48 protein-coding genes and 2 pseudogenes (2 of these 50 only partly in view) are annotated in these 57671 nt (G+C 69.0%); 27 read left to right on the top strand and 23 right to left on the bottom strand.

The features are described 5' to 3' along the window. The 7 genes in view from DY157_RS01985 to DY157_RS01955 are tightly spaced (each overlapping or abutting the next) and all read left to right on the top strand, a layout consistent with a single transcriptional unit that may run on beyond the window. Positions 1 to 1676, top strand: the 3' portion of a protein-coding gene (locus tag DY157_RS01985) for a CDP-glycerol glycerophosphotransferase family protein (RefSeq protein ID WP_115726991.1). 37 nt of this gene lie to the left of the window's left edge; the window shows 1676 of its 1713 coding nt (coding positions 38–1713); the start codon falls outside the window, past its left edge; its stop codon occupies positions 1674 to 1676. Beyond that, the gene (locus tag DY157_RS01980) at positions 1673 to 2404 is read left to right on the top strand and encodes an IspD/TarI family cytidylyltransferase (RefSeq protein WP_115726990.1); all 732 of its coding nucleotides are present in this window, start codon (positions 1673 to 1675) and stop codon (positions 2402 to 2404) included. Before DY157_RS01985 ends, DY157_RS01980 begins: the two co-directional genes overlap by 4 nt. Next, positions 2401 to 3444 (top strand): NAD-dependent epimerase/dehydratase family protein, encoded by a 1044-nt coding sequence (locus tag DY157_RS01975; protein WP_115726989.1) that lies wholly within the window; start codon positions 2401 to 2403, stop codon positions 3442 to 3444. The genes DY157_RS01980 and DY157_RS01975 overlap by 4 nt, the downstream gene beginning before the upstream one ends. Further along, positions 3441 to 5150: a glycosyltransferase gene (locus tag DY157_RS01970; RefSeq protein ID WP_115726988.1), complete on the top strand. Its 1710-nt coding sequence runs from the start codon at positions 3441 to 3443 to the stop codon at positions 5148 to 5150. The genes DY157_RS01975 and DY157_RS01970 overlap by 4 nt, the downstream gene beginning before the upstream one ends. Further along, positions 5147 to 5980, top strand: coding sequence for an ABC transporter permease (locus tag DY157_RS01965; RefSeq protein ID WP_115726987.1), 834 nt, complete (start codon positions 5147 to 5149; stop codon positions 5978 to 5980). The genes DY157_RS01970 and DY157_RS01965 overlap by 4 nt, the downstream gene beginning before the upstream one ends. Beyond that, positions 5981 to 6721, top strand: a complete 741-nt coding sequence (locus DY157_RS01960) for an ABC transporter ATP-binding protein (RefSeq protein WP_115726986.1) — start codon at positions 5981 to 5983, stop codon at positions 6719 to 6721. Continuing rightward, positions 6718 to 7776, top strand: a complete 1059-nt coding sequence (locus tag DY157_RS01955; protein WP_160159404.1) for an acyltransferase family protein — start codon at positions 6718 to 6720, stop codon at positions 7774 to 7776. The genes DY157_RS01960 and DY157_RS01955 overlap by 4 nt, the downstream gene beginning before the upstream one ends. Here DY157_RS01955 and DY157_RS01950 read toward each other — a convergent pair. Beyond that, positions 7745 to 8476: a glutamine amidotransferase-related protein gene (locus DY157_RS01950; protein ID WP_115726984.1), complete on the bottom strand. Its 732-nt coding sequence runs from the start codon at positions 8474 to 8476 to the stop codon at positions 7745 to 7747. The two genes, DY157_RS01955 and DY157_RS01950, sit on opposite strands and share 32 nt — an antisense overlap. Before the next feature lie 79 nt (positions 8477 to 8555). Between DY157_RS01950 and hisN the strand changes: the two genes are divergently transcribed. The 3 genes from hisN (at position 8556) to DY157_RS01935 (ending at position 13753) form a co-directional block, all read left to right on the top strand. Continuing rightward, positions 8556 to 9362, top strand: coding sequence for a histidinol-phosphatase (gene hisN, locus DY157_RS01945; protein WP_115726983.1), 807 nt, complete (start codon positions 8556 to 8558; stop codon positions 9360 to 9362). 84 nt (positions 9363 to 9446) lie between these two features. Next, positions 9447 to 10655 (top strand): exonuclease SbcCD subunit D, encoded by a 1209-nt coding sequence (locus DY157_RS01940; protein WP_115727878.1) that lies wholly within the window; start codon positions 9447 to 9449, stop codon positions 10653 to 10655. Continuing rightward, on the top strand, positions 10652 to 13753 hold the full coding sequence (locus DY157_RS01935; RefSeq protein ID WP_160159403.1) for an AAA family ATPase: 3102 nt from the start codon (positions 10652 to 10654) through the stop codon (positions 13751 to 13753). The genes DY157_RS01940 and DY157_RS01935 overlap by 4 nt, the downstream gene beginning before the upstream one ends. Positions 13754 to 13801: 48 nt before the next feature. On the opposite strand, the gene DY157_RS01930 is transcribed toward DY157_RS01935, so the two are convergent. Genes DY157_RS01930 through DY157_RS11280 form a run of 3 tightly spaced genes read right to left on the bottom strand, consistent with a single transcriptional unit; the run spans position 13802 to position 16228 of the window. Further along, complete coding sequence (locus DY157_RS01930; RefSeq protein WP_115726981.1) at positions 13802 to 14260, bottom strand: DUF6912 family protein; 459 nt, start codon at positions 14258 to 14260, stop codon at positions 13802 to 13804. Positions 14261 to 14264: 4 nt separating this feature from the next. Further along, complete coding sequence (locus DY157_RS01925) at positions 14265 to 15602, bottom strand: AAA family ATPase (protein WP_160159402.1); 1338 nt, start codon at positions 15600 to 15602, stop codon at positions 14265 to 14267. Continuing rightward, on the bottom strand, positions 15599 to 16228 hold the full coding sequence (locus DY157_RS11280; protein WP_160159401.1) for a hypothetical protein: 630 nt from the start codon (positions 16226 to 16228) through the stop codon (positions 15599 to 15601). The genes DY157_RS01925 and DY157_RS11280 overlap by 4 nt, the downstream gene beginning before the upstream one ends. A 151-nt stretch (positions 16229 to 16379) precedes the next feature. On the opposite strand from DY157_RS11280, the gene DY157_RS01920 reads away from it, so the two are divergent. Next, complete coding sequence (locus tag DY157_RS01920; RefSeq protein ID WP_115726979.1) at positions 16380 to 16592, top strand: helix-turn-helix domain-containing protein; 213 nt, start codon at positions 16380 to 16382, stop codon at positions 16590 to 16592. Positions 16593 to 16628: 36 nt separating this feature from the next. Here DY157_RS01920 and DY157_RS01915 read toward each other — a convergent pair whose 3' ends face one another. Next, the gene (locus DY157_RS01915; protein ID WP_115726978.1) at positions 16629 to 17189 is read right to left on the bottom strand and encodes a hypothetical protein; all 561 of its coding nucleotides are present in this window, start codon (positions 17187 to 17189) and stop codon (positions 16629 to 16631) included. 114 nt (positions 17190 to 17303) lie between these two features. On the opposite strand from DY157_RS01915, the gene DY157_RS01910 reads away from it, so the two are divergent. Together DY157_RS01910 and DY157_RS01905 are read left to right on the top strand one after the other, a co-directional pair. Beyond that, the gene (locus DY157_RS01910) at positions 17304 to 18323 is read left to right on the top strand and encodes a LysM peptidoglycan-binding domain-containing protein (protein ID WP_160159400.1); all 1020 of its coding nucleotides are present in this window, start codon (positions 17304 to 17306) and stop codon (positions 18321 to 18323) included. Further along, positions 18320 to 18796 (top strand): Rv3235 family protein, encoded by a 477-nt coding sequence (locus tag DY157_RS01905; protein ID WP_115726976.1) that lies wholly within the window; start codon positions 18320 to 18322, stop codon positions 18794 to 18796. Before DY157_RS01910 ends, DY157_RS01905 begins: the two co-directional genes overlap by 4 nt. Positions 18797 to 18819: 23 nt before the next feature. Here DY157_RS01905 and secA read toward each other — a convergent pair whose 3' ends face one another. The 6 genes from secA to mtrA form a co-directional block, all read right to left on the bottom strand. Further along, positions 18820 to 21681: a preprotein translocase subunit SecA gene (gene secA, locus DY157_RS01900; protein WP_115726975.1), complete on the bottom strand. Its 2862-nt coding sequence runs from the start codon at positions 21679 to 21681 to the stop codon at positions 18820 to 18822. A gap of 277 nt (positions 21682 to 21958) precedes the next feature. Beyond that, positions 21959 to 22606, bottom strand: coding sequence for a ribosome hibernation-promoting factor, HPF/YfiA family (gene hpf, locus DY157_RS01895; protein WP_115726974.1), 648 nt, complete (start codon positions 22604 to 22606; stop codon positions 21959 to 21961). A gap of 180 nt (positions 22607 to 22786) precedes the next feature. Beyond that, positions 22787 to 23497: a ComF family protein gene (locus DY157_RS01890; protein WP_115726973.1), complete on the bottom strand. Its 711-nt coding sequence runs from the start codon at positions 23495 to 23497 to the stop codon at positions 22787 to 22789. Positions 23498 to 23895: 398 nt separating this feature from the next. Continuing rightward, on the bottom strand, positions 23896 to 25557 hold the full coding sequence (locus tag DY157_RS01885; protein ID WP_115726972.1) for an LpqB family beta-propeller domain-containing protein: 1662 nt from the start codon (positions 25555 to 25557) through the stop codon (positions 23896 to 23898). Then, positions 25554 to 27317, bottom strand: coding sequence for an MtrAB system histidine kinase MtrB (mtrB, locus tag DY157_RS01880; RefSeq protein ID WP_456236499.1), 1764 nt, complete (start codon positions 27315 to 27317; stop codon positions 25554 to 25556). The genes DY157_RS01885 and mtrB overlap by 4 nt, the downstream gene beginning before the upstream one ends. Continuing rightward, on the bottom strand, positions 27298 to 27978 hold the full coding sequence (gene mtrA / locus DY157_RS01875) for an MtrAB system response regulator MtrA (protein WP_115726971.1): 681 nt from the start codon (positions 27976 to 27978) through the stop codon (positions 27298 to 27300). Before mtrA ends, mtrB begins: the two co-directional genes overlap by 20 nt. 142 nt (positions 27979 to 28120) lie before the next feature. On the opposite strand from mtrA, the gene DY157_RS01870 reads away from it, so the two are divergent. Further along, positions 28121 to 29212, top strand: coding sequence for a hypothetical protein (locus DY157_RS01870; RefSeq protein WP_115726970.1), 1092 nt, complete (start codon positions 28121 to 28123; stop codon positions 29210 to 29212). A 98-nt stretch (positions 29213 to 29310) separates the two neighbouring features. On the opposite strand, the gene DY157_RS01865 is transcribed toward DY157_RS01870, so the two are convergent. Further along, on the bottom strand, positions 29311 to 29766 hold the full coding sequence (locus DY157_RS01865; protein ID WP_115726969.1) for a DUF3499 domain-containing protein: 456 nt from the start codon (positions 29764 to 29766) through the stop codon (positions 29311 to 29313). A gap of 142 nt (positions 29767 to 29908) precedes the next feature. Continuing rightward, positions 29909 to 31159 carry an MFS transporter gene (locus DY157_RS01860; protein ID WP_115726968.1) on the bottom strand — a complete coding sequence of 417 codons (1251 nt, stop codon included), beginning with the start codon at positions 31157 to 31159 and terminating at the stop codon, positions 29909 to 29911. A gap of 296 nt (positions 31160 to 31455) precedes the next feature. Between DY157_RS01860 and DY157_RS01855 the strand changes: the two genes are divergently transcribed. Further along, positions 31456 to 31875 (top strand): metallopeptidase family protein, encoded by a 420-nt coding sequence (locus DY157_RS01855; protein ID WP_115726967.1) that lies wholly within the window; start codon positions 31456 to 31458, stop codon positions 31873 to 31875. 34 nt (positions 31876 to 31909) lie between these two features. Here DY157_RS01855 and DY157_RS01850 read toward each other — a convergent pair whose 3' ends face one another. The 3 genes from DY157_RS01850 to DY157_RS01840 are packed head-to-tail and all read right to left on the bottom strand — an operon-like array spanning position 31910 to position 36878. Then, positions 31910 to 33313: a DUF5719 family protein gene (locus DY157_RS01850; RefSeq protein ID WP_115726966.1), complete on the bottom strand. Its 1404-nt coding sequence runs from the start codon at positions 33311 to 33313 to the stop codon at positions 31910 to 31912. Further along, positions 33310 to 36600, bottom strand: a complete 3291-nt coding sequence (locus tag DY157_RS11525) for a glycosyltransferase (RefSeq protein WP_177580256.1) — start codon at positions 36598 to 36600, stop codon at positions 33310 to 33312. The genes DY157_RS01850 and DY157_RS11525 overlap by 4 nt, the downstream gene beginning before the upstream one ends. A gap of 8 nt (positions 36601 to 36608) precedes the next feature. Then, the gene (locus DY157_RS01840) at positions 36609 to 36878 is read right to left on the bottom strand and encodes a WhiB family transcriptional regulator (RefSeq protein ID WP_407923459.1); all 270 of its coding nucleotides are present in this window, start codon (positions 36876 to 36878) and stop codon (positions 36609 to 36611) included. Between the two features lie 214 nt (positions 36879 to 37092). On the opposite strand from DY157_RS01840, the gene DY157_RS01835 reads away from it, so the two are divergent. Beyond that, complete coding sequence (locus DY157_RS01835) at positions 37093 to 37914, top strand: hypothetical protein (RefSeq protein WP_115726964.1); 822 nt, start codon at positions 37093 to 37095, stop codon at positions 37912 to 37914. Positions 37915 to 37931: 17 nt separating this feature from the next. Here the strand turns inward: DY157_RS01835 and DY157_RS01830 are convergent, their stop codons facing one another. The 4 genes and pseudogenes from DY157_RS01830 to DY157_RS11950 all read right to left on the bottom strand — a co-directional run. Then, on the bottom strand, positions 37932 to 38876 hold the full coding sequence (locus tag DY157_RS01830; RefSeq protein WP_235827037.1) for a glycosyltransferase: 945 nt from the start codon (positions 38874 to 38876) through the stop codon (positions 37932 to 37934). A gap of 5 nt (positions 38877 to 38881) precedes the next feature. After that, entirely contained in the window at positions 38882 to 39889 is a 1008-nt protein-coding gene (gene rfbB, locus DY157_RS01825; protein WP_115726963.1) for a dTDP-glucose 4,6-dehydratase, read from the bottom strand. Between the two features lie 99 nt (positions 39890 to 39988). Beyond that, a complete protein-coding gene (locus DY157_RS01820) occupies positions 39989 to 40957 on the bottom strand; it encodes a glycosyltransferase family 2 protein (RefSeq protein ID WP_115726962.1) in 969 nt (322 codons plus the stop codon). A gap of 5 nt (positions 40958 to 40962) precedes the next feature. Next, positions 40963 to 41070 (bottom strand): annotated as a pseudogene (locus DY157_RS11950) (dTDP-glucose 4,6-dehydratase); the annotation flags it as partial. Between DY157_RS11950 and DY157_RS01815 the strand changes: the two are divergent. The 3 genes and pseudogenes from DY157_RS01815 to DY157_RS01805 form a co-directional block, all read left to right on the top strand. Continuing rightward, positions 41062 to 41250, top strand: a pseudogene (locus DY157_RS01815) (integrase core domain-containing protein); the annotation flags it as partial. The pseudogenes DY157_RS11950 and DY157_RS01815 sit on opposite strands and share 9 nt — an antisense overlap. 87 nt (positions 41251 to 41337) lie before the next feature. Next, positions 41338 to 42177 carry an NAD-dependent epimerase/dehydratase family protein gene (locus tag DY157_RS01810; protein WP_115727875.1) on the top strand — a complete coding sequence of 280 codons (840 nt, stop codon included), beginning with the start codon at positions 41338 to 41340 and terminating at the stop codon, positions 42175 to 42177. 107 nt (positions 42178 to 42284) lie between these two features. Then, on the top strand, positions 42285 to 45179 hold the full coding sequence (locus DY157_RS01805; RefSeq protein ID WP_115726961.1) for a glycoside hydrolase family 3 N-terminal domain-containing protein: 2895 nt from the start codon (positions 42285 to 42287) through the stop codon (positions 45177 to 45179). Between the two features lie 101 nt (positions 45180 to 45280). On the opposite strand, the gene rfbA is transcribed toward DY157_RS01805, so the two are convergent. Then, positions 45281 to 46147: a glucose-1-phosphate thymidylyltransferase RfbA gene (gene rfbA, locus DY157_RS01800; protein WP_115726960.1), complete on the bottom strand. Its 867-nt coding sequence runs from the start codon at positions 46145 to 46147 to the stop codon at positions 45281 to 45283. Positions 46148 to 46383: 236 nt separating this feature from the next. On the opposite strand from rfbA, the gene DY157_RS01795 reads away from it, so the two are divergent. From DY157_RS01795 to DY157_RS01775, 5 genes are read left to right on the top strand one after another with little or no spacing between them, the layout of a single operon-like run. After that, the gene (locus tag DY157_RS01795; protein ID WP_115726959.1) at positions 46384 to 47826 is read left to right on the top strand and encodes a sugar nucleotide-binding protein; all 1443 of its coding nucleotides are present in this window, start codon (positions 46384 to 46386) and stop codon (positions 47824 to 47826) included. A 20-nt stretch (positions 47827 to 47846) separates the two neighbouring features. After that, positions 47847 to 48884 (top strand): glycosyltransferase, encoded by a 1038-nt coding sequence (locus DY157_RS01790; RefSeq protein ID WP_115726958.1) that lies wholly within the window; start codon positions 47847 to 47849, stop codon positions 48882 to 48884. Between the two features lie 3 nt (positions 48885 to 48887). Continuing rightward, on the top strand, positions 48888 to 49853 hold the full coding sequence (locus tag DY157_RS01785; protein ID WP_115726957.1) for an NAD-dependent epimerase/dehydratase family protein: 966 nt from the start codon (positions 48888 to 48890) through the stop codon (positions 49851 to 49853). 21 nt (positions 49854 to 49874) lie between these two features. Then, positions 49875 to 51356 (top strand): hypothetical protein, encoded by a 1482-nt coding sequence (locus tag DY157_RS01780; RefSeq protein ID WP_160159398.1) that lies wholly within the window; start codon positions 49875 to 49877, stop codon positions 51354 to 51356. After that, positions 51353 to 51775 carry a GtrA family protein gene (locus DY157_RS01775; protein WP_160159397.1) on the top strand — a complete coding sequence of 141 codons (423 nt, stop codon included), beginning with the start codon at positions 51353 to 51355 and terminating at the stop codon, positions 51773 to 51775. The genes DY157_RS01780 and DY157_RS01775 overlap by 4 nt, the downstream gene beginning before the upstream one ends. A 164-nt stretch (positions 51776 to 51939) precedes the next feature. Here the strand turns inward: DY157_RS01775 and DY157_RS11275 are convergent, their stop codons facing one another. After that, positions 51940 to 52143, bottom strand: a complete 204-nt coding sequence (locus DY157_RS11275) for a hypothetical protein (RefSeq protein WP_160159396.1) — start codon at positions 52141 to 52143, stop codon at positions 51940 to 51942. A 264-nt stretch (positions 52144 to 52407) separates the two neighbouring features. Then, on the bottom strand, positions 52408 to 54150 hold the full coding sequence (locus DY157_RS01770) for a glycoside hydrolase family 25 protein (protein ID WP_115726954.1): 1743 nt from the start codon (positions 54148 to 54150) through the stop codon (positions 52408 to 52410). A 219-nt stretch (positions 54151 to 54369) separates the two neighbouring features. On the opposite strand from DY157_RS01770, the gene DY157_RS01765 reads away from it, so the two are divergent. From DY157_RS01765 to DY157_RS01755, 3 genes are all read left to right on the top strand, one after another. Then, positions 54370 to 56250 carry a rhamnan synthesis F family protein gene (locus DY157_RS01765; RefSeq protein ID WP_115726953.1) on the top strand — a complete coding sequence of 627 codons (1881 nt, stop codon included), beginning with the start codon at positions 54370 to 54372 and terminating at the stop codon, positions 56248 to 56250. Beyond that, positions 56247 to 57350, top strand: coding sequence for an acyltransferase family protein (locus DY157_RS01760; protein WP_115726952.1), 1104 nt, complete (start codon positions 56247 to 56249; stop codon positions 57348 to 57350). The genes DY157_RS01765 and DY157_RS01760 overlap by 4 nt, the downstream gene beginning before the upstream one ends. A gap of 121 nt (positions 57351 to 57471) precedes the next feature. Beyond that, positions 57472 to 57671 carry the start of an ABC transporter permease gene (locus DY157_RS01755; RefSeq protein WP_115726951.1) on the top strand. It continues 670 nt past the right edge of the window, so only the first 200 of its 870 coding nucleotides appear in the window; the start codon lies at positions 57472 to 57474; its stop codon lies beyond the right edge, outside the window.

The following is a 57671-nucleotide window of genomic DNA, read 5'->3' as shown; positions in this document are numbered from 1 at the left end:
GCTTCGAAGTCGTCGGCGTCTCCTGGGAGCGCGTGCTCCTCCGCCTCGAGATCGTTCGGCGCCCCGGCTCCGCCCTCGTGCCCGTGTCTCCCGACGACGCCGAGCTGCTCCTGCCCGACGACGCGAATGACGCCCCCTCCCCCTTCGTCCTTCGCCGCGGCGACGTCGTCGCGTCCCCCCTCACATCGACGAGGACGGGCGAGGACCGGTGGATCGTCACGCTCAACGTGACGAACTTCGAGGACCGGGCCGCGATCCCCGACGGGACGTGGACGGTCGTCGGCAGGGACGCCGACGGGTGGCACAGAGTCGGCTGCGACCTCGCCCTCGTCGACCTCCTCGACGAGCGCTCCCGCGCGTTCCTCCACTCGGGGAACCGGCGCGTGTACGTCGTCGAGTTCTCCCTCCAGCCCTTCACCCCCGAATTCGTCCTCCGCACCTACTTCTTCGAGCGGACGACTCCGCCGACGAGCCCCCTCGACGCCGTGAAGCGCGGCGCGCGGACCGCGTGGCGGGGCGCCAAGCGCTCGAGCCTCATCGCCGCCTACCGGGCGTCGCTCGCCGCCCACCCGAACCGCGAGTGGACGATCCTCTTCGCCTCCGAGGCCCGGCCCGAGATCCAGGGGAACCTCAGAACGATCCGCGACCGCATGATCGAGCGCGGCCTCGACAAGCGTTTCGACCTCCTCTACTCCTTCCGCACCGAGGCGATGTCGGACCGCAAGACCGCCCTCGAACTCGCCTGGAGGATGGGGTCGGCCGGAACGATCATCATCGACGACTACTTCCCGCTCCTCGATTCCTTCCCCGTCGATGGGAATCACACGATCATCCAGGCGTGGCACGCCGGGTCCGGATTCAAGGACGTCGGCTACTCGCGCTTCGGCAAGTGGGGCTCGCCGAACCTTCAGAACGTCCACCGCCACTACACCTACGCGATCTGCGGGTCCGAGGCGCTGCGCGACGTCTACTCCGAGGTCTTCGGCATCGAGCGCGAGGCCGTGATCCCGACCGGCCTTCCGCGCATCGACGACTTCCTCGACCCCGACCGGATCGCCGCGGCGAAGACCCTCTTCGAGGAGACCTACCCGACCGCCGTCGGCAAGCGAGTCCTCCTCCTCGCCCCCACCTTCCGCGGGAAGGGCATGGCCGACGGGTACTACGACTGGGACCGGATCGACTTCCCGGCCCTCTACGCGGCTCTCGGCGAGGACTCCGTCCTCCTCGTCCGTCAGCATCATTTCGTCGTCGACCCCGCGCCGATCCCCGAGTCGATGCGCGATCGGATCATCGACGCGTCAGGCTTCCCGGACACGAACGACCTCCTCCACTTCGCGGACGTCCTCATCACCGACTACTCGTCGATCATGTACGAGTATTGCCTGCTCGAGCGCCCGATGATCTTCTTCGCCTACGACCTCGACATGTACGCGGCGACCCGCGGCATGCACCGCGACTACCGGGCGACCGCGCCCGGGCCGGTCGCGACGACCTTCGACGAGCTCCTCGCCCTCATCGAGGCGCCCTCCCTCGACCTCGAGAAGGCGCGCGCGTTCCGCGAGGAGAACTTCGACCACCCGGGTGCCGGGAACGCCGATCGCTTCATCGACTGGCTCCTCCTGCACCGCATGCCCGAACGGTTCCGATCCGCCCGACGCACCTGGAGGCGCGCGTGAACGTCGCATTGATCTTCGCCGGAGGCAAGGGGGTCCGCATGCACGCGGGCTCCGTGCCCAAGCAGTTCCTCGAGATCTACGGGCGGCCCGTCATCGTCCATACGCTCGAGCGCTTCCAGGAGCACCCGGACGTCGACGCGATCCTCGTCGTCATCCTCGACGAGTTCCGCGACGAGCTCCTGCGACTCATCGAGCGGTACGAGCTCGACAAGGTGAAGTGGATCGTCCCCGGCGGGGCGACCGGCCAGGAGTCGCGCCACAACGGTCTCAAGGCGCTCGCGAAGGCGTGCGGCCCCGACTCGATCGTCCTCATCCACGACGGCGTGCGCCCCCTCGTCGACGAGGAGCTCATCACCGCGAACATCGAGTCGGCGAAGGAGTTCGGCACGGGCGTCACCTGCACGAAGACGAACGAGACGGTCGTGAGGGTCGAGGGCCCCGACATCGCCGACGTCATCCCGCGCGCGCCCCTGTGGACCGCGCAGGCGCCCCAGACCTTCCGCCTCGACGAGGCCCTCGAGGTCTACGACCGCGCCGTCGCCGAGGGCGAGCACGATTCGATCGACACCTGCTCCCTGTTCCGACGCTACGGCAAGCCGGTCCGCATGGTCCCCGGTCCGCACACGAACATCAAGATCACGACGAGCTCCGACTACTACGTCGCGCGGACCTTCTTCACCCTCCTCGAGGACGAGAAGGCGTTCGGGGCGAAGGCGAACGCCGAATGATCCCCGTCGCCGACACCACCCGCTTCGCCGCCGACTGCGCCGAGATCGTCGACGCCGACCTCCCGTGGAAGGAGCTCGCCGGGAACCGGATCCTCGTCACCGGCGCCTCGGGCATGATCCCCCTCCACGTCGTCGGCGCCCTCCTCGAGGCCGACCGCCGCTTCGACCTGGGCCTCGACCTCGTTCTCCTCGTCCACGACGCCGACCGCGCGCGGGCGAAGCTCGGGCGGCTCGCCGATGCGCCCAATGCGACCCTCCTCGCGGGCGACGTCGCGACGATCCGCCTCGACGGACCGTTCGACCGCGTCTATCACGGCGCCTCCCCCGCGCGTCCCTCGCTCCACGCGACGAATCCGGCCGGCACCCTCAAGGCGAACGCGCTCGGAACGCTCAACGTCCTCGACCAGGTGAGCGACCACCCGTGCTCCTTCGTCCTCATGTCGTCCTCGGAGGTCTACGGCGCGCAGCCGGGCGACGCCCTCATCGGCGAGGACTCCTACGGGCCCCTCGATCCCTACAACGTCCGCGGCTGCTACTACGAGGGCAAGCGCCTCGCCGAGACCGCAGTCGCCGTCTACTCCCACCAGTACGGGATCCGCGGACGCGTCGTCCGCTTCGGCCACATCTACGGGCCCGGCATGGCCCTCGACGACGGTCGCGTCCAGGCCGACTTCGCCGCCGACGTCCACGCCGGGCGCGACATCGTCCTCACCGGCGACGGGACCGCCGTGCGGACCTACACCTACGTCGGGGACGCCGTCGCCGGCCTGTTCACCGCCGAACTCCTCGGCGACGACGCGGTCTACAACGTCGCCGATCCCGCCGGCGCAGTCTCGATCCGCGAGCTCGCCGACGCCTTCGTCGCCTCCCGCCCCGATCTCGGTCTAGCGGTCCGCTTCGCCAACGGCGAGCCCCCCAGGGGCGTGAGCGCCCAGAAGCGCCTCGGTCTCGACTCCTCGCGCCTCCTCGCCCTCGGCTGGACCCCGCGCGTCGGCCTCGGCGACGGCGTCGCGCGCATGGTCGGAGCCCTCGCCGAATGAGCGGGCGCACCCTCCTTCAGTCGTGGGCCGCGGGCGCGGACGCCGGCGTCGGCCTCCACTGGGGTGCCCTCCTCCCGGCGGCCCGCTGGCGCCCCGTCGTCCCCTCCCCGCTCCTTCTCGAGGTCGAGGCCGCGGGACCCGTCTCCGTGATGGGGAGGTCCTTCGGACGCACCGCGTGCGTCGCCGCCCTCCCCGGGACCGGGCGCGTCGGGATCGGCCTCGACGAGGACTGGCTGTGGATCGAGTCGGACGCCGAGGTCGCCTCCGTCCGCTGGTCGATCGAGGGCGAGATCGAGGCCCCTCGGATCCTCGCGATCGTCCCGACGATCGGGCGGGTCGCCGAGACCCGCGCGCAGATCGCCAACTTCCTCGCCTCGGACCTCGTCGACCTCGTCCTCGTCGTCGACCAGCGCGGCGGCATCGCCGGCGACCCCGGGATCGCCGAGCTCGCCGCGAGCGCGCCCGGCCGCGTGCGCACCGTCGAGCAGGGGAACTTCGGGGGCTCGGGCGGATACGCGCGCGGCATGCTCGAGGCGCTCGCGACGCCCGACCGCGCCGTCCTCCTCTCGGACGACGACGCCTACCTCCCGCCCGAATCGCTCCGTCGGATGGCCCTCCACCAGGAGCTCGCGCGCCGGGCCGGCGTCGCGGAGATCGTCGGCGCCCCCGTCCTCGACGCCGAGGACCCGAAGAGCCTCCAGATCTGCGCCGAGTACGTCCGCGACTCCGACTTCTTCTGGACGAAGGCGGACTCGCTCTACGCGCCGATGCGCACCGACGAGGATCCCGACGCGCTCGCCGACGCGCTCGACCGCCACCACGCGCCGAACTACGCGGGCTGGTGGGGGTGCCTCCTGCCGCCCGGCGCCCTCGAACGCCTCGGCGGTCCGCTCCCCCTCTTCCTCAAGTGGGACGACGCCGAGTACGGGCTGCGCGCCGTCGACGCCGGGTACGCGATCGAGGTTCTCCCCGGGACGGGCGTCCAGCACCCCCGGTGGGACACGACCTCGACCCTGTGGTCGTGGTCCGGGCCGCTCGCCCAGCGCAACCGCCTCGCCGTCGCCGCCTCCCGGGGGGCCTCGCGCGGCGTCCTCGCGTCCTCCCTCGCCCACCAGTTCAAGCACGTCCTCTCCCTCCAGTACGACGTCGCCGAATCGTGGAACGCCGCCGGATGCGCCGCCGGCGACCCCGCATGGTTCGGCGCGGACCTCCTCTCGGCCCGCGACTGGGCGACGAGGACGTGGCGGCGCGCCCACGAGGAGACGGAGAGGACCGCCGCGTCCGCCTCGACCGACGGACCCGCGAAGGCCGTGCGCGACTGGAGGGCGGCCCGCAACTCCTCTGCCCTGCGGGCACTCGGCGTGCTCCTCGCGCCCCGGCGCCTCGCCCGCGAGGTCCGGGAGGTGCCCGCGCGCGCCTACGCGTGGTGGGACTCGCTCGGCGCCGACGTCGTCCGCCTCGACGAGTACACCGGCCCCGCCCTCGTCGCCGATCCTGCGCGGGCCCGGCGCCTCGTCGCGGAGTCGATCGCGACACATGCGCGCCTCGCGCTCTCCTGGCGGCGACTGCGAGCGGAGTACGCTTCGAGGGCGGAGGCGGTGGCCCGATTCGACTCCTGGTCGGCGGTCCTCTCCGTCCCGATCCCCGAGGGGGATCGCGAGAATCGTGCGGGGGGCGCATCCCGGCACGGGAAGGCTCACTCATGAACAGCGGTCACTCGAGCGGCGGGCGCGTCTCGCTCTCCGCCCGTCTGACGTCCATCTGGAACGATCGGCGCGTCCTCTGGCTCCTCGTGAAGCGCGACCTCAAGGTCCGTTACGCGGACTCCGTCCTCGGCTACGTGTGGTCCGTCCTCGACCCGCTCGTCATGGGCCTCATCTACTGGTTCGTCTTCACCGTGATCTTCAAGCGGAGCGTCGGCGAGGATCCCTACATCATCTTCCTCCTCTCGGCCCTCCTCCCCTGGCTGTGGTTCCAGATCGGCCTCACCGAGGGGACGAAGGCGATCACCTCGCAGGAGAAGCTCGTCCGATCGACGGCGGTGCCCCGCGAGATCTGGGTGCTGCGCTCCGTGTTCGCCCGCGGCATCGAGTTCCTCCTCTCCCTGCCCGTCCTCCTCCTCTTCCTCCTCATCTACCGGCCGCCGCTCAACCACAACATCTGGCTCTTCCCGGTCGCGATCCTTCTCCAGCTCATGCTGCTCGCGGGCCTCTCCTTCTTCTTCGCGCCGCTCATGGTGATGCTCAAGGACATGGATCCGCTCGTCCGCCTCGGACTCCGCTTCCTCTTCTACGCCTCGCCGACGATCTACGGCCTCGGCGACATTTACGGGAATCCGCGGATGCCGGCGATCATCCAGGACCTCTACCTCCTCAACCCGCTCGGCGGGATCCTCTCGGCCTACCGGGCGGGAATCTTCGCCAAGGAGCTCTACTGGACGCCCGTCATCGCCGCCGCCGTCATGTGCACGGCGATCCTCATCGGCGGCTACGCGTTCTTCGCCCGCACCGAGCGCGCCTTCCTCAAGGAGATCTGAATGGAGCCGATCATCTCCGTCGCGGGCGTCGGCCTGCGCTTCAACAAGGGACGCCGCTCCCAGTCCCTGCGCGAGAAGATCCTCTGGCGCCCCTCCTCGGTCCCCGAGGCGAAGAGCTTCTGGGCGCTGCGCAACGTCTCCTTCGACGTCATGCCCGGAGAGGCGATCGGCGTCGTCGGGCGCAACGGCTCGGGCAAGTCGACCCTCCTCAAGCTCGTCGCCGGCGTCATGCTCCCCGACGAGGGACGGATCGACGTCCGGCAGGCGACCGCCCCCCTCATCGAGCTCACCGGCGGATTCGTCCCCGAGCTCACGGGCCGGGAGAACATCACCCTGTCGGCGGGCCTCCACGGGATGAGCAAGCGGATGATCGACGAGAAGTTCGACGAGATCGTCGGCTTCTCCGGCGTCGGCGAGTTCCTCGACACGCCCTTCCGCCACTACTCCTCCGGCATGAAGGTCCGCCTCGCGTTCTCCGTCATCTCGGTCCTCGAGGCGCCGATCCTCATGGTCGACGAGGTCCTCGCCGTCGGCGACCAGGCCTTCAAGGACAAGTGCTACGCGCGCATCCAGGAGCGCCTCGATGAGGGGCGCACCCTCTTCCTCGTCTCCCACTCGGCGAAGGACCTCACGCGCTTCTGCACGCGCGGCCTCTACCTCAAGGGCGGCGCCCTCGTCCACGACGGGCCCATCGGGGAGGTCATGGAGCACTACGAGGGCGACACCCTGAAGAAGAAGTGACCTCTCCTCGCGCGCGCGACCCGCGCGTCGACGCCCTGCGGGGGATCCTCATCGTCGGCGTCGTCGTCGGCCACGTCCTCCTCCGCTTCGTCACTCGCCACCAGAGCCTCGAACTCGCCTACTGGTGGGTCTACCTCGTCCACATGCCCGGATTCGCGGTCCTCTCCGGCATCGTCGTCCGCGACTCGGCGCGATCGGCGCGCACGGCGGTCCGCTCGCTCCTCCCCGTCTACCTCGGGTTCTCGCTCCTCCACATCGGAATGCGGGCGATCGAGGCGACCGGCGGACGGATCATCCTCGAACCCCTGTGGTCGCCGGGCCTCCACTGGTACCTCCTCGCGCTCATGGTGTGGCGCCTCGTCCTTCCCGTCTTCGACCGGATTCCCCGCTCCCTCGGCCTCGTCCTCGCGATCGCCGCCTCGCTCGCGGTCGGCTTCCTCGAGTCCTTCGGCCCCCTCCTCTCGGCCTCGCGGATCGTCGTCTACCTCCCGTTCTTCCTCGCCGGCCGGATGCTCGGCCTCGACGGGTTCGCGCGGCTCGCCGAGCGCACGGGCCGCCTTGTCGGCGCCGCCGCCCTCGCGGGCTGGCTCGCGATCGGCGCCGCGCTCGCCCTCTCGCCGGGCTTCCGAATCTCCGAGCTCACCGGAAAGCTCCCCTACTCGGCGACCGGGGACCACTGGTGGCTCGGGTTCGTCGTGCGCATCGCCGCCCTCGTCTGCACGGGCCTCGTCGTCGTCGCGGGGGCGGCGCTGCTCCCACGACGAGCAGGAGCGATGTCGCGGATCGGCGCGGACTCGATGCCCGTCTACCTCCTCCACCTCTACCTCGTCTATCCGCTCGATCACGTCGCCGACCGAATCGCCTCGCTCCCCCTCATGTGGGGGATCGTCCTCGTCCTCCCCGTCCTCGCGGTCGCGCTCTGCCGCACCCGGCCGGCGAGTCGTTTCGTCGCCGCCTACTCGCGCCTCCTCATCGGCGCCTACGACGCCCTCGTCGGGGCCGCGCGCGGCGGGGGGGCGCGCCTCAGCGGCGGTGGAGCGCGACGAAGTTCCTGAGGACGAGGTGCGCGGGCGACACGTCGACCCCGCGGACCTGCCGACGGATCTCCTCCGCCTTCTCGACCGGGTAGTACCGGCCACCGTACTCGTCGATCCGCCCCTCGACGCCGGCGAGGTCGAGCTCGGGGTGGAACTGCGTCGCCCACGCCGCCTCCCCGATCCTCACCATCTGGACGGGCGCCGCCTCGCCCTCGACGAGGAGCGTCATCCCGGGCGCCGGGGCGGAGACGGCCTCGTGGTGGCCGACGTAGGCGGAGAAGGTCTCGGGCACGCCCTCGAGGAGAGGGTCGCCGGCGGAGGCGGCCGTTCGACGCAGCGCGATCCCGCTGATCTCCTCCCCGTGCGCGGTGTCGACCGTCCCGCCGAGGTGGAGCGCGAGGGTCCCGAGGCCGTAGCAGATGCCGAGAAGGGGGAAGGACTCGTCGAGTGCGCGGTCGTAGAGGGCGCGCAGCCACGCCTCCGCGCGCGTCTGCGCCTCCGTCTTGCCCGCCGGATCGCCCGAGGCGTCGAAGGGGGAGCCGCAGACGATCGCGCCCGACCACTCGCCGAGGTCGAGGGCGGGCAGCTCTCCGGCCTCCATCCGCACCCGCCGCCACTCGCCCTCGTGAAGGCCCGCGATGCGGGGGAGGTCGGCGGTCTCGGAGGCGAGCACCGCGCCGTCCTCGCGGGAGGTCAGCATGAGGAAGGGCCTGGGCATGGCGCCATCGTATCGGGGAGGCCGGGGCGCGCCCGGACCGTCCGCACTGCCAGACGATGCGACGCGATACCGTGGGGGCATGACCGCTGCCGCGCGCTACAACGACGACCTCCGCCTCGCCCACGTCCTCGCCGATCAGGCGGACAACATCACGCTCGCGCGATTCGGCGCGCAGGACCTCGTCGTCGAGTCGAAGCCCGACCTCACGCCCGTCACCGACGCCGACCGGGCGGTCGAGGACGCGATCCGCACGCAGCTCTCCCATGCGCGCTCGCGCGACTCGGTCCTCGGCGAGGAGCGCGGCACGACCGGACGGGCGAACCGGCAGTGGATCATCGACCCCATCGACGGGACGAAGAACTTCGTGCGAGGCGTGCCCGTGTGGGCGACGCTCATCGGGCTCGTCGAGGACGACGAGGTCGTCATGGGCGTCGTTTCGGCGCCGTCCCTCAAGCGCCGCTGGTGGGCCGCGAAGGACCAGGGCGCGTGGACGGGCACCTCCCTCTTCACCGGGCGCCGGCTCGCGGTCTCGCAGGTTGACGAGGTCGAGAACGCCTCCCTCTCCTACTCGTCGCTCGACGGGTGGCTCCACGCCGACCGGGGCGCGCAGTTCCTCCGGATGCAGTCCTCCTTCTGGCGCACGCGCGCCTACGGCGACTTCTGGAGCTACATGCTCGTCGCCGAGGGCGCCGTCGACGCCGCGTGCGAGCCCGAGCTCGAGCTCTACGACATGGCAGCCCTCGTCCCGATCGTCACCGAGGCGGGCGGGCGCTTCACGTCGCTGCGCGGGCAGGACGGCCCCTGGGGCGGCAACGCGCTCGCGACGAACGGGCTGCTCCACGACGAGCTCCTCGCGGCCCTCGACTGGCCGGCCGAGGACGAGTAGGACCTCCCCCGTCCGAACCGCCTCGGCGTCGTCGGCGCCGATCGCGCGGACGCAGATGCGGGCGGGATGCGCGACACTGTCCCCATGCGGATCCTCCACACCTCCGATTGGCACGTCGGCCGGACGCTTCACGGCGCCGACCTCGCCGACGCGGTCGATGCCTTCTTCGCCTGGCTCCTCGACGTCGTCGAGGAGCGCGGCGTCGATCTCGTCCTCGTGAGCGGCGATCTCTTCGACCGCGCCGTCCCGCCGATCGAGGCCCTCGGGCGGACCTCGCGCGTCCTCGAGGATCTCACCTCCCGCGCGCGCGTCATCACGACCTCGGGCAACCACGACGGCCCCGCGCGCCTCGGCCTCTTCGCGCCGATGCTCGATCAGCGCCTCGTCGTCGCGACCGATCCGCTGCTCATCGGTCGGGCCGTCGAATGCGGGGACGCGGAGGACGGGTGCCTCGTCTACCCGCTCCCCTACCTCGAGCCCGACCTCGTCAAGCAGGATCTCTCGGACCTGCCGGAGGAGGACGGCGCTCGCCCGCCCCTTCCCCGCTCCCATGAGGCGGTGATCGCCGCGGCGCTTCGGCGAGTGCGCGCCGACCTCGAGGAGCGCCGCTCGGGCGGGGACCTCCGGCCGGCGATCGTCATGGTCCACGCCTTCCTCGCCGGGGGCGCGCCCTCCGACTCGGAGCGCGACCTCGAGATCGGCGGCGTCGCCTCCGCTCCCGTCTCTCTCTTCGACACCCTCGGCGGTGCCGATGCCGCGGATCTCGGCCTCGTCTACGTGGCCGCCGGGCACCTCCACCGCCCGCAGGCGGTGTCGGGCGCGAAGGTCCCGATCCGTTACTCGGGCTCCCCGATCGCCTACTCCTTCTCCGAGGCGGGCGCCGACAAGTCGGTCGTCCTCCTCGACGTCGACTCCGACGGCGCGCGAATCGAGGTCCTCCCGATCCCGCCCTTCCGCCGCGTGGCCGTTCTCCGCGGGACGATCGCCGAGCTCCTCGACGCCCCCGATCCCGCGCTCGCCGACGCCTACTGCCAGGTGACGGTGACCGACGACGCGCGCCCGGAGCGCATGGTCGCCCGCATCCGCGCCGTCTATCCGCGCGCCCTCGTCATCCAGCACGATTCGGCGGCCCGAGCCGCGATCCCCGCGGGCGCGTCCTCGCCCTCCGCGCGCGAGCCGCGCGAAGTCGCCCGCGACTTCTTCGAGACGGTCGGAGCGCGCCCGCTCGACGATGCCGAGGCGGCAGTCGTCGACGGCGTGTGGGCGGACATTCGGAAGGAGGCGGCGAAGTGAGGCTCCATCGGCTCGCCTTCACCGCGATCGGCCCCTTCGCGGGGACCGAGATCATCGATTTCACGGCCTTCGACGATTCGGGCCTCTTCCTCCTCGAGGGACCGACGGGCGCGGGCAAGTCGACGATCATCGACGCCGTCGTCTTCGCCCTCTACGGGGACGTCGCGCGTCAGAAGGACGCGTCGAAGGACCGACTCCGCTCCGACCTCGCGGCGCCGAAGGTCCATTCGGAGGTCGACCTCGTCTTCGAGACGGGCGCCGGTCTTCATCGCGTCCACCGCTCCCCCGCGTACACCCCCAAGGGCCGCAAGAGCCCGCGCAACGATCCGGCGACGCTCGTCCGCGTCGTCGAGGATCCCTCCGCCGAGGACGGCTATCGGACCGTCGGGACCGTCGAGCGCGGCGCCCGGCAGGTCGACCCGGAGATCCGTCGACTCGTCGGCCTGTCGAAGGAGCAGTTCCTCCAGACGGTCGTCCTCCCCCAGGGGAAGTTCGCCGAGTTTCTCACGGCGACGTCGCAAGAGCGCGAGGGGGTGCTGCGCGACATCTTCGACACCCGGATCTTCCAGGATTTCCAGGCGCGCCTCGTCGCCGCCGGCTCGCGCACCCGCGCGCTCGTCGACGAGACCGAGCGCGAGTGCGCCCGAGCCTTCGCCACCGTCCTCGCGCTCGCGCCCGATGCCATCGACGAGGCCGGGGCCGAGGACTCGCTCACCGGAGGCGATTCGGCGACCGAGGAGTCCGCTCCTCCGGATCCACTCGCGGAGGACTCGGCGCCGGCGCGCGCCGCGGCCGACGCCGTCCTCGCGTCGGCGGAGGACCGTCTCAGGGCCGCGAGAGGACGCCTCGCAGGGCTGCGAACCGCCGCCGACGCCGCCTCCGCCGCCCTGGCGGAGGGCAGGCGGCTCGCCGAGCGTCTCGAGGAGAGAGCCGAGCGCCTCGCCGAGCGGGAGAGCCTCGATGCGCGCCGAGAGGCGGTCGACATCGACCGCGAACTCCTCGCGGCCGCCCGCACGGCGGCGCTCGTCGTCCCCGCGCTCGATGCCGCTCTGGCCGCCGATGACCGGCTCGCCCGAGCGGTCGAGAACCTGCGCGCCGCGCGGGCCGATGCGGATGAGGCGCTCGACGGGGCCGAGCCGGTTCCCGCGCTCGGCCCCGATGAGGAGTGGGGCGCCCGCATCCAGCGCCTCGCCCGATCCCGCACGGAGACGATCGCCGAGCATCGCGCGCGGATCCGCGACCTCGTCGACCTCGAGCGGGGCCTCGAGGAGCGCCGCGCCGATCTCGCCGCGCGCGAGGCGCGTATCGGTCGACTCGAGCAGGAGCTCGACGAGGTCGCCGAGCGCGTCGCCGCGTACCCGCCGGCGCTCGAGGCGGCCGAAGCCTCCCGGTCCGCGATGGCCCGCGACCTCGCCGAACTCGAGGGAGCCGCCACCCGGGTCGAGTCGCTCGAGAAGCGCGCTGCGGCCGCAGCCGAGGCACGCGACCTCATCGAGGAGTTGAAGGCGCGCGCCGATGCCGTCTCGACGGCCGCGAGAGCGGCGCGCGACGCGCGCGATGCCGCGATCGTCGGGCACGAGGCCTGGCTCGCGAGCACCGGCGCGGCCCTGGCGGCCGAGCTCGAGGACGGCGTCCCCTGCCCGGTCTGCGGCTCGCCCGACCACCCGGATCCGGCGATCGATCCCGACGCCCCGGCCCCCGGCCGAGACGAGGTCGCCGCGCTCGATGAGGCGAAGCGCGTGGCGGACGACGCGCTGGCGACCGCGCAGCACGAGCACGCGCGCACGACCGAGGCCCTCAAGGGCGCGAATGCGCGCGCCGACGGGGACGTCGCCTCCATCGCCCTCCTCCTCGACGCGGCGCGCGCCGACGCGACGCGGGCGCGAGAGCTCACCTCCTCCCTTGCCCGCCTCGACGCGGATCTCGCGGGAGCGAGGAAGGAGCTCGAGGACGCGCGCGCCCGCGAGTCCTCACTCGGTCAGGTCCTCGCGGAGGGGCGCGCGAGCGCCCGCGCCCTCCGCGAGGGGATCGAGGCCGACGCCGCCGCATGCGCCGCCGCGGCCCCCGCGGGCGGGTCGCTCGCCGCCCTCGACGACTCCTGCACCGACTCCCTCGCCGCGCTCGATATGCTCTCTCAGGCGCTCTCGTCCTGGGAGCGCGCCTCCGCCGCCGCCCGTACCGCCGGTGGGGCGGCGGCGACGGCGCTCGCCGACGCCGGATTCGCCGACGGCGAGGAGGGAGCGGCGGCCGCTCGCGCCCGTCTTCTTCCCGACGCTCGGGTCGCCGAGCTCGCCGACGGGATTCGTCGATTCGACGCCCGTTCCGCCGCCGTCGACGACCTCCTCGCGTCCGAGCGCCTCTCGGGACTCGACGGTGTCGCGGTGCCCGACCTCGATGGGCTTGCCGCCGCCGCGGCGGCCGCACGAGCCGCCGACGACGCCGCCCAGGTCCGCCTCGGCGAACTCGCGCGGGCCGCCGAGCAGACCTCGGGAGCCCACACCGACTTCCTCGAATCGCGGCGCCTCCTCGACGCGGCCAGACGAGACGCGGGGCCCGTGCGCCGACTCGCGGGGATCGCGGACGCGACCTCGAAGGAGAACCTCGTCGCCACGCCCCTGTCGGCGTGGGTGCTCGTCTCCCGCCTCGACGACGTCCTCGCGGCCGCGAATCCGCGGCTCCTCGCGATCTCCTCCGGCCGCTACGAGCTCGTCTCGGCGCCCGACGACGGAACGAGCTCGCGCAAGTCCGGTCTCGGCCTGCGCGTCGTCGACCACGACGCTGAGGAGACGCGCTCGCCGCGCACCCTTTCGGGCGGCGAGACCTTCTACGCGTCGCTCGCCCTCGCCCTCGGCCTCGCCGACGTCGTCGCCTCGGAGGCCGGCGGGGTCGAGCTGCGGACGATGTTCATCGACGAGGGATTCGGCTCGCTCGACGCCGCGACGCTCGACCTCGTCATGGCGGAGCTCCACGCGCTAAGGGATTCCGGACGAACCGTCGGCGTCATCAGCCACGTCGACGAGATGGCGCGACAGATCCCCGATCAGATCCGCGTCCGCCCGAACGGGAGGGAGGGCTCGACGCTCTCGCTGCGCGTCTGAGCCGCGGGCTCGGGCGCGGGCGCGGAGGTTGTCGCGGCGGGACGAGTCTCAGTCCCGCAGTCCGAGGTCCTCGGCGAGGGCGAGGCGCTCGGAGACGTCGAACCACTCGAGGGCGCGCTCCCACAGCCGGGCGACTGCCTCGTCGGCCTCGTCCTGCTCGTCCGCGTCGAGGACCGCTCGCACGTCGTCCGCCGCCTCCGGCGAGTCCGCGAGGATCGCGGCGACGTCCGCCCACGTGGCGTCGATCGGCCCGGTCTCGACGACGCCCGCGCCCGTGAGGGGACGATCGGGCGCGTCGACGGCGAGGACGAGTCGGATCGGCGCCTCTCCGCTCGCCTCGCGCAGGTCGACGAGGGAGACGAGCGCCGCCTCGGTCTGCGCGTCGTCCTCGAGGACCTCGATGCCCTCCCGGTCGGTGCCGGCCGGGGCGACGACCGCGAATCCGGGGCGCTCGGCGATGTCGTCGGCGAGGAGGTGGGAGGAGAGGGCCGGCAGGTAGACGCGCATGGTCCTAGTGTTCCACACCGCGCCCCCGGCGCCGACGCCCCGGTGCGGGAGCCGTGATCCCCGTGAACGTCTCGGCGAGCGCCGCGATCGCCCGCGATGCGGGCGCACTCGATGATGCGGCCAGGACGCTCCTCCCCTTGAGCAGGGCTTTCGCCACGGCCTCGTCCTCTGGGACGAGGTGGACGCGCGAACCGGGGATGATCGCCGAAAGGGCGGCGTCGAGGGCGTTGCGCGGCCGCGGCCCGGTCGACGCGGAGTCGACGCGATTGACGACGACGCGGGGCGCCGTGCCGGTGCCGTTCGCCTCCCACCACTCGAGCGCATGAGCGAGCCGGTTGATCCCGAGGACGTCGGCGCGCGCGACGCAGAGGATGTCATCGGCGATGCGCAGCGCCGCGGCCGTCGTGTCGTCGCGACCGCCCTGCTGACGGATGTCGTCGGCGACGGCGTCGAGGCTCACCGCGGCGACGTCGACGACGATCCACGTGCAGCGCTCCCGCGCCCGGTCGAGGATGGAGGCGAGCGCCGCGGGGCCGATCTCGCGCCATCGGTGCGGGCTGGTGAGACCCGTGAGGAGGCGCAGTTCCGGGGAGTAGTCGAAGGCCGCCGCTGCGACGGCGTCGGCGTCGAGAGCGCCGCGAACGCAGCGCCTGGCGAGGGCCGAGAGTCCGGAGGCGTCGACGGGGATCCCGGCCATGTGCGCGATCGAGGGGTCGCGCACGTCGGCGTCGACGAGGAGGGTCGGCGCGCACTGCGCGAGCGCGTGGGCGAGGCCGAGGGCGATCGTCGACCGGCCGGGGGCGCCCGATGTCCCCCAGACGGCGATGATCCGGCCGCGTCCGCCTCCCGCGTCGAGGGCGGGGATGTCGGCGTCCCCGCCGACGGCATCGCTCGGGGGATCTCGGCGCGGGTCCTGCTCCGCGGGGTTCTCGCGACGCGCACTGGAGTGCGGACCGGGGGGCGCCTCGACCGTTTCGAGGGGCGTCGCCCGCGGACCGTTGACGAGGGCGAGAAGGCATTCGACGACCTGGTCGGGGGCACCGCGGGCCGCGAGGGCGTCCGCCCCGAGGCCGCGCGCCTCGGAGGAGCCGAGTGCGTCGACGAGGAGGACGACGCCGGCGCCGCATCTGCGGATCTCCTCGACGACGAGGGCGTCGAGGTCGGGTTCGGAGGAGTCGAGGACGACGAGATCGCCGACGCGCGCCCGGGCCGCCGCCCGAACCTCGGCGAGATCGGCGCAGCGGCGGACGACCCGCAGTTCCTCGGCGCGGGCGTCGATCGCGCGGACGAGGTCGCCCTCGTCCTCCGGGGCGAGGACGAGGACGCCGCGGCGGGCGCTCACGCGGCCCCGATCGGGACGGCCGCGAGGGCGTCGCCGCCGCTCATCGCGTCGAGGACCTGTGAGAGCGCGGAGGCGTCGATGAGGATCTCGATGCGGGAGCCGGAGCGCGAGAGGGAGCTCTCCTCGTCGAGGATCCGCACGAGGACGACGTCGCCGGCGACGAGGCGCGACTCCCCGGCGGCCTGCGTCCCCCGGGCCGGCCGCGGGAGCGCCCAGAGTTCGAGGAGATCCCCGGGCTCGGCCGAGGCGGGCAGCCCGTCGGCGACGGAGACGACGAGCCGGCGGGTCGCCCCGTCGGCCTCCGTCGTCACCGCCCCCTGCGCGACGAGCTCCCCGGCCCCCATCGAACGGGCGGCGAGTCCGCCCTGCGGCATCGCGCCTTCGAGGACGTAGGACTCGGCGGGGATGCGCGCGTCGACGAGCGTCGTATTCGACGCGTCGAGGGGCTCGCCGACGGCGACGGCGCGGGTCGTCCGGTAGACGGAGACCCCGGCGCGGGCGTCGGCGACGAGCCATGTGCAGGCGAGGATGGAGATCGCGATCAGGGCCAGTCCGCCGAGGAAGCGCGGGTCGCGCCACAGCGGCCGCGGACCGGAGACCCGGAGCGTGCGTCGTCGTGTGCTCACCCCCGTATCCTCTCCGATCCGGGGCTCTCAGGAGAGCTTTCCACAGTAACCGTTCTTCCGACGACGCGAGAAGGATCCGACTCTTGGGGCGCGATCCACAGCGGAGCGCATCGATGCGCGCCGAAGCGACACGGAATGCGATAATGGCGCCATGAGTCCCCGATTCCTCACACTCGCCGATGTCGCCGAGACCCTCAACCTCACGATGTCCGCGGCGCGCTCCCTCGTCGCCTCGGGCGAGCTGCCGGCCATCCAGGTCGGCGGGAAGAAGGCCTGGCGGATCGAGGAGTCGGTCCTCGAGCAGTACATCGCCGACCAGTACGCGGCGACGCGCGAACGGATCACCGAGCACACCGCCCTCTGACCGACCCGTTTCAGACTCCGGCGCCCTCGAGGCGCCTCAGTGGCGTTCGCTCAGGGCACCGCGGATCCTCCGGACCCCCGCCGTGACGAGGGAGAGGACCGCGCGCGGAGCGGCGTCGCGCGAGTCGACCGCCTCCTCGGCGGAGTTCGATTCGAAGTCGAAATGATCGCCGAAGACCGCGAGGACGCGGCCCCGGCATCGTCCCGCGTCGTGGTCGACGACGACGGGGATCCGCTCCTCCGCGAGGGAGCGCAGAACGCTCGAGATCCCCAGCCCGGCTCCCGCCCTCGCGTGGTCGTCGACGCCGACGCCGAGTCCTCGCACGGCGACGATCGCCGACGTCGGAACGAGGCCCCTCCCGGTGTCCTCCGCGATGAGGATCCAGTTCGTCCGCGCCTCGACGACGACCCCTTCGACAGTGGGACCGCCGCGCAGGGTCGCGCCGATGCGCCGCCCCCGAGCGGAGGCGAGGCGGTGCGCGAGCCGCACGGACACCCGTTCCGCGTCCGCGAGTTCGGCGACGAGGGCGTCCGCCTCCTCGCGCCGATGCGCGTCGAATTCCGATTCGAGCGAACGGAGGAAGAGTTCGAAGTCCATGACCCCAGCGTGCCATGCGGCGGTTCGCAGCGGACCCCACTTGACAGCCGAGGGCGAGAGGTTCGACACTGAATCGCACGAACCGATATGAACTGAACCTGAACGGAGGGAATGATGTCGAACCGATCGAAGGACGGCGAGCGCGATATCGCGCTCGCCCTCGGCGCGGTCGTCCTCGGAGGACCCGCCGCCCTCGTCCTCGGGCGCGGAGCCTGGGCGCTGCTCCCCCACTTCTCGTTCGCGCGCCCCGAGATCGCGATCGCCGTCCTCATCGCGGGTCTCGCCGCCCTCCTCCTCGCGGTCAACGCGCTCGCCTCCGCGGCAGCGCTCCTCTCCCTCGCCCACGCGCTTCCCGCTGGGCTCCGCCGTCGGTTCGCCGCGCTCGCCGTCACCGCGGGCACGGGCGCCGCGAAGCGCATCGCCCTGCGGGGCGCCGCTTCGGCGACCCTCGGACTCGCATCCTTCGGAATCGTCCTGCCCGGCGCAGTCGCCGCTCCGGTCCCCGCGGATCCCGTCACCGATCCCGTCGGCGTCTCCTGGTTGTGGTCGCCGACCGGAGGCGCGACGGACTCCGCGGCCTCAGGTTCCACGCGTCCCGCGCCGACCGACGAGGAGGCGACCAGCGTCGAGGGGACGGCGCGCGACGGGGGCTTCCCCGACGACTCGGCCACGCCGTCGGCTCCCGCCTCGCCCCGCGCCGAGTCCCGGAGCACATCGCCTCACGAGTCGACGGCACCGTCGACCGAGTCCTCCGCGAGCGCCGACGCCGTCGCCCCGGCGATTCCCGCCGAGTCCCCCGCCCCGCGCAGCGCGGAGAGCGGGGCTCCCGCCCCCGCGCCGCCGAACTCGCCCGGGGAGTCGGTCCCGAAGCGGACCTCGACTCCCGGCGCCTCGGCCTCCGCCTCGTCGCCTTCGTCCTCACCGGCGACGCAGGAGTCGGCGCGATCGATCGAGGTCCGACCGGACGACTCCCTCTGGTCGATCGCCGCGGCCCTCCTCGAGACCGGCGCCTCCGACGCCGAGATCACCGAGACCTGGCGCGCCATCTACGCGCTCAACGCCGACGTGATCGGCGACGATCCCTCCCTCATCCACCCCGGCGACGTCCTCGTCCTCCCCCAGGAGCGCTCATGAGCACCACCGTCCTCCACTCGAGCACCCGGACCTGCGCCTTCGAGCGCCGGACCTTCCGCTGGGACGCGCGCATCGACGTCCCCGCCTCGCAGGTCGCCGACATGCGGGTGTGGCTGGCCTCGCGGGCGGAGGGCGGCGTCCTCGATCCCCAGACGCCCGACCCCGCGACGTGGTCGGCGGGCCTCGGGCGCGCGATCGTCGAAGCGGTTCTCGGGCTCCGGGAGAAGCGCCAACTCGAACGCTGGATGGTCCCCTCGCTCTTCACCGCCCTCAAGCACCTGCGCTTCGACGACGCGGCGGACGGCCGCTCGCGACGCAGCTGCGCCCCCGTCGGATGGAGGGCGAGCGAAGTCGCTCCCGGCAAAGTCGAGTCGGCCGTCGTCGTCCGGGGCCCCTCGCGCACCTACGCCGTCGCGCTCCGCCTGGAAGCGTTTCGAGGGCGGTGGATCGCCACCGCCCTCGAAATCGCCTGAGCCCCGAACGGGCCGAAGGAGCATCAGCGGCGCTTGCGCGCCTTCTTCGCCGCAGCGCGGCGCTGCTCGCGGTTCTGCCCCTCGGCGGGCGCCGGAGCGCCCGCACCCGAGACCGACCCCTCGGACGAGGAGTAGCGCAGGGCGCCCGAGGACTTCGCCTGGCCGACATCGCCCATGACGGACTGGGCGCGCGCGGCCCGAGCCCGCTCCGCGGCCTTCGCCTCGGCGGCGGCCTCGGCCGCCGCGACCTCGTCGATCGACGGCTCGGAGGAGCTCTCCGCTTCGGCGGGGGCCACGGGGGCCGCCGGGGACTCGGAGAGGAGGCCCTTCTCACGGGCCTGGGCGAGCGCCTGGTCGAACTGGTGGGCGAAGCCGAAGACCTGCTGGACGGACTCCTCGCGAATCCGTTCCATCATCGACTGGAACATCTGCGCGCCCTCGTCCTTATATTCGACGAGCGGGTCGCGCTGGCCCATCGCGCGCAGACCGATGCCCTCCTTGAGGTAGTCCATCTCGTAGAGGTGCTCGCGCCACAGACGATCGACCGTCGCGATGACGACGCGGCGCTCGAGGTTGCGCATCGGCTCGTCGCCGAGCTGCGCGAGGGCGAGCGGGTTCTCCGACAGGGCGTCCTCGGCGTCCTCGTAGACGGCGTGGATGTCGCCGACGAGCTCGGTGACGAGGTCGTCGCGGACGAGCGAGCCCTTGCCGCCGTGCTCGGCTTCGACCTCGGCGTAGGTGACCGACGGCGGGTAGTAGCCGCGCAGCGTATCCCAGATGACGTCGAGGTCCCATTCGCGCGGGGAGAGCCCGGCGGTCTTCTCGTCGACGATCCCCTCGATGAGGGTCTCCATGAAGGACTTCATCTGCGGCTCGAGGTCCTCGCCCTCGAGGACGCGGCGGCGCTCCTCGTAGATGAGCTCGCGCTGGCCGGTCATGACGTCGTCGTACTTGAGGACGTTCTTGCGGATCTCGAAGTTGCGCGCCTCGACCTGGTGCTGCGCGGACGCGATCGAGCGGGAGACGAGTCGGTTCTCGAGCGGCATGTCCTCCGGGTAGGCGCCCGACGCCATGATGCGCTGGGCCATGCCCGAGTTGAACAGGCGCATGAGGTCGTCCTCCATCGAGAGGTAGAACCTCGACTCGCCCGGATCGCCCTGGCGGCCGGAGCGGCCGCGGAGCTGGTTGTCGATGCGGCGGGACTCGTGGCGCTCGGAGCCGAGGACGTAGAGTCCGCCGAGTTCGCGGACCTCCTCGCGCTCGGCCTCGACGGCGGATTCGGCCTGGGCGAGCGCGATCGGCCACTGCTCGCGGTACTTCTCCGGCTCCTCCTTCGCGTCGAGCCCCTGGGAGGCGAGGTTCGCCTGGGCGATGAATTCGGAGTTGCCGCCGAGCATGATGTCGGTGCCGCGGCCCGCCATGTTCGTCGCGACGGTGACGGCGCCTTTGCGGCCCGCCATGGCGACGACCGCGGCTTCGCGTGCGTGCTGCTTGGCGTTGAGGACCTGGTGCGGGATGTGCTTGGCCTTGAGGAGCTGGGAGAGCAGCTCGGACTTCTCGACGGAGGCCGTGCCGACGAGGACCGGTTGGCCCTTCGCGTGGCGCTCGGCGATGTCCTCGATGATCGCGTTGAGCTTGCCCTTCTCAGTGGGGAAGACGAAGTCGGGCTGGTCCTTGCGGATCATCGGGCGGTTCGTCGGGATCGGGATGACGCCGATCTTGTAGGTGGATGCGAATTCGGCGGCCTCGGTCTCGGCGGTGCCGGTCATGCCGGCGCGCGAGCCCTCGGGGTAGAGGCGGAAGTAGTTCTGGAGGGTGATCGTCGCGAGGGTCTGGTTCTCGGCCTTGATCTCGACGCCCTCCTTCGCCTCGATCGCCTGGTGCATGCCGTCGTTGTAGCGTCGGCCCGGGAGGACTCGACCGGTGTGCTCGTCGACGATGAGGACCTCGCCGTTGTCGACGATGTAGTCCTTGTCGATGTGGAAGAGCTCCTTCGCCTTGATGGCGTTGTTGAGGAAGCCGATGAGGGGGGTGTTCGCGGCCTCGTAGAGATTCTCGACGCCGAGCTGGTCCTCGACGGCGTCGATGCCGGCCTCGAGGACGCCGACGGTCTTCTTCTTCTCGTCGACCTCGTAGTCGACGTCGCGGGTGAGGAGGCGGGCGATGCGCGCGAACTCGACGTACCAGCGGTTGACGTCGCCGGACGCGGGGCCGGAGATGATGAGCGGGGTGCGGGCCTCGTCGATGAGGATCGAGTCGACCTCGTCGACGATGACGTAGTTGTGGCCGCGCTGGACCATGTCCTCGACGCGCTGGGCCATGTTGTCGCGGAGGTAGTCGAAGCCGAACTCGTTGTTCGTGCCGTAGGTGATGTCCGCCTCGTACTGCTTGCGGCGCTCGGCGGGCTGCTGGCCGACGAGGACGCAGCCGGTCGTGAGCCCGAGGAACGAGTAGACGCGGGCCATGATGTCGGACTGGTACTTCGCGAGGTAGTCGTTGACGGTGACGACGTGGACGCCCTTGCCGCTGAGGGCGCGCAGGTAGGCGGGCATGGTCGCGACGAGGGTCTTGCCCTCGCCGGTCTTCATCTCGGCGATGTTGCCCTGGTGGAGGGCGATGCCGCCCATGACCTGGACGTGGAAGGGGCGCATGCGGAGGATGCGCCAAGCGGCCTCACGGACGGTCGCGAAGGCCTCGACGAGCAGGTCGTCGAGGGTCTCGCCCTCGTCGAGGCGGGCTTTGAATTCCGCGGTCTTGCCCTGGAGCTCCTCGTCGGAGAGGGCCTCGAAGTCCTCCTGGAGGGCGTCGACCTGGCTCGCGAGCTGGTCGAGCTTCTTGAGGGTGCGGCCTTCGCCTGCGCGGAGGATCTTGTCGATGAGGGACACTAGGGCTCCTGTTGTCGCGGCCGGGGCGATCGCCCCGGGTGCTCGTCGTGCACCGCCCCAGTCTACGGAGTTCGCGCGCCCGACTCGACTCGACGCCCGCGCCCGTCTCCCCGCCGCTTCCGCTTCGGGCCGCCGCGCTTCGGCGCCCTCCCTCCGCGCATCCGAATCGACGAGGTCGGGGCCGCGCGTCGATCGGGAGGAGACTGCCGGGCCGGGGCCGCGCGAACGCGGGGCGGCCCCGGCGCTGCGCGCCGGGGCCGCCGAGTGCCGACTTCCGTCAGGCGTTGATCGTCGTGTTGAGTCGGAGGACGCCGTAGGTCCAGCCGTGGCGGTGGTAGACGACGCAGGGCTGCATCGTCGTCTTGTCGATGAACAGGAAGAACGGGTGCCCGACCATCTCCATCTGGTCGAGGGCCTCGTCGACGGTCATCGGTTCGGCCTCGTGGACCTTCTGCCGCACGATGATCGGCGAGTCTCCGAGCTGCTCCTCGCGCGCCTCCCCGACCTTGAGGTCCTCCGCCGAGCGGAGCTTCGCCGGGGCGGGCACCGGGGCAGCCTCTTCGACGGGCGCGACCTCTTCGAGGAGCTCAATCTCGTCGATCTGCCGGGGGTACCTGCGCCGGTGATCCTTCGCACGATCGCGCATGCGACGGAGGCGCTCGAAGAGCTTGCCGGCCGCAATGTCGACCGCCGCGTAGCGGTCCGCGGATTCCGCCTCGGCCCGGATGATCGGGCCCTTGCCGTAGACCGTGAGCTCGATGCGCTCGGCGGTGTCGGCCTGCCTGGGGTTGCGCTCGTGGGTGAGTTCAACGTCCACGCGCTGCGCGCGCGGGTAGAACTGCGTGATCTTCGAGACCTTCTCCTCGACGTAGGCGCGGAAGTTCGGGTGGATCTCCGCATTGCGCGCGACGACGGTGATGTCCATGGTTTCCTCCAGAGGAAGTCGGCGGGCTCCATCGCCCGCGTGTCGAATGCCCGAACGCTTCGCCGCTTCGGGCCGTGATCGCGGTTATCACCTCCATCCGAGCACGTCGGAGACGATTTATCCTGTTCGGCTCCTCCGTGTGGGCTATGGATCGATGATACCGCACGGACGTGACCTGCGTCATAAGGAAGGAGCGGCGACTCTCGCGAGGACGACGATCCCGGCGGCTCCCCCGCAGACGCGCCGAAGTTCGCGCGCCGTCGCCCCGGTGGTGAGGACGTCGTCGACGAGGAGGATTCGGGACGGATCGGGCAGCGGCAGTCGGGCGCGCATCGAACCGGCCCTCCGATCTCGCCTGCCGCGCCCACCGCGCCCCGCCTGCGAGCGCGCGGCGAGGCGCGGCGCGATGGCGTCGACGACGCGGGCCCCGCTCCCGGTCGCCTCGGCGAGTCCGCGCGCGACTCCCGCGGCGAGACCCGTCGTGACGTTGCGCCCGAAGAGACGCCGTCTCCAGCTCGCCGGTGCCGGCACGACCCACCACTCCTCCGCCGCTTCGTTCGAGGCCTTCACTCCGGTATTCGCCCGTAGGGGCCGGGCGAGTTCATCGCCGAACGCCCGCCCGAGCGTCTCGCCCGCCCGGTCGAGGAAGTCCTCGGCGCCGAAGGCCGGGGAGTGCTTGGCGGAGATGAGGATTCGCCGAAGCTCGCCGTCGTAGGCGCCGAGGTGTACGAGCGGGATCGCGTCCTCTCCGTCGGGATCGAAGAGCCCGACCTGCGCGGGCCCCTGCGCGAGGGCGTCGCACTCGGCGCAGAGGACCTCGTCCCAGATTCCACATCCCGCGCACTGACTCGGCAGGACGATGTCGACGAGCGCCCTGGCGAAGTCCCGCACTCGCGACCTCGCGGAGCTCAAAACGCTGCGGCCAAAGCCCCCCGGGTACGCGCCGGTGCGTGATGTCGGTTGAGCGGCATCGCCTTGGGCGCTACGGCCATCACGTACGGGAAAGGGCGAGTACAAGTCTGCGCTCCGCAAAGCGAAGTCGCTACGGCCATCACGTACGGGAAAGGGGGTCGAGTCGATCACATGTCGATTCTCTCCCCCCGCTGCGGGTAGCGACTCGCGGCCCGATGGCGCGCTGGGGACGCGCACGCGTCCCACAACGACCTGTGGATCTTTGGACGCGGGAAGGCGGCTGCTCCCATTGCGCGCTTCAGCGTCGTTCTCCCGCGTGGAAGCCTCGCAAACCCGCCCGAAGCAAGCAGTAGGAGCGCGGTGCCGAACAGCACTCCCTATCCGGGGAAGCGGATGTCGAGGAAATCGGCGGGCATGTCCTGCCAGAGAGCGCCCGACCGGCAGTGGACCGAACCGGCGTCGGTGCGCGCGCAGATGTTCTCCGCAGAGGATCCCGCGCTCACCTCGACGACCCCGTCCGGAGCCCCGGAGGTCGACACGAGTCCGCCGAACTCGACCTCGACGAGTTCGGTGCCCGCCCCGCCCTCGTCGGCCGTCTTCGGGCGGATGAGGACGAAGGCGTCGTCGCCCGACCACGAGACGTCGCGGATGCGCGCGCCGACGCCCGCGACGGCCTCGGCGTGCGAGAGGGTCTGGGGGCGCCCGTTGGCGTCGCGCTCGACGGTCGCGATCCACGCGCTCCCATCCGCGAGGACGAGGGCGCGCGCGCCGTCCGGGGAGATCGCGATGCGCGAGGCCCTCGCGAAGTCCTCTCCGGAGAACCGGACCTCGGCGAGATCGCCGTTCGCCGCGAGCGCGAGGATCCGCGACGAGGCGGGCGACCACGCCCAGCCGAAGCGATCGATCGACGGCGCCCCGACCGCGCCGACCTCGACGGTCGCGCGCGTCCCCTCGGCGCCGACCGTCGAGAGGACGAGGGATCCCCCCTCGCGCCATGCGACGAGCGAGTGGCTGACCGGGGACATCGTCGGGGCGAGCGCGGAGTCCGCGGGGTCCTCCGCGAGGTCGAAGGGGACGATCTTCATCGCGGAGATCGTCCCGATCGCGCCCGCCGACATTCCGACGCGCGTATCGAGCGAGTAGTCCGGGCCGGTGGGCGCCACCACGCCGGACAGGTCGACGCCGGAGACGCGGACATCGACCGAGGAGATCCCCGGATCCTGCGCGAGGGTCCGCCCGATCTCCCAGACGAGGAGCGAGCGCGGCTGCCCCTCGGCGGGAACCGCCGCGTTGAGGACGACCTTGGCGACGCGGTCCGAGATCTCGAGGCCCTGCGACGGGATCGACGTGCCGCCGGGGATCGCGTTCGTCGCCGCGCTCTCGAGCGCGGGGCGCGGACCGGCGACCAGGCCCGCGAGGAGGTGCGTGGAGAGCCTGCGCGACGGGTACCAGCGCGGATCCGCGACGAGGGCGTCGCCCGTCGCGGCGGGGAAGTAGAGGTCGGCGCGCTCGTAGGAGGCGGTGAAGGAGGCCTCGGACACGATGAACGCGTCCTCGGGCGCGTCGATGCGCCACTGGCCGCCCTCCTTGACGAGGGCGAGCGACTGGGAGATTGACGAGGCGTCCGCGCGCGTGAGGACGCCGGTCTCATCGACGGACGCGATCGCCGACGCGGTGACCGTCGCGGTCGCACTGCCGGACTCCCCTCCCTCGACGCTCACCGACGGCCTGGTCGCCGTGTCGTAGACGAGGACCTGCTTGCCCGGGTTCCACTTCTGCGCGGAGGCGGAGGTGAGGAAGAGCCGGGCGGTCGCGAAGTCGTCGTTCGCTCCCGCGGCGCACGCGAGGAGGAAGTCGGAGACGAGCGTCGCCGGGTCGGAGTCCTCGGAGGGGCCGTCGGCGGAGAGCTCGAGGGGGCCGGAGTCGGGGACGGAGACGTCGAAGGGCGCGGGCGCGGACGCCTCGGGCAGGGAGGTACAGCCGACGAGCCCGAGCGAGGCGGCGAGGGCGCAGGCGGCGCCGACGAGGCGGAGTCTCATGCGTCCTCCCACAGTGCGAGGGGCTCGGAGGCGAGCGCGGCGCCCGCCTCCTTCGGGAGGGTCATGACGAAGGAGGCGCCCTCGCCCGGGACGCCCCAGGCGCGCAGGGTCCCCCCGTGGAGGGCGACGTCCTCCGCGGCGATCGACAGGCCGAGTCCCGTGCCGCCGGTCGTCCGCTTGCGCGACGAGTCGGCTCGGAAGAAGCGGTCGAAGACGTGGGCGGCCGTCTCGGGCGTCATGCCGACCCCGTGGTCGCGGACGCGGACGGCGACGTCGGTCGCGCTCTGGCCGAGGGTGATCTCGACGCTGGTGCCGTCGGCGAATTCGAGGGCGTTGACGAGGAGGTTGCGGAGGACCCGCTCGATCCGGCGGACGTCGATGGGGGCGGCGCAGCGCTCGTCGGGTCCGAGGATGCGGACGTCGACGCCGAGGCGGTCGGCGAGTTCGGAGTTCATGCCGACGACCTTCGCGACGACGATCCGCAGATCGGTGACCTCGGCCTCGAGGTCCGCCGAGCGCGCGTCGTATCGGGAGATCTCGAGGAGGTCGGCGAAGAGGGAGTCCATGCGGTCGGTCTGCTCGTGGAGGAGTTCGGCGGAGCGCTTGGCGCCCGCCGGGAGGGAGTCGCGGTTGTCCCAAATCACCGAGTCGGCCATCCGGATCGTCGTCAGCGGAGTGCGCAGCTCGTGGGAGACGTCGGAGACGAAGCGCTGCTGGAGCTGGGAGAGCTCGTCGTACTCCTCGATCTTCTTCTGCAGCGAGCTCGCCATGTCGTTGAAGGCGGTCGAGAGGTCGGCCATCTCGTCCTCTCCGCGCACGTCGACGCGGGCCTCGAGATCGCCGGAGGCGAGGTGCTTCGCCGCGTCGGCGGTGCGCCTCACGGGGCGCAGGAGCCGGTAGAGGACCCAGAAGACGCCGACGGGCAGGCCCACGAGGATCGGGAGCGCGGCGACGAAGAGAACGCGCATCACCATGTTGACCTGCCGCTGATCGGAGGCGAGCGAGTAGACGACGTAGAGCTCGTGAGCTCCCGCGCGCGGCAGGGTGACCTCCGTGCCGACGAGGATCCCCGGCGAGGTCTCCGTCCCGTTCGGGATCGCGACGGACTGCCACTGGGCGGAGTCGCCCTTCCGAACGGCGGCGCGCATGTCGGAGCCAATGAGGGCGTCGACCCCCGTGTCGACGATCTGGTTGATGCGGAAGGTCGAGTGGGCGTCCGGGGAGCGCAGGAGGACGACGGAGACGGCGCCGGCGCCGGCCGCGGAGGAGCGGATGTTCTCGACGACCTGGCGGGCGGCCTCCTGGACCTGATCGGGGGTCGACGCGGTCGACTGGTCGAATGCGGCCTGAGCGGAGGAGAAGCGGACCGCGGCGTCGTCGAGGATCTGCGTCTTGCGCGATTCGAAGGCGGAGGCGCGCAGCTGCGAGGAGACGAGGAGGGCGAAGATCGTGATGACGGCGAGGCCCGCGACCGTGATCGCGAGCGCCGAGCGCAGGGAGAGGGAGGAGCGGACGGCGACGGCTGGCGGCGAGTCGTAGAGACGCCGGTACAGGCGCGTCGTCCGGGCCCGGGCGGCGCGGCTGCGCAGGCCCTCGCGGGCGCGGGTCCAGCGGTCCGAGGGCGCGGTCGTCCGGTCGGCGCCCTCGGGGGACGAGGCCGGGGCGGCCCCGCGCTCGTCGGAGTCGGGACGACCGGCCTCTTTCGGGGACGAGGCCGGGGCGCCGGCGTCGGCGCCCGGGTCAGGCGCCGGTTCCGGCACGGTAGCCGACTCCCCTCACCGTGATGACGATCTCGGGCTTCTCCGGGTCGCGCTCGATCTTCGAGCGGAGCCTCTGGACGTGGACGTTGACGAGTCGCGTGTCGGCGGCGTGCCGGTAGCCCCAGACCTTCTCGAGGAGCTCCTCGCGGCTGAACACCTTCCACGGCGCGCGGCCGAGGGCGACGAGGAGGTCGAACTCGAGCGGGGTGAGCGGGATGAGCTCGCCGCCGCGGTGGACGACGTGGCCGGGCACGTCGACGACGACGTCCCCGAGGACGAGGCGCTCGTCCCCGGAGTCCTCCCGTCCGCGCAGGCGGGCGCGGATCCGCGCGACGAGCTCCTTCGGCTTGAAGGGCTTCGGCACGTAGTCGTCGGCGCCGGCCTCGAGTCCGGAGACGACGTCGGAGGTGTCGGTCCTCGCGGTGAGCATGACGATGGGGACGTCGGATTCGCGCCTGATGAGTCGGCAGACCTCGATTCCGTCGAGGCCGGGGAGCATGAGGTCGAGGAGGACGAGGTCGGGGGTCTCCCGGTGGAAGGCGTCGAGGGCCTCGGCTCCATCGGGGCACGACGCGACGCCGAACCCCTCGGCCTCGAGGACGATCCCGATCATCTCGGCGAGAGCGACGTCGTCGTCGACCACGAGGATGCGCGAATTCATGTCACGATCGTGTCACGATTCGCGCGGGCTCGCGGGCCGACTCGCGGAATCGCGGACGACCGGGGCCCCTCAGGGGATCCCCCCATGGCGCCGCGCCGCTCGTGCTGGGAAACTGGAGGCGACCTGCGAGAAAGGGACGAACGTGACGGATCCGCGCTATTCCGGTTGGAACTCGGTGCCCGAGGAGACCCCCGGATGGAACCCGCCGGGCAATGGCCCGGCGCCCGAGAGCCCCTCCCCCTACGAGTACCCGGCCCCGGCCTCGTCCCCCGGGATCATCCCCTTCCGCCCGCTCGCCATCGGGGATCTCTTCGAGGGCGCGTTCAAGGCGTTCCGGAAGAACCCCGTCGTCCTCCTCGGGATGACGGCGGTCCTCATGTCGATCGTCGGCGTGTTCACCGGGATCAACTCCTACTCGGCTCTGAGGACGACCGAGTCCTTCTCCCGCTTCGATCCGAACTCGCCCATGGGCGGCCGCGCCGCCCTCGAGGCGATTCTCGGGCCTTTCACGGCGATGGCCGGTTCATCGGCCCTTCTCTCCGTCCTCACCTTCGTCGTGTCGATCCTCCTCACGGGCGCGCTGTCGATCGCGGTCGCCGACGCGGTGATCGGCCGGGCGCCGGGCTTCCGCGAGGTCCTCGCGCGCACGGGACCGCGGATCCTCCCGCTCGTCGGAGTGTCGATCCTCTCGGGGATCGTCTACTCCCTCGTCGTCATCGCCGCATTCGTCGCCGGGGGCGCGCTCGTCGCCGCGCTCCTCATTCCGGCGCGGAATGACTCCGAGCCCTCGCCCGGGGCCGTCGTCGCCGTCGTCCTCCTCGTGCTCCTCCTCATCCTCATCGTCTTCGTCGCCGTCGTCGCGATCGAGACGAAGCTCGTCTTCGCGCCGATCGTCTGCGTCCTCGAGGAGCTCGGCCCGGTCGAGTCGCTCAAGCGCTCGTGGCGACTGACGAAGGGCGTCTTCTGGAGAACGCTCGGCCGTATCCTCCTCATCGGGCTCGTCACGGGCGCGGTCGCCGGACTCGTCTCCGGGACGGCGGGCGGCGTCGCCGCCGCGTCGGCCCTCTCCGGCTCCCTCGCCGGAGTCGAGGCGGTCGCGATCGGCGTTTCGACGCTCCTCGCCGGGCTCGTCCTCCCGGTGACCATCGCCTACGAGGTCCTCATGTACACCGACGAGCGGATCCGCCGCGAGGGGTTCGCCCCGATGCTCGCCGCCGCCGCCCGCGGGGCCTGACTCCCCCTCGTCACGCGCCGCGCCCCCGGCCTCGTCGATTCTCACGAGGCCGGGGGCGCGGCGCTGGTGGACGAAAGCGGGCGGGCCGTCCGTCGGCGTCAGTCCTGCGGGTCGGGGACGACGGTGAACCGGGCGCGGCGCTGCGCGTAGACGGACTTCGGGTCGAGGGGGCTCGACTGATCGCGCTCTCGGGCAGGGGCGAAGGGGCCGCGCTCGGCGGGCTCCGCGGCCGCGAGTCGGGCGGGGGCCGGAGTCGGTGCGGGAGCGGGCGCGTCCGCCGGGGTCTCGGCGGCGCGGCGCACGGCGTCGACGAGCGCGAGGAGGTCGTCCCCCGACGGCGGCGCCGGCTCGAAGTTCGTCTGGAGGCGGACGATCTGCCAGCCGCGCGGGGCGGTGAGGTGCTGGGCGTGGTCGTCGCAGAGGTCGTAGGCGTTCGGCTCGGCGGCGGTCGCGAGCGGGCCGAGGACGACCGTCGAATCCGAGTAGTCGTAGGTGAGGGTCGCGACCGCGGGGCGCTGACACCCCGGCTTGGAGCAATGACGAGCCGAAATCACCGCCCCAGACTACGGCACCCGCGCCGGGCTCCCCGCCATGGCTCTCCGGCGCACCCGCCCATCACGGCCACCCGCTTCGGCGGGCGTCTCGAGCCGCGAGGTCGTCGACTGCTCCGGCGAAGTCATGCCGCCCGTCGACGACTCAGGCGCCCGCGCGCTCGTCGATGAGGCGGTTGAGTCGCTCGCTCGTCGCAAGGCCGAGAAAGGCCAGGACGAGCAGGTAGAACGGCAGGAGCCACTGCCCCGTCCACGTCGCGATGACGCCGAATAGCGGGGGCATGAAGGTCGCGCCGACGTAGGCCGCGGCCATCTGAATCCCGATGATCGCCTGCGAGTTCTCCCGTCCGAAGTTCACGGGCGTCGAGTGGATGACGGCCGGATAGACCGGAGCGGCGCCGATACCCGCGAGGACGAAGCCCGAGAACGAGACCGCTCCGAGGGGCAGGGCGATGATGAGGGCGCCGAGGGCGCCGAGGGCGAATCCGCCGCGAATGAGGAAGCGGTCGCCGAGCCGGTCGGCGAAGAAGCCGCTCGCGAAACGGCCCGCGGTGAGGCCGAGGATGAACAGGGCGCCGAAGGAGGCGGCGCGCCCGGGGTCGAATCCGCGGTCGGCGACGAAGAAGGTCGCGCCCCACAGCATCGCCGTCTGCTCGAAGGCGCAGTAGGCGAAGAAGGCGAGGAGCATGACCGGCACGCCCGGGATCCGCAGGGCGACGCCGAGCGGGACGTGGGCGCGCGCGGCCTGGGCGGCCTTCGCGACTCCGTCCTCCTTCGCGCCCGAATCGGACGCGGCGTTCTCGCCCTCGTCGGCGGAGTTCCCCGGCGCGACGACGGCCTGCTGGGAGGCGACTCTGCGCCACATCGGGAGGCTCACGAGAAGGATGAGCGTGAGCCCGATCTGGAGGAGGCCGATGGTCCTGTAGGCGCCGGGCCAGTCGCGCCCGTGCGCGAGGGCGTAGCTCATGACGAAGGGGCTGATCGAGGCGCCGACTCCCCAGAAGGAGTGGAGCCAATTCATGTGGCGCGCCGCGTAGTGGAGCGCGACGAAGTTGTTGAGGGCGGCATCGACTGCTCCCGCGCCGAGTCCGTAGGGGATCGCGAGGACGAGGAGCATCCAGAACGCGGTCGCATTCGAGAAGCCGAGCAGTGCGGCGGCGGTCATCGCGACCGAGACCGCCATGACGAGGCCGGCGCCGAACTTCGCGGTCAGCCGATCCGAGAGGAGGGAGGAGACGATCGTGCCCGCGGCGATGACGAAGGTGACGATGCCCGCGAAGGCGACGGGAACGCCGAGGTCGAGGTGCATGACGGGCCACCCCGACCCGACGAGGGCGTCGGGGAGACCGAGGCTGATGAAGGCGAGGTAGATCACCGCAAGGAGGAGCGAATACATGGGGGTGTCTCTCGGTGGGCGCGGTCGATGGGCGGGCGACGATTCGTGAGGCGCCCGCCGCCCCGAGCGCGTCGACACGTGTGTCGGCATCGCATCAAGAGCGCTCTCAGCGATCTTTCGAAACGTCCTGCGATGACCTTACTCGACGTGGGCGCTGCCGCGCCTGGCGGGTCGCGGAGCGTCAGCATCCGCATCCCCTCGGCGGGCGAAGGGGATGCTCTCGACGGGGCGGCGGCGGGGACGACGGCCGGGGGCCGTTCGCGACCGGAGAGGGGCGGATCGACTAGGATTGCGGGGTGCCCGCTCGACTCCGCCATCCGTCTCGCGACCGCCACGGTCGCGGTCCGCGCGGTCCCCTCTTCTTCCCGGGGACCCCCGCGTGGCGGACGAGGCGCGAGACATTCGACGAGATCGTCGCCGATGAAGTCCTCGCGCTGACGAAGCGCTGGCCAGCGGTCGCGTCGATCGAATTCGCGACCGAGGACGTCCCGCCCTCGGACCCGGCGCCCTGGGAGGACCACTCCGAGGTGATCGCCCGCGTCTTCCACGCGGACAGGCGCCGCGGTCTGCGCGATCGGATCGTCGTCTACCGCCTGCCGATCGTCCTTCGCTCGGGCGAGGACGACATCGCGGACGTCGTCCACAGGGTCCTCGTCGAGCGGATCTCGCACGTCCTCGCGATCCCGCCGGACGAGATCGACGACGAGCTGAGGTAGTCGGCCCCGTCGGGCGCCGACGCGCGCGCTCCGCTCAGGGCCCGACGGTCACGAGGGATTCGCGCGCGGCGAGCCCCGTCGTTCCGATCGGCCAGGTCGCCCGCACGGTCCCGTTCGGCGTCCGCGCCGTGAGGAGGATCGCGGCGCGAACAGCGCCGCTCGCGGTGATTCGAGAATCCGCGCTCGGCAGGTCGAGGAGGACCGAGGATCCGGCCGCGACCGTCGTCGAATGGCCGCCGACCTCGACGTCGACCGAACCGTCGGTCGAATCCTCGGGAAGGGCGAGGAGCAGCTTCGTGGTCGGATCCGAGCCGCCGGAGTTCGTCGCGACCGAGGTGGCGCGCAGGGGCGTCGCGCCGAGCTGCGAGGAGACGATCTTCCCGAGGGAGTCCGCGCCGGGGATCTGCGCGCTCGTCAGCGACGTCGAGGGGACGAGGGCGGAGAGGATTCCCCAATGGGCGTCGGAGCCGGGCCAGGCGCCGCCCGACCATTCCTCCTCGATGGAGGCGACGACGGGCTCGTCGGAGTCGATCGAGACCGCGATCGGTTCGGCCGAGGCGCCGTCCAGGGGGATGTCGAGGACGGTGCCCGCGTCGATCGTCGCCGCTCCCCCTTCGAGGTCCTGAGCCCCCGATGCGGTGAGGAGCCGGATGCGCGCCGTCGCGGGCGCGTCGCCGGGGACGACGAGGCGGAGGGTCGCCGAGGCCTCGCCCCCGACTCCGAGGATCGTCTGCGAGGCCGCGGGCGAGGACGCCGAGACCCACGAGGCGCCGAGGGGAGTCTCGCCGGACATGCGGGAGAGCTGGGCGAATGCGGCCACTCCCCCGCCGTCGGCGCGGATCCGCAGGGCGAGGCGCTCCTCGTCGGCGTACCAGCCGGCCGGGAGCACGTTCACCGACGAGTGGGCGGGAACCGTGACCCTCTGGGGCGCATCGTCGAGAAGCCCGGCGGCGCCGTACCCGGTGATCTGCGCGACCGAGGGGGCGTCCGAGGGGTTGGTGAGGACGAGGACGGCGTCGTCGCCGAGAGTCGTCGGTCCGATGACGAGCCACTGGTCGGTGGAGGGGACGGCGCACGAGGTCGTCGAGAGTCCGAGGAGTTCTCCGCCTCCCTGGCCGGCGACGACGACGCCGGTCGGCAGGTCGAGGGCCTTTCCGGAGTTCGCGGTCGCGGTGAGGGTCTCGGGCGCCTCGTCGCCGACTCCGAGGCCGGTCGAGGACCAGATTCCGGCGGGGGCCGCCGGGTTCGTCGGCTCGAAGGAGTCGAGGACGCCGGGCGGGCACGCGAGAGTCGCCGAGGTCGGGTTCGCGGTCGTCGACACGGGGGCGGCCGTCCCGATCGTCTGCTCGGGGAGCCACAGGCCGGCGGTCCCGGCCCCGGCGAGGAGGCCGAGTGCGGCGAGACCGGAGGCCGCGGCGAGCGGGAGTCGACGGGTCATGCTCTCCTCCTCCACGGCAGGCCGATGAGTGCGGCGAGCCCGAGGGAGGCGAGCGTCGCGACCTCCCACGGGAGTTCCCAGCGGGTGCGGCGTGAGACGACGAGCGTCCCGGAGCCGTCGACGGCGAAGGCCTGGGCCCACGAGTCGGCGGTCGTCGGCTCGAGTCTCTTCCCGTCGAGGGTCGCGACCCAGCCCGCATCGGCGCGCTCGGCGAGGACGAGGGTGCCGCGCGATCCCTCGGGGAGGACGGCGCTCGCACCGATGAGCGACGCGTCGAGGTCGGTCCACCCGGAGGCGGTGACGAGGCGGGCGCGCGCGGGCTGGAGCCCGTCAGGGCGCACCCTCCACACGGTCCCGGCGACGGTCTCGCCGATCCGTTCGACGCCGGGGGCCCGGTCGAGGGCCTCGGCGAGCTTCGCGGCCCCCTCGGAGTCGTCGCGGACGAGGACGGTGTCGACGCCGTGGTCGGCGAGCCCCTGGACGGTGCCGGCGTCGGGGTAGACGACGAGGGTGAGGGCGAGCGAGCGCAGCGATGCGGTCGCGTCGTCGGAGTCGGCGCCGGTCGCGGCCTCGCGGAGGGCTGCGGCGCGCGTGAGGGCGGTCGAATCGAGGATCGAGGGGCCTTCGCCTCGCCAGAGGCGGACGTCGAGGGCGGAGAGGTCGGCGTTGGCGTCGAGGACGAGGACGCGGCCGGCGCGGCTCGAGGCCTCGGCCTGCGCGCTCACCGCGGCGACGAGCGGTCCGGATGAGGTGACGCGTTCGGCGTCGAGGCGCTCGCTCGCGGTGAGGGAGGCGTCCGATTGACGTTCGAGCAGCCGCCAGGCGACGGGCGCTGACGCCGAGGCGGCGAGGACGAGGGCGGCGACGCCGGCGAGCGCGCCCGTTCGACGGGCGCCCCTGGCCGTCCACGCCGGGAGGGTGGGCAGGGCGAGGAGGAGGGAGGCGAGGAGCCCGAGGCCCCCGAGCGACAGTGCCGGCGAGGTCCACGCGGCGGCGACCCGGCCGTCGACGAGTCCGGCGTCGGCGACCGACAGGGGCGCGGCGGCGGCGAGGACGAGGGCGGAGGCGGCGAGCACGATCGGGGCGACGAACGCGCGCCTCGACCTCGCGGGGCTGCGGCGCACGAGGAGGACGAGGACAGCGAGGAGCGCGCCGACGAGGAGGAGGGCGCCCGGGATCGCGAGGAGGACGAGGACCTCGGTCGGGAGGTTCGCGGAGGGGAGCCCGAGGAGCAGCGCCCACGCCGGGGGCGCCGAGACCGCGGCGTCGGGGCCCGAGGGCGTGAGGAGCGCCCGCCATCCGCCCTGCGTCGACCCCGCCGCGATGAGCGTCGGGGCGATGAGCGCGAGCGAGGGGAGGAGCGCGACGGCCGCGCCCCATCGGGTCCTGCGGAGCAGGACGAGGAGAGCGAGCGCGACGGCGACGACGAGGAGCGACCACGGGACGCAGGCGACGAGGAGAGCGCTGACGAGCGCGAAGCGGGCGAGCCCGCCGGTGCGCGACCCGATCGGCAGGTCGACCGTGCCGCGGGCGCCCTCGACGCGCAGCGGCACGCCGGGCGCGGCGAGCCGGATCCACGCGCTGGCGGCGAGCGGGAGGAGGACGTGGAAGACCGCGGGGGCGAGCCGGCCCTGCGCCTGCGAGAGGGCGAGGGCGGGCAGGGCGCTCCATGCGAGGGCGGCGGCGCCGCGGACTCCGGGCCCCCGGTGGAGCCTGGAGACGAAGCGCCACGCGGTGAGCGCGGAGGCGGGAGCGGCGAGGAAGAGGAGGGCCTTCGCGATCGCCGGCGGCGCGACGCCGAACGGGCCCAAGGGGGCGGCGACGAGCGCGAGCGGAACGAGGAACGGGTCGGCGGGGGCGGCGTACCCGTCGGCGCCGGGGACCCAGGAGGCGAAGGCCGACTCCCACAACCCGGCGAAGGTCGGGGGAAGGGCCCGCCATGCGCCGCCCGCGAGGGTCGAGCCCGTGGTCCACCACGCCAGCGCCGCGAGGACGCTCGACACGAGGAGGACCGTGAGGAGGACCGCCCGGGAGCGGAGCTGATGCGCGCGCGCCGAGGCGACGACGAGGGGTTCGCGGTCCTCCTCCGGAAGGGCGAGGGCGCGGCGCAGGTGCCGCCGTCGATCGCGGATCTGCGAGCCCTTCGACTCGAGCGGCCGCAGGACGGACGCGGGGACGCGGGCGCTCTTCGCCGCGCGGGAGCGCGCGAGGAGGAGATGAGGGGTCGCGCCGACGAGGCGCGCCCAGGCGGCGAACTCGGGCAGCGCGAGGGCGCTGCGGCCCATGGCGCCGCGGGCGAGCGCCCGGGCGGGCGTCAGAACGACGAGCCACGCCATGAGAAGGGGGAGGAGGGGACCGGGGACCGCCTTCGCCCAGTTGTAGAGCTGGGCGAAGCGGCGGGCCGCGAAGGACGCGTCCGTCGGATCCGCGAGGGCGGCCGCGTCCTCTTCGTCGGAGACGTCGATCGGCTCGAGCTCGGGCGCTTCTTCGCCGGGCTCGATCGGGCGCTCGGCCTCGGCCTCGTCGATGGGAAGCGGGCCGACGGGCGGCGGATCGTCGGAACCCGAGTCCGCCGGGAGCGACGCGGCGACCGTCGATTCGTCGGATGCCGGGAGGTAGGAGGCGCGGGCGTGTCGGACGCGCGCGCGAGGGGCGACGACGACGCGGAAGCCCGCGCGGTGGAGGCGGCGCCCGAAGTCGAGGCCGTCGCCGAAAGGTCCGAGCGCCGTGTCGAGGCCGCCGACGGCGTCGTAGGCGGCGGCGCGCACGAGCATCCCGGCGGTGCCGACGGCGAGGACGTCGCTCGTCGCGTCGTACTGGCCCTGGTCGATCTCGTCGGGGCCGACCCTCTCGAGGCGGCGGGCCGAGCGCGTCGCGCGGATCCCGACTTCGAGGAGGAGCCTCCCGTCGAGGCTCATCTGCTTCGGGCCGACCGCGCCGATCGTGCGGCCGCGGTCGCCGATCTCCCAGGCCTCGGCGAGGCAGGCGGGCTCGGGGATCGAGTCGTCGTGGAGGATCCACCACCAGGGAGCCCGCAGGGCCTCGTCGTCGCGGATGCGAGTGAGCGCCGCCGCGAGATTCTTCGCGCCGGGGACGGCGAGGACGCGCAGCGGAACGGGGGCGGCTGAAGCGGCGAGTTCGTCTGCGGAGAGCGCGGAGTCCGCCGAGCAGTCGAGGAGGAGGACCGAGTCGGGGCGCAGCGTTTGGGCGGCGATGCCCGCGAGGACGTCGTCGAGGAGCGCCCCTCGATCACGAGCGACGACGAGGGCGAGAACCCCGGATCCCACGGGAGTGGTCAGACCGCCGTCCGGCGGAGGCGACGGCGCTCGCGCTCGGACAGGCCGCCCCAGATCCCGAAGCGCTCGTCGTTGGCGAGGGCGTACTCGAGGCACTCCTCGCGAACCTCGCAGGACTGGCAGACGGCCTTGGCCTCGCGCGTCGACCCGCCCTTCTCCGGGAAGAAGGCCTCGGGGTCGGTCTGGGCGCACAGGGCGTGCTGCTGCCACGCGAGGGGCCCGTCGGCGAGTGCGAAGAATTCGGCATCAGATGCGTCGGACCATGCGATCGGTCCGTCACCCAGGATGTTCCACACCTTGCCGTCTCCTCAGAACTACGTGTCGATATGAGAATTACACGCGTGTCATACGGTGAAGTCAAGCCGGAGGAGGTAAATGAGAAATCTTCCGCGACCGGTTGCGCGGACCCCGAATCCGTGCTTGCCGCGCGGGGAGGGAGGCCCCGCGAGCGGACGAAGATCCCGCCTCGACTAGGCTCTTCTCATGACGACTCTCCCCCGCTTCATCGCCTCGCTCGCCTCGAATCCGGGGCCGGTCCTCACCGTCTACTCCGAGGAGCGCGTCGAGTTCAACGGGCCGGTCCTCGCGCGCTGGTGCGCGAAGATCGCCAATCTGCTGGGCTCGGAGCTGGCCGCCGACCTCTTCGGATTCGACGATTTCTCCGGCGGCGCCGCGATCGACGAGGGCGGGGCGGGTTCCTCTCCGGATGGAGAGGACGGGGCACCGACCCTGTTCCTCCGCCACGGTCTGTGGCAGTCGCTCGTGTGGGCCCTGCCGGCCCGGGCGATGGGGTGGCGCGTCGTGTCGCTCGACGGCGACTCCTCCGCGGATCCGGATGCGCCGACCGGCGCGGCCGCAGCGCCGAGCGGCGTGGCCGCGCCCGCGCCGGGGGATGCCCTCGTCGTCGATCGGGTCGACGACCTCGCGCTCGAGGCGCTCGCCGCCGGCGCCTGGGTGCTCGCGCAGCCGCGCGAATACCTCGCGTTCTCCTGGCGCGGCGAGCGCTTGCCCGAGGGCGTCCTCGACGCCCTCGCCGAGGTGATGGCTCAGTCCGACGCGCTCGAGGTCGACGTCCCCTCCGGCGCCCCGTCGACGGAGGCTCTCGCGGCACTCCCCTCCCCCGCTTCCGCCGAGGGTTCGCGAGTCGCCCTCCGGATCGACGAGGACGCGGCTGCGGTCGAGGTCATGACGACGTGCCTCGCCCACTGGCTCGCCGGATCCTCGGTCGTCCTCGTCGACGGCGCGCGCTACTCGGCCGAGGACACCGCGAGGATCGGGGCGGACGAGGGGGCCCGGAGGGTCTGAGGGACGACGGCCCGCGCCTACCAGACCCCGAGGACGTGCGCCCCCGCGAGCTCCAGGCCTTCGACGTGGTTGCGTCGGATCTGACGCCACCGGCTGAGGAAGCGCAGCCGCCCGAAGAAGGATTCGTCCTCCAGCTGATCGATCAAGCGATGGAGGTCGCGCCTCGTCGCCTCGTCGTAGGTGTTGACGGCCTCGATCGCGCGCGCGGTGAGGAGGAACTGCCTGCGGTAGAACCCGTTGCGAAGCTTCGACACCCGCGCGGCCGTTGCAGCGGCGCCCGCATTCGCGCCCTGGACATTGCCCTCGTGCTGCCGGTAGTCGACGGTCGGTTTCGGGCAGATCACCCACGTCAGCCCGATCGCGCGAGCGAGCGCGTAGACGTACCAGTCGTGGACGCCGATCTCGGAGTAGTCGAGCGTCGCGAGCGTCTCCCGAAGGCGCCGGTGGGCCTCCGGAGTGAAGACGTACGTCGATCCCGGGCCGGCGGCCTCGAAGACGTGGTCCCACCGGCCCATCGGGTGGCTCTTCTTGATGAGCCGACGGTTCCCCGCGAGGTCGAAGCTCTCGACGTTCGACGAGACGACGTCCGCCGAATGCGAGACGAGGGTGCCGATCTGATGCTCGAGCTTGTCCGCGCGCCACACGTCGTCCTGGTCGCAGAACGCGACGTAGGAGCCGTCGGGCTCGTGCTCGGTGAAGAGCCTGAGGAAGTTCGCGGTCACGCCGGGCGGGCCCGAGCGCCGAGGCAGCACGTCGATCCGGAAGTCGGCCCGGGTCCTGTCCGCCAGACGATCGAGGGTGCCGTCGATCGATCCGTCGTCGGACACGACGAGGCGCACGTCGACGCCCCTTTGGCCGAGGACGGAATCGATCTGGGCGTCGATCCACTCGCGCCCGTTGTACGTCGCCATGAGAACGGTGACGCGCGGACGGGCGCCGGCGGGCGCGTGCTGCTGGTTCATGCGGTTCAGTGGCCCTCGGCCGCGTACTTGGCCTCGACCTCATCCTTCAACGGAGCCCACCACGACTCGTGATCCGTGTACCACGCGATCGTGTCCGCCAACCCCGAACGGAAGTCCGTGAACCGCGGCGACCACCCCAACTCCTCACGAAGCTTCGTGTTATCGATCGCGTACCGCAGATCATGACCCGGCCGATCCGCCACATGGTCGTAATCATCGGGCGCGAACCCCATCAACTCATTGAGGATCCGCACCACATCACGATTATTCGTCTCCCCATCCGCGCCGATCAGATACGTCTCCCCGACACGACCCTTCATCAGGATGTCCCACACCGCCGTGTTGTGGTCGCGCACATGAATCCAATCGCGAACGTTCAACCCCTCCCCGTACAAACGCGGACGCACCCCGCGAAGACGATTCGTGATCATCCGCGGAATGAACTTCTCAATGTGCTGATACGGCCCGTAGTTGTTCGAACAATTCGAAATCGTCGCCTCCACCCCGAACGACCGCACCCACGCCCGAACCAGAAGATCCGACCCCGCCTTCGACGACGAATACGGAGACGACGGATTGTACGGAGTCGTCGGCGTGAACTTCGCCGGATCATCCAACTCCAGATCCCCGTACACCTCATCGGTCGAAATGTGATGGAACCGCACCTTGTGCCGACGCACCGCCTCCAACAGCGTGTACGTCCCCACCAGATTCGTCTGAATGAACGGCGACGGATCATTCAACGAATTGTCGTTATGCGACTCCGCCGCGAAGTGAACCACCGCATCAGCACTCGCCACCACCGAATCGACGAGATCCGCATCCGCGATATCCCCCTCGACCACGCTCAGACGCGCCGCCTGCTCCGGCGTCACATCCTCCAACGACCCGCGGTTGCCCGCATACGTGAACTTATCGAGCACCACCACATCCACATCCGGATGATCCTCGAGCAGCGTATGAACGAAATTCGCACCGATGAACCCGGCACCACCAGTCACGACGATTCGCACGACGATCTCCTCAATGTACGCGGACAGTCCCCGACATTATGCCGCACCACCACCCCCTCCCGACGAGACCCCGCCGGAGTCGCGCGTCGGAATTCGGGCTCACTTCACCTGCAGGAGGTCGCGCCCGAGAGTGAGGATCCCGCGGGAGCAGCGCGAATAGCGGCCGCTGACGCCCTCGCGAAGGATCGTGGGGATTCTCTCCGCGCGCCCGGTCGGCATGAGGGAGCGCGCCCTCTGATGCCGCGCGGACTCGGCGAGCCTCGCTCGATCCGCTTCGGTCCCCCGTCCAGTCCGTTCCGCGTACGCCGCGGCGCTGAGGGCTCGGAGCAACCTGCGGCGGTCGTCGTCGGGATCGGGGGCGAGCATGCGTCGAACGCGCGCCGGATAGGACTCCTTCTTCGCCCCGATCTGATTGTTCTCGTGCTGCCGATAGCGGGTGAGCGGCTCGGGCAGCAGGCGCAGCGAATGGTCGAGGGCGGCGAGGAGCGCGAGCCACTCGTCGTGGATCCACCCGTCGGGAACGGGCATCGCCGCCCTCGCGAAGTCGCCGCGCGCAGCCGTGGTCGCGCCGGTGACGAGGTTCCGCTTGAGGAGCACGGCGAGCGCATCGCCGCGCTCGAGATTCCGCTTCTCCCACTCGCTCACTCGAAGCGCTGAGAGGAGGGTCGTCCCCAGGGGAGCCCCGGCCGAATCGATGAGGATCGCATCGGTGTGGACGAGCTCGACCTCCTCGAGCGCGGCGAGCAGGGCCTCGACCTTGTTCGGCTCCCAGACGTCGTCCTGGTCGCAGAGAAGGACGGCGTCCCCGGTCGTCGCGGCGATCGCATCGGAGAAGTTGCCCCGAACGCCGAGGCCCGGCCGGTGGCGTCGGACGACGAGGTCGATCCCCGATCCCTCGAGCGCGGCCCGGACGAGGTCGACCGTCCCGTCCGTCGGCGAGTCGTCCCCGAGGACGATCTCATCGACTCGGCGGGTCTGCGCGAGGATCGATGCGACCTGCTCCTCGATGAAGCGCTCGCCCTCGTACGTGCACAGGGCGACCGAGATCCTCGCGTGCTGCTGGTTCATGCGGTTCAGTGGCCCTCGGCCGCGTACTTGGCCTCGACCTCATCCTTCAACGGAGCCCACCACGACTCGTGATCCGTGTACCACGCGATCGTGTCCGCCAACCCCGAACNGAACGCTTCAACCGGACCCTGCTCGCCGAATGGGCCTACGCGCGCCCCTACACCAGCGAAACCGAACGCGAAGCCGCCTACACGCACTGGCTCCACACCTACAATCACCACCGACCCCACACCGGCATCAAAGGCCACCCCCCCGCACAACGCGTTCACAACCTCACGAGGAAGTACACCTAGTCTGCGGGATGGTGCCTGCATCTCAGCGCTCCTCTCACGGAATACGCCCAGATCCCCAAGATTCCGCCCGCTGATAGTATGTCGCGCATGGGAAAGACAATCCTCGTCACCGGAGCGGGCGGCTACATCGGTCGCCACGTCGTCACCGCCCTTCTCGATCGGGGCCTCGAGGTCCGCGCCGCGGACCTTCGTCTCGACGGCGTCGATGATCGCGCGGAGAAGATCCAGGCGAACATCTTCACCGGGGCCGAGGACATCTACGACGAGCTCGGCAGGCCCGACGCCGTTCTCCACATGGCGTGGCGCGACGGGTTCAAGCACAACTCGCCCGCCCACATCGACGACCTCCCCTCCCACTTCCATTTCATCGAGAACCTCCTCAAGGGCGGTCTGAGGCAGATCGCCGTCATGGGCACCATGCACGAGGTCGGATACTGGGAGGGCGCGATCGACGAATCGACGCCCTGCCGCCCGGCCTCGCTCTACGGGATCTCGAAGAACGCCCTCCGCGGCCTCACCGAGCTCGCCACCGCCCAGAACGACGCGATCATGCAGTGGATCCGCGCCTACTACATCGTCGGCGACGACAAGTTCGGCAACTCGATCTTCTCGAAGCTGCTCGCGGCCGCCGAAGCGGGGAAGAAGACTTTCCCCTTCACCACCGGGAAGAACCTCTACGACTTCATCTCCGTCGACGGCCTGGCGGCGCAGATCGCGGCGATCCTCGACCAGACCGAGGTCAGCGGCGTCGTCAACGCCTGCTCCGGGGAGCCGATGTCCCTCGCGCAGCGCGTCGAGGCGTACATCCGCGAGAACGACCTCGACATCTCGCTCGAATACGGCGCCTTCCCGGACCGGCCGTACGACTCCCCCGGTGTCTGGGGCGACGCGACCAAGATCCGTTCGATCCTCGCGAAGGACGAGTGACCGCACCGACCCGGTGGGGCGCGGGGCGCCTTCGGCACGGCCGGAGGCGCCCCGCGCCCGTTATCCTTCTCGAATAAGGGGATCAGCGACGAAGGGAACGCGCAGACGTGCTGACGATCAACTGGGAGGACGTCGCTCGGATCGCGATCTCCGTCAAGGGCCAGCTCATCGCCATCGGCGCGATCCTCCTGCTCGCGATCGTCGTGACGGTCGCCGTGCGCGAAATGAACGCGCCCGCCCGCAAGCTCACCCGCTCCACGACGTGGATCGCCGCCCTCGCCGCGATCGCCGTCGCCGTCGTCTCCATGCTCTACGGAGGCTTCAAGACGGTCCTCGATCTCGCATCGGGCGACGGTCGTCTCTCTTCGACGACCGAGGACGCCGCAGCCCGTCTCGGCGAGGAGATCGCGAATGAGGGCATCGTCGTCCTCAAGAACACGGAGAGAACGCTTCCGCTCGAGAAGGGCGCGCCGCTCAACGTCTTCGGGTGGGCCTCGTCGAATCCCGTGTACGGGGGAACGGGATCGGGTTCCATCTCCGACCAGTACCCGACCGTCTCCCTTATTGACGGATTGGAGAACGCGGGATTCACGACGAATCATGCCCTGACGAGCTTCTATACGAGCTATCGGAGCGACCGTCCGGTGATCTCGATGTTCGGCGTGACCGATTGGACTCTGCCCGAGCCGCCGGTGGCGACCTATGACGCCGACCTGCGCGCGACGATCGAATCGTTCTCTCGCACGGCGATCGTGACGATCGCCCGATCGGGCGGCGAGGGCTACGACCTCCCTCAGGATGTACCCGGAGAAGTCGCGGAGATCGGTCCGTTCTCCTATACGGAGAACTCGGCGTCGTACCAGGACTTCGACAAGGGCCAGGGCTACCTCTCCCTCACGCACTCCGAGAAGGACATGATCGCCCTCGCGGAAGACAGCGCGGACAGAGTCGTCGTCGTGTACAACGGCTCGAACGCCTTCCAGCTCGGCGAGCTTCAGGACGACCCGAAGATCGACGCGATCGTCTGGGCGATCCCCGGCGGCCAGGTCGGCTTCAACGCGCTCGGTCGCATCCTCGACGGCGAGCTCAACCCCTCCGCCAAGACCCCGGACACCTTCGTCCGCGACCTCACCCGGACGCCGACCGCCAACAACTTCGGCAGATTCCTCTACACGAACATGGACGAGTTCAAGCAATACGCGGCCTTCTCGAATGAGGAGGCGATACCGTCGTTCGTCGACTACGTCGAGGGCATCTACGTCGGCTACCGCTGGTGGGAGACCGCGGCCGCCGAGGGCGTCGTCGACTACGACGAGCAGGTCGTCTACCCGTTCGGCTACGGCCTCTCCTACACGTCGTTCGAGCAGGAGATGGGCGACGTCTCCTACTCCGACGGCGTCGTCTCCTTCGACGTGACGGTCACCAACACCGGTGACGTCGCCGGCAAGGACGTCGTCGAGGCGTACTACAACCCTCCGTACACCAACGGCGGCATCGAGAAGGCGGCGGCGAACCTCGTCGCGTACGAGAAGACGGATCTTCTTCAGCCGGGCGTTTCGCAGACGGTGACGATCTCCTTCAACGACGACGACATGGCGTCCTACGATTCCAAGACCGCGAAGGCGTGGGTCCTCGAGGCCGGCGACTACAAGGTGTCGATCCGCGCGAACTCGCACGAGATCATCGACGAGAAGGACGTGAACGTCGCGGAGAAGATCACGTACAACACCGCTGACAGCACGCACAACGGCGACGCCGTGCCGGCGACGAACGAGTTCGATTCGGCGAACGACGGGCTCGAATACCTGTCGCGCGCCGACAAGTTCGCCAACTACGCGGAGGCGACGGCGGCTCCGGCCTCGATGGAGCTGTCGGATGCGGACAAGGCGACGTTCATCGCGAACCAGAACTACGATCCGACGAGCGACGACGATGAGAGTGCGGACGCCACGATGCCGACGACGGGCGCGAAGAACGGCCTCGTCCTCGGCGATATGTACGGTCTCGCGTACGACGATCCGAAGTGGGACGAGCTGCTCGATCAGCTGACCGTCGACGACATGTCGACGCTGTCCGCTCATGCCGGATACGGCACTCCCGAAATCGACTCGATCGGAAAGCGCCGCATGACGGACCTCGACGGTCCGGCCGCGGTTAACAACCCATTCACGAAGGTCGGCTCCATCGGTCTTCCGACATCCGTGGCGATCGCCGCCTCATTCAATCGTCAACTCGCCGAGCGATTCGGCACGACTATCGGAGCGATGGCGCACGACATGAACGTCGCGGGCTGGTACGCTCCGGCCGTCAACGCGCATCGCAGTGCCTACGGGGGCCGCAACTTCGAGTACTTCTCGGAGGATCCGCTGCTCACGGGAACGATGGCGGCGAGCGAGATCGCAGCGGTCCAGGCGGTCGGCGTGTACGCCTTCGTCAAGCACTTCGCCCTCAACGACCAAGAGACGAACCGATCCCGGATGCTCATGACCTGGTCGAACGAGCAGGCGATCCGCGAGATCTACCTCCGTCCGTTCGAGATCGCGGTCAAGGAGGGCGGGGCAACCGCCGTGATGAGCGCCTACAACTACGTCGGTACTGTGTACGCCGGCGCGACCCCGGCGCTCCTCCAGACGGTCCTCCGCGATGAGTGGGGCTTCCGCGGCATGGTCCTCACCGACTACTTCGCGGGCTTCGGCTACCAGAACGCGGACCAGATCGTGCGCAATGGCGGCGACGCGATGCTCGCGACGATCGACGTCGGCACGAATCGGGTCACGGCCCTCTCGCCCGCCGCCGTATCGGCGCTGCGCGAGGCCGCCCACAACATCCTCTACACGACCGCGAACTCATGGCTCAACGATCCGACGGCGGCGTCCCGCGGCCCCGCTCGATGGGAGTACGCGGCGTGGGGCGCACTCCTGCTTCTCGCCTTCGGCCTCGTTCGTTGGGAGACGAAATCCATTCGGGGCTTCCTCAATGCGCGCTCGAAGGACTCGGCGTAGTCGACGAGAGTCGTCGACGACGAGGGGCGGGTGTCGGAATCGTCTGAAGACGATTCCGACACCCGCCCCTCATTCGAGGTTTCCCCTTCTTCGAAGTCGCCTCAGTCCTTCTCGAGAAGGTCGAGAAGATACTGCCCGTAGCCGGACTTCACGAGCGGCAATGCGCGCTCGCGCAGACCCTCGTCGTCGATGAAGCCCATGCGCCACGCCACTTCCTCGGGAGCGCCGATCTTCATGCCCTGGCGCGCCTCCACCGTGCGGACGAAGGAGGTCGCATCGGCGAGCGAATCGAAGGTGCCGGTGTCGAGCCACGCGGTGCCGCGCGGCAGGACCTCCACCTGGAGCTTGCCCGCCTCGAGGTAGACGCGGTTGACATCGGTGATCTCGTACTCCCCTCGCGCCGAGGGCTCGAGGTTCTTCGCGATCTCCACCACGTCGTTGTCGTAGAAGTACAGGCCGGGCACCGCGTAGTTCGACTTCGGCTTCTCCGGCTTCTCCTCGATCGACAGGGCGGTGAAGTTCTCGTCGAACTCCACCACGCCGTAGGCGGTCGGATCGGCCACGTGGTACGCGAACACAGCACCGCCGTCGGGGTCGACATGACGGCGCAGCTGCGTGCCCATGCCGGGTCCGTAGAAGATGTTGTCGCCGAGGACCAGGGCCGCCGCATCCGAACCGACGTGGTCGGCGCCGAGGACGAAGGCCTGGGCGAGGCCGTTGGGGACCTCCTGGACCGCGTACGAGATGTTGACGCCCAGCTGCGAACCGTCGCCGAGCAGGCGGTGGAAGGCCGACGCGTCGTGCGGCGTCGTGATGACGAGGACGTCCTGGATCCCCGCGAGCATGAGGGTCGACAGCGGGTAGTAGATCATCGGCTTGTCGTACACCGGGACCAGCTGCTTCGACGTCCCCAGGGTGATCGGGTTGAGACGCGTGCCCGAACCGCCCGCGAGAATGATGCCCTTCATGGTTCCTCCATCGATGTCGGCCGATCTCCGAATTCCGGAGTCGTCCGGACCATTATGCCCGGTGTCCGCGCGCATCTCGGGGACTTCGGCCGGGCGGGCATGCCCCCAGTTCGTCTCGTGGGGCGCGTCGCGGCGCTCGAACGCCGTCCGGGAAATCCCCGGTCCTGCGGGTAGACTGTCCGGGAGAATCGCGGGAATCCGCCCCGAATTGGTCTCCAGCGAGGGAAGAGGAGAGCATGACGACCACGCCGACCGGCAAGCCCCTGGGCATCGAGGAGACTCCGATCCCGGGCTTCCTCCGCATCGACCTCACCGTCCATGGAGACAATCGAGGGTGGTTCAAGGAGAACTGGCAGCGCGAGAAGATGATCGCACTCGGTCTGCCGGACTTCCATCCGGTCCAGAACAACATCTCCTTCAACGACGAGGTCGGCGTCACCCGGGGCATCCACGCCGAGCCCTGGGACAAGTTCGTGTCGGTCGCCACCGGCCGCGTCTTCGGCGCCTGGGTCGATCTCCGCGAGGGCCCGTCCTTCGGGACCGTGTACACGACCGAGATCGACCCCTCGGTCGCCGTCTACGTCCCGCGCGGCGTCGGAAACGCCTACCAGACCCTGGAGCCGAACACCGCCTACACGTACCTCGTCAACGACCACTGGTCGCCCGACGCGAAGTACACCTTCCTCAACCTCGCCGACGAGACCGTCGCGGTCCCCTGGCCGATCCCACTGTCCGAGGCGATCCAGTCCGACAAGGACAGGGCCCACCCGCGCCTCGCCGAGGTCACGCCCTTCCCGGCCCCGATCCCGACCGGCGGGCGCGTCCTCGTCACCGGAGCCAATGGGCAGCTCGGCCGCGAACTCATGAAGCAGCTCCCCGAGGCCGGTTACGCCGCGACCGGAGTCGATCTCCCCGACGTCGACATCTCCGACGCAACGTCAGTCGAAGCCCTCGGTATCTCCTCGTACGACGTAGTTATCAACGCCGCCGGGTGGACCGACGTCGACGGAGCAGAAACCGACGAAGGACGCTTGCTCGCTTGGCGCGCAAACGCAGTCGGTCCGGCACTTCTCGCGAACTCAGCAGCCCGAGCGCAAACGAAGATGGTGCATGTCTCTTCGGAATACGTATTCGACGGCAAACGGGCCGAAGGGTATGACGAAAACGCCACCCCCTCTCCACTGGGGGTCTATGGGCAATCGAAGGCCGGCGGAGACGCGGCCGTTACGGCCTACCCGTATCACTACCTCATACGGACGAGTTGGGTGGTTGGCAGCGGAAGGAACTTCCTTCGGACAATGGCCGGTCTCGCCCACTCGGGTGCGACGCCGAAGGTCGTGTCGGACCAAGTCGGACGGCTTACTTTTGCTGACGACCTCGCGCGCGGCATTATCCATCTGCTTAGCACCGACCAGAAATTCGGCACTTACAACATAACCGGGTCCGGAGCCGCAATGTCATGGGCCGAAATCGCGCGAGTCGTTTTCGAGTCGCTCGGCCGAAACCCCAATGACATTGCCGAATCATCTTCGGAGGAGTACACCTCATCGGGCGAACACGCACGACGCCCGCTATGCTCTCTGTTGCACCTTCAAAAGATCGAATCCACTGGTTTCATTCCTCCAGACTCGCGGTCACGGATCGCCGAATACCTTTCAAGCTTGAATCTTGAGCACTGAACTCAATAGAAGGAATGCCGATGAATTCTGTACTCGATTCGCACGATCTCTTTGTCCATGACGTATCTGTCGTCATCCCTGTATACCAGGGCGCGAAGACATTACCCCGACTATTCGAGGAACTCGAGGGCCTCACCGAACATTGCCGTTCTCCAGAGGGACGAACTTGGCGGATTGCCGAGGCCATTTGCGTCTACGACCATGGTCACGACGACTCTCCGGACGTCCTTCGAGCACTCGCGAAGAAGTACGATTGGTTGCGCATTATCTGGCTCTCGAGGAATTTCGGACAGCATCCCGCGACGATGGCGGGAATTTCAGCGACCGGTAGCTCATGGGTTGCCACTATCGACGAAGACGGTCAGCAAGACCCACGGGACATCGGCACACTGTTGGATGCTGCCGTCAACAACCAGGCGACACTCGTATACGCCAAGCCTCTCAATCCTCCACCCCACGGATTCGTGCGCAATCTCTGCTCCCGCGCAGCCAAGAGGCTTCTTGATATCTTCCTCAGTTCTCATGACTCGGCGAGATACAACAGCTTCCGTCTCATCCTCGGCGAGGTGGCAAGATCCGCCTCTGCATACGCGGGCAATGGCGTCTACATGGACGTCGCACTCGGCTGGGTTGCCGAAGTCACCGCAGTCGGCGTTTCCGTTCGCGAAGAAGGCGAGAGAACGTCCGGCTACTCCTATCGGAAGCTCTTCGCTCATTTCTGGCGCATGGTCCTCTCTTCAGGGACGCGAAGTCTGCGAATAGTCAGCCTTCTCGGGCTCTCCACCGCAATTGCCGGAATCGCCATGGCGATCTTCGTCCTCATTCATAAGATCATTACTCCCAGCGTCCAGATCGGCTGGTCGTCAATCATTATCGCCATCCTCGTCATGGGCGGTCTTACACTACTTTCCCTCGGCGTCATCGCCGAGTATCTCGGCGTAGCCGTATCCATGGCGATGGGACATCCACTCTATCTCTCAACATCCGATCCCGCGTTGGGCCCTCTGCGCGACGTGATGCCCCTGAACAACCATCAACGCCCTGACGAACGGCCTTGAATCATGTGTACGCCAAGGACACTCATCATCGGGGGCGGCGGAATGTTAGGAAGGGCAGTCGCCACGAGAGCACGACTGCTGGGACGAGACGTTCACGTCCCCCAGAACGTACCGTGGTCCGATCCACTCTTGGCAGTTGAAGCGCTCGACGAAGCCGTTTCTGAAATGATTTCCGGGGACGCTACCGATTGGTCCATCTTCTGGTGCGCCGGAGCCGGAACGACCGCCACCTCGGAAACCGCCTTTGAAAACGAAATTCGGACCTTCCGCTCCTTCATCGATCGCCTCACAACCAAATACAGTCCCTGTGCTACAAATCTCACCTTCTTTTACGCCTCCTCGGCGGGCGGTCTATACGCAGGCTCTTCCAATCCGCCCTTCACCGAAGCAACACCCCCTAGCCCAATTTCTCCATACGGCCACTCCAAACTGACCTGCGAGAGAATCCTCCCCTCACTATCTGACGCCGGAGCGACAGTCTCCATCGGCAGAATATCGAATCTATATGGTCCAGGGCAGGACGTCCGCAAACCACAGGGACTAATCTCTCACATCTGTCTCGCGTACCATAGCGGCGCAATTTCAACACTCTACACATCCCTAGACACTCTGAGAGACTATATCTTCATCGATGACGCCGCGCAACTGATTATCGCATTCGCAGATGAATGCACGACGAACGCCACAAACCAAGTCACAGTCAAGAACATTATCAACGGTTCCTCCCTCTCGATCGCCGAAATTATCGGAACCGCAAACGCGATTCTCAAGCGTCCCGCACCATTTCTCCAAGTCATTTCACATCTTACTTCTCTCCAGGCCCGCGACCTTCGTCTACGATCGAACGTAATGCCTGAACTCGACGCCTTCTCAAAGCACTCCTTTCCCTCCGGCCTAATGGCAACCAACATCGACATCGGACACCGTTTCCGAGCCGGAGAGACGAACTCTCGATCAACAACGCAATAAGGAAAGAGCAGGATCGCCTCGATGCACTTACCTCCCTCCATTCGTCTCAGAACACCAAAACGCGCTCTCACGGCCGATGCCGACTTCGGACCTAATTGGTTCCAGTGGAGCATTCCGTTTATTTCGATTGCGATCGGTTTCGTCTTTTTTCTCCGAACCCCTTCGGACCTCCTCGCAACCGTTCAGCACGCGATGCTTCTTCTTGACTCGGTCGCCCATGGGCATCTGACTAGCTTCTACGAAACCTCGGTGTCCACAACAATCATGCCGGCCATGTATGGCATCACCTTCTATGCCATCTTCGCACTCCTCTTAGCACCATTCGCATTCGGATTTGCCGCCTTTTCAACATTCGACTACACGAACGCCCTCCAAGTCGAAATTTTCACACGGATCATGCAGATCTGGATCATCCTTCTAGTGCTTTTGGGTACCCTTCTCATCTACCGCCTCTCACTTGGACTGGGATACAGCAGAAATCGCGCAAGCTGGGCGGCATACCTATTCCTCGCATCACCGATCACCCTTTTCTCTGATACAATTTTCTGGCAATACGACATTATCACGATAATATTCCTCATCGTGGCGATGAACTACTACTTCCAACGACGCCTACTGCCGTTTGCCGCGATCATGGCCTTCGCAATCTCGTGTAAACTGTTCGCATTTTTCGCCTTCATCCCCCTGCTATGCCTCTCAGAGAAACACATTTCTCGCCTACTCGGCTATGCCGCGATCGGCATGTCGCTACCGGTCATCACAGAAGCCATACAACACCGAATGCCGGGATACGACGTCGCCACCGGACTCCGCGCCCACATTCTTGACAAGTTGTTCGACATCGGCATCGGAACAGGATTTGGAAGCATATCGCTCGCGATCGTCGCTATCGTCCTAATCACCGTTTTCAGCCTGTTTGCCGAACCCCAGTTTGAACATTCTTTCAAGTATCGCGCAACTCTTACCGCGTTCACGAGTATTGCAGTACCGTTTGCGCTCTTCCAGGCCAACACATATTGGTGGATTTTCGTAACACCTTTTGCCGCAATCCTCATTGCCGGTCACGAAAAGATTGACGAACTAATGCTTACGATGACAGGATTTGCAGCATTCCTTCTCCTCTTTTCTCCGGTCGTCTTCGGCTACTATATGGATCAGAACATGGTCAATGGAGGCATATTTGCCAGAGTATTCGGATTCCACTACTCTGGCAGACCATCATTCCAGTCCATTCTTGGGGGTGTGACCTCCCATACGCCCGCGCTCTTATACAGCCTCACACTCGGACTAATCCTCGCGACGGTCGCAGTCCTATTTCGAACACAGCGACATGCCCTCCTTGACGGCAAGAATCCTAATTCAGCACCGGTGGACGCCTACCGCTCTTACGACCCTCCGTTGAGACTTCCTTCTCAAACGTCCGTAATCCTATATAACGCAGGCCTTTATGTATTCATTCTCCCTTCTCTCGCACTCTATTTCAGAGAGATCCTCTTCAAGTGAGAGAACGGATTGGCGGCCATATGATACCTGCGCTGATTTCGCAGATTATTCGTTTCAGTTTCGTCGGGCTCATATCGACCGGCGTTGATTACGGCGGATTCCTTCTCCTTCACCGCGTAATGGGATTGCAGTACTTGATTTCATCGACTCTTTCATATTCGGTTGGAATTTTCGTAAACTACTGGCTGAGCATGCGCTTCGTATTCGAGTCCAACGAATCTCGCTCGAAGACAACTGAATTCGGCCTATACACAGCCCTTACATTAGTCGGACTTATCCTAAATCAGATGGCAATATTTGCATTCGTGGAGTGGGCGGGCGCGCCACCATCATTTGGTAAATTGGCAGCAATCGCCGTCGTGATGACATACAACTTCATTTCACGTAAGGCATTCATCGAGCCCAGAGCGAATAGGTGATCTTGCAAGGAAGCGCAGATCGAGCGCCTAAGGCGTTCCCATGATTGGGCAGACAGATCGGTGAGTCCCCCCTGGATCGAAGCCTGTACGTGTGGCTTTGCGACGACAGGAGTTGCACCTTTCGGAGAAGAGTGCGCCGCAAACACGACAGATCTTTCATACGCTTACGGGACACGCGACCATTTGCGCACAAGGCGCGCCGAGACGAATGTCTGCACGGTACGCAGCGAGACGTTCGCATCCATGCGCGTGTTGTTCTCGCCCTGCGGTATTTGTGCTGACGGCTCGATCCCCCAACCCACCACGTGGCATAACTGCGTGGCCGGAGCTCCGTTTTCGCCCAGCTCGCCGACGAGCGGATATTTCATCCGTGGGAATAGTTTCCCGACCGAAGAGCTCTGCCGCCTTTGGCGGAATCTCGTTCTCTTGGTCGAGGACTGGGTGCCGCCTCTTGAGAGCACGTAACTCTTTTGCCCCCGACAACCGCCGGCAGGTCCGCCTCCTGCCCCTTCTCAGCCCTCCTATGCGCATAAACTTGCCGTGTCTGCTTTGCGCACTTGAAGGCTCCCGCCTCCACGCGGGCCCGGTTGAATGTCTCCCATCGGCCATGCCCACGTATCGGCGTCGTCGACTCAGACACCGAAGGCGTAGGTGAGCGTCTGCGCGAGGCGACCATCGGACGTGTAGACCTCGAAGTGCGTCCAGTAGACGCCCTTCTTCGGATGCCACAGCGCCCACGGCCCCTTGAAGTCGGCCACCCACTGCTTCGTCGCCGTGTCGTAGATCTTGATGCGCGTCGTCGCCTTCGGATTGTTCGACACCGCCCCCAGGAGAATGCCGTCCGAACGCCATCCTGCGAACGTCCCGGTGATTCGCGTCGTGCCCGCCTTATAGGCGAAGGCGATCGTCTGCGTCCCGAGGGTCTTGTGCGTCGACGCGTCCCGCGCCTCGACGTGGAGCCAGTACGTCCCGGCGGTCGACGCCCACCCCGCCCAGTTCGCACCCGTCCAATCCGCGAAGGTCCGCCACTTCCCCGCCGCGACGTCGTACTCCTGGAATCGGTACTCGACCGGCTTCGCATAGGTCTTCGCGAGCGAAGCGCCGACCGCGATGTCCTCGTCGCGCAGGAACCACGTGAGGTTGACATCGGTGGTCCAATCCCCATTGCCGAACGCGCTGACGTCCACGACGTTCTCGGTGATCCCCTGGACGCGCTGCTCGGACGTGTACTGCCAGCCGCGGTAATTCGCGGGGTACGCGTAGTCGACGGTCGCCCCGTAGGAAGCGGCCCACATCGTCTTCGCGTGGAGACTCGAGGAGTTGAGCTCGTTCTTCAGCATGTCCGTGTACGAGTAGAGCGAGAGCCTCTCGTATCCGGCGGCCGTCATCGTGCTCCACCATGCTCCGACGATCGACTCGTACGCCTTCGTCGTGGTCGGCGAGGACGCGCCCGTGTAGCTCCAGCGCTCGAGATCGTAGAAGACGGGATACGCGAGATCGGACGGCTTGACCCCGGCCTGTCGGAGCAGGGCGAGGACGTGCTTCGCCTCATTGGCGCCATCCGTCGCGTTCTCCGCGTAGGAGAACAGGTAGACGCCGAACGGAATACCGAGCCGCTTGCACTCGGAGATGTTCGTCATCACCTTCGTGTCGATCCCGGTGTCCGAGTATCCGAGACGGATGATCGCGGCATCGACTCCGGAGCGTTTCACGGCGGACCAGTCGATCGTCCCCTGCCACTGGGAGACGTCGATGACCGTCGTCGCCTGCTGGGCGAAGAGGCGCCCCTTTCCGTCGAAGAACGCGGGCTCGCCGAGGTACGTCCCCCAATAGGCGCCGTACGCGCTCGGAGAAGACGAGAACGCCGCGGGAGAGGCGGCGAAAGCACCATCGGCGCCGACGAGATTCCGCGATGCGGAGGGTGCCGCAGACGCGGCTCCCGACTCTCGAGCGTCCTGGCTCGACTGGGATCCGGCGCCGGACCCGTCCGAGGTCTCGCCCGTACCGGAACTCTCCGCGGCACGCAGTTCGCCGACCTCCACGGGGATGAAACGCCGCCCATCGGTCTTCGCAAGGGGATCCGGCGGCGCATCCGGGGTTCCGACGATCGCCGGATCCGTGACGACCTCGCCCGTTCGGACATCCTTGACGTCGCCCTCGGGCGTCATGACCAGGTCGTCGGAGACGAGGAGATCGTCATCCGCGATGGAGGGCGAGACGACCTCCGGGAGCTCGGGCGCCCCCGCCTGCTCGGCCGCCGTTGCGGGTAGCGATTCCACCACCGGATCCGCGGCCGAGGCCGACGGATTGGCGAGGGCGAACGCGGCGACTGCGCACAGCGCCGCCGAAACGATCTTCGCACGGGCGTTCCTCATGATCGGAGATCCTTCCAGTTGCGAATGGGGATGGTGCGAGTCTACCGGCTCCCCTTCGGCGAGTCCCGGACCGGCTGAGGCCAACGCACCTCCCCGCGACGGCAGCGCGTCGAATTCATCTCGTTTCAGGGCCCGAATCGGTCGGAACCGTATACTCGACGCGAATCATCGAACGAGGACGGCGCCGAGAGCGCCCTCGCCGCATTTTGGAGATCGCGCATGAGAATCGCCGAGGGCTCCCCGAATCGACTGGGGATCTTCTTCTTCTACGACCGAGACGGGGTCGTCGACCGCTATGTCGAGGTCCTCCTCGAGGACATGACGAAGAGCCTCTCCGACCTCACCATCGTCGTCAACGGTCGACTTCAGGACGCCGGCCGCGAGCGGCTCGAGCGTTTCACGAAGAAGATCATCGTCAGGGAGAACACGGGCCTCGACGTCTGGGCGTACAAGACCGCGATGGAGTCCTACGGCTGGGACGCGCTCGTCGGCTTCGACGAGGTGATCCTCTTCAACGCGACGATCATGGGTCCCGTCCACCCCTTCGCCGAGATGTTCGCGACGATGAACGAGCGCGATCTCGACTTCTGGGGGATGAACTGGTTCCACCGCGTCGACGGCGATCCCTTCGGCATGGCGCCCGAGGGTTATCTACCGCGTCACCTTCAGTCGCACTTCCACGCGTACCGGCGCAGCCTCGTCTCCTCCCGAGTGTTCCAGGCGTACTGGGACGACATGCCCGAGATCCGCTCCTACACCGAGTCCATCGGCTACCACGAGTCCCTCTTCACGCAGCGATTCGAACGCCTCGGCTTCAAGTCCGGGGTCTACGTCGATACCGAGGACTACGAGGGTCGGACGCTCTATCCGCTGATGTTCTATCCTCGCGACCTCATCGAGGAGCGCGGCTGCCCGGTCTTCAAGCGGCGTTCCTTCTTCCACGACTACTACGACACCCTCACGCAGTCGGTCGGGGCCTCGACTCGCGAGCTCTACGACTACCTGCGGGACGAGACCGAATACGATACGGACCTCATCTGGGAGAACGCGCTGCGGACCATGCACATGGTCGACATTCAGCACTCGCTCAACCTCACGTACGTCCTTCCCACGGAGTCGACCGCTCACGATCCCGCCCCGATGAAGGTCGCCCTCGTCGCCCACCTGTACTACATGGATCTCCTGGAGGAGACCCTCGGGTACATCCGGTCCATGCCGGAGGGCTGCGACATCATCCTCACCGCCGGGTCCGATGAGAAGATCGCGACGATTCGCGAGGCGGTCGCCGACCTGCCCTACGTCGTCGACGTTCGGAAGATCGAGAATCGGGGCCGCGACGTCTCCGCCCTTCTCGTCGGCGCGCGCGACGTCGTCATGGAGTACGACCTCGTCTGCTTCGTCCACGACAAGAAGGTCACCCAGCTCTCCCCCTATTCCAAGGGCGATGGATTCGCGCTCAAGTGCTTCGACAATCTTCTCGCCTCGAAGGAATTCGTCTCGAACGTCATCGCGGAGTTCCAGCGCGAGCCCCGGATGGGTCTCCTCACTCCCCCGCCGCCGAACCACGCCGAGTACTTCCCCGGCTATTCGATGTCGTGGGGGCCGAACTACGACATCACCGTCGAATTCCTCGAGGAGATGGGGATCTCGGTCCCGATTTCCGAGGACAAGGAGCCTGTTTCCCCCCTCGGCACGATGTTCTGGTTCCGACCGAAGGCCCTCGCGCCGCTCTTCGAACGCGCGTGGACCTATGAGGACTTCCCGCCCGAGCCGAACGCGATCGACGGGACGAGGCTCCACGCGATCGAGCGCGCCTACGGATTCGTCGCGCAATCCAGCGGCTACTTCTGCGGCTGGCTTCTCTCGGACCGCTTCGCGCGCACCGAGCTCACCAACCTCACCTTCGCGCTCCAGGAGATGACGAAGGCCATCTCGCTCACCGTTCCGCGCGACACCCTTCACGGCATGGTCGAGCGGGTCCGCAAGGCGCCGCCGCGAACGACCGCGGCGATCAAGGAGGCCATCCGGCCGTTCGTTCCGAGGAGCCTGCAGAAGCCGCTCGGTCGCGCGTACCGTTCAGTGAGGAGGCGCATGCGATGACGACGTCCCACGCGGCCGTCGTGGCCGACGCGCCTTCCCCTACGACTCCCCGACGCGCTCGTCTCTTCTACCTGGATTTCATCCGGGCCCTGGCGACGCTCATCATCGTCCTCACCCACTTCAACAATCCGTACCTCGCCGGTGGGGGCTACCTCCTGACGAACACGCCCTTCGGCATTTACGTCGGCGGCCTCGGCGTCTCACTGTTCCTCGCGATCTCCGGCGCGGCGCTCACCTACACGTACCACCGTCCGTACTCGCTGAGGACCTTCTACTGGAAGAGGGCCAAGGGCATCTACCCGATGTTCTGGACCGCGTGGATCCTCGCATTCGTCTACCTCTTCACGACGTCGCACGGCATCTCCCCCGTCAACCCCCCGGCGAGGAACTTCATCTTCACGATCCTCGGCGTCGACGGCCTCGCCGCGAACTTCCACATCGCGACCGCCTACCTTCTCGGCGAGTGGTTCCTCGGCTTCATTCTCATCTTCTACCTCGTCTTCCCCCTCCTGCTCTGGGGAGTCGACGAGCATCCGGTGATCACCGCGATTCTCGGCATCGCGATCTACGTCGCGTCCTTCCTCCTCTTCCAGCGCTTCCCGGGACTGCCGACCGCGGTCCTCCTTCCGACCCGGCTTCCCGAGCTCCTCTTCGGCATGTACTTCACGAAGTACGTCAAGAGGGTGCATTGGGCGACCCTCCTCCCGATCGCCGCGGTTCTCGCCGTCTCGGCGCGCTACCCGAATGAGATTCCCGAGGACATCGCGACGACCTTCGTCGGCATCGCCTTCTTCCTTCTCCTCGTCATCATCGGCCGCTACATCTGCTTCCAGCCGGTCCGCGAGTTCGTCTCTCTCATCGCGAAGTACTCGTACCCGATCTTCCTCACCCATCACGTCGTCATCATGGTGATGTACAACTCGATGCCGTGGACCGCCTTCGGACTCAAGCAGCGACTCGCCATGTTCGCCGGCGTCCTCGTCCTGACCTTCGCGACCGCAGTGGGTCTCGACGCGATCACCAGGAGAGTCGTCACCTACATCACCCGCTCCTTCAAGGGCGCGACATGGCGGCCGATCGTCCACCCGGAGGAGCCGTGATTCCCCCCTCGATTCGCGCGGCGCGTTTCCGAGGCGCGGGGCGCGCGTCGTAGGGTAAACGGGCGAACCGGGCGCCACCGCGCTCCTGGGTTCGCCGAGAACAGCGAGAGGATGTCACGAGTTGGCAAGTCCAGACGACAACGGCTTCCCGAGTGAGCGGCGCAGGCTCGTCGACCTCACATTGAGGCTCACGCAGCGCACCGTCTCCTCGGAGTTCAAGGGTACGGCCCTCGGCCGCCTCTGGTCGTTCATCAATCCCCTCGCGACCGTCGCGGTCTTCGCGCTGATCTTCGGCGTCGTCTTCCGCGGTTCGGTCGATCC

The sequence above is a fragment of the Actinomyces culturomici genome (assembly GCF_900499005.1).
In the GTDB taxonomy this organism is placed as follows: Bacteria; Actinomycetota; Actinomycetes; order Actinomycetales; family Actinomycetaceae; genus Pauljensenia; species Pauljensenia culturomici.
The sequence above is the reverse complement of the archived record's forward strand: the minus strand, read 5'-3'. Positions and strand labels throughout refer to the sequence as shown.

Bases quoted from the DNA above. Each gene is read 5' to 3' on its own strand.
- DY157_RS01975 (WP_115726989.1), top strand. From the start codon at position 2,401: ATGATCCCCGTCGCCGACACCACCCGCTTCGCCGCCGACTGCGCCGAG.
- DY157_RS01970 (WP_115726988.1), top strand. From the start codon at position 3,441: ATGAGCGGGCGCACCCTCCTTCAGTCGTGGGCCGCGGGCGCGGACGCC.
- DY157_RS01965 (WP_115726987.1), top strand. From the start codon at position 5,147: ATGAACAGCGGTCACTCGAGCGGCGGGCGCGTCTCGCTCTCCGCCCGT.
- DY157_RS01960 (WP_115726986.1), top strand. From the start codon at position 5,981: ATGGAGCCGATCATCTCCGTCGCGGGCGTCGGCCTGCGCTTCAACAAG.
- DY157_RS01950 (WP_115726984.1), bottom strand. From the start codon at position 8,476: ATGCCCAGGCCCTTCCTCATGCTGACCTCCCGCGAGGACGGCGCGGTG.
- hisN (WP_115726983.1), top strand. From the start codon at position 8,556: ATGACCGCTGCCGCGCGCTACAACGACGACCTCCGCCTCGCCCACGTC.
- DY157_RS01940 (WP_115727878.1), top strand. From the start codon at position 9,447: ATGCGGATCCTCCACACCTCCGATTGGCACGTCGGCCGGACGCTTCAC.
- DY157_RS01930 (WP_115726981.1), bottom strand. From the start codon at position 14,260: ATGCGCGTCTACCTGCCGGCCCTCTCCTCCCACCTCCTCGCCGACGAC.
- DY157_RS01920 (WP_115726979.1), top strand. From the start codon at position 16,380: ATGAGTCCCCGATTCCTCACACTCGCCGATGTCGCCGAGACCCTCAAC.
- DY157_RS01915 (WP_115726978.1), bottom strand. From the start codon at position 17,189: ATGGACTTCGAACTCTTCCTCCGTTCGCTCGAATCGGAATTCGACGCG.
- DY157_RS01910 (WP_160159400.1), top strand. From the start codon at position 17,304: ATGTCGAACCGATCGAAGGACGGCGAGCGCGATATCGCGCTCGCCCTC.
- DY157_RS01905 (WP_115726976.1), top strand. From the start codon at position 18,320: ATGAGCACCACCGTCCTCCACTCGAGCACCCGGACCTGCGCCTTCGAG.
- hpf (WP_115726974.1), bottom strand. From the start codon at position 22,606: ATGGACATCACCGTCGTCGCGCGCAATGCGGAGATCCACCCGAACTTC.
- DY157_RS01885 (WP_115726972.1), bottom strand. From the start codon at position 25,557: ATGAGACTCCGCCTCGTCGGCGCCGCCTGCGCCCTCGCCGCCTCGCTC.
- mtrA (WP_115726971.1), bottom strand. From the start codon at position 27,978: ATGAATTCGCGCATCCTCGTGGTCGACGACGACGTCGCTCTCGCCGAG.
- DY157_RS01860 (WP_115726968.1), bottom strand. From the start codon at position 31,159: ATGTATTCGCTCCTCCTTGCGGTGATCTACCTCGCCTTCATCAGCCTC.
- DY157_RS01850 (WP_115726966.1), bottom strand. From the start codon at position 33,313: ATGACCCGTCGACTCCCGCTCGCCGCGGCCTCCGGTCTCGCCGCACTC.
- DY157_RS01835 (WP_115726964.1), top strand. From the start codon at position 37,093: ATGACGACTCTCCCCCGCTTCATCGCCTCGCTCGCCTCGAATCCGGGG.
- DY157_RS01830 (WP_235827037.1), bottom strand. From the start codon at position 38,876: ATGAACCAGCAGCACGCGCCCGCCGGCGCCCGTCCGCGCGTCACCGTT.
- DY157_RS01820 (WP_115726962.1), bottom strand. From the start codon at position 40,957: ATGAACCAGCAGCACGCGAGGATCTCGGTCGCCCTGTGCACGTACGAG.
- DY157_RS01810 (WP_115727875.1), top strand. From the start codon at position 41,338: ATGGGAAAGACAATCCTCGTCACCGGAGCGGGCGGCTACATCGGTCGC.
- rfbA (WP_115726960.1), bottom strand. From the start codon at position 46,147: ATGAAGGGCATCATTCTCGCGGGCGGTTCGGGCACGCGTCTCAACCCG.
- DY157_RS01795 (WP_115726959.1), top strand. From the start codon at position 46,384: ATGACGACCACGCCGACCGGCAAGCCCCTGGGCATCGAGGAGACTCCG.
- DY157_RS01790 (WP_115726958.1), top strand. From the start codon at position 47,847: ATGAATTCTGTACTCGATTCGCACGATCTCTTTGTCCATGACGTATCT.
- DY157_RS01785 (WP_115726957.1), top strand. From the start codon at position 48,888: ATGTGTACGCCAAGGACACTCATCATCGGGGGCGGCGGAATGTTAGGA.
- DY157_RS01780 (WP_160159398.1), top strand. From the start codon at position 49,875: ATGCACTTACCTCCCTCCATTCGTCTCAGAACACCAAAACGCGCTCTC.
- DY157_RS11275 (WP_160159396.1), bottom strand. From the start codon at position 52,143: ATGAAATATCCGCTCGTCGGCGAGCTGGGCGAAAACGGAGCTCCGGCC.
- DY157_RS01770 (WP_115726954.1), bottom strand. From the start codon at position 54,150: ATGAGGAACGCCCGTGCGAAGATCGTTTCGGCGGCGCTGTGCGCAGTC.
- DY157_RS01765 (WP_115726953.1), top strand. From the start codon at position 54,370: ATGAGAATCGCCGAGGGCTCCCCGAATCGACTGGGGATCTTCTTCTTC.
- DY157_RS01760 (WP_115726952.1), top strand. From the start codon at position 56,247: ATGACGACGTCCCACGCGGCCGTCGTGGCCGACGCGCCTTCCCCTACG.